Genomic DNA, 56,013 nt, shown 5'->3' with positions numbered 1-56,013 from the left:
CGGGGCGTCCGCGGACGTGCCGATGGCCGCCGACGTCGACCGGGTGCGCGCCATCGTGGCGGCCGAGGTCGCCGCCTTCGGGGCCGCCCAGCGCGCCGCGCACATCACGCCGACCGTGGTCGCGCTGCGCGCCATGGCCGCCGATGTCGTGGCCGGTGAGATCGCCAGGCTCGACGGCCGGCTGCCGGGGCTTGACGAGCGGCAGCGCACGGAGGTCGCGAGGACGGTCCGCCGGGTCGTGGACAAGCTCCTGCACGCGCCCACCGTGCGGATCAAACAGCTCGCGGCCGAGCCCGGAGGCGCCGGGTACGCGGACGCGCTGCGCACACTCTTCGACCTCGACCCGGAGACGGTCGCCTCCGTCAGCCGGGCCGACGTCACCGACGCCGACATCAAGAACCGAGGGCGAGTATGACCGAGAGGGCATCGGGGACCGAGCGGCCCCTGCGGCTCGGAACCAGGCGCAGCAAGCTCGCCATGGCCCAGTCCGGGCATGTGGCGGCGGCGGTGCGGCGGCTGACCGGCCGCTCCGTCGAGCTCGTGGAGATCACCACCTACGGCGACACCTCGCGCGAGCACCTGGCGCAGATCGGCGGCACCGGTGTGTTCGTCACGGCACTGCGCGACGCGCTGCTCGCGGGCGAGGTCGACTTCGCGGTGCACTCGCTGAAGGACCTGCCGACCACGCAGCCGGGCGACCTGGTGCTGGCCGCGATCCCGCGGCGGGAGGACCCGCGTGACGCGCTGGTCGCCCGCGACGGGCTGACCCTGGACCGGTTGCCGCGGGGCGCCCGGGTGGGCACCGGCTCGCCGCGCCGGATGGCCCAGCTCAACGCGTACGCCCGCGTCCACGGGCTGGCGATCGAGACCGTGCCGATCCGCGGGAACGTCGACACCCGCATCGGTTTCGTGCGGGACGGGGAACTGGACGCGGTGGTTCTCGCCGCGGCCGGCCTGAACCGTATCGGCCGGATCGAGGAGGCGACCGGCTTCCTGCCGGTCGACGCGGTCCTGCCCGCCCCCGGCCAGGGGGCACTGGCGGTCGAGTGCCCGGCGGCCGACGCCGCCCTCATCGCCACGCTCGCCGAACTCGACGACCCGCACACCCGGGCCGCCGTGACCGCCGAGCGGTCCCTGCTCGCCGCCTTGGAGGCCGGCTGCAGCGCGCCCGTGGGCGCACTTGCCGACCTGCCCGCCGGCGAGCGGGCTGTTCATGAGATGCGCCTGCGAGGCGTCGTCGGTACCACCGACGGTTCCACGCTGGTGCAGCTGTCCGTCACCGGTCCCGTACCCTCGTCGCACGACGAAGCCGTGGCACTCGGGCGCGAACTCGCCTCGGAGATGCTCGCCAAGGGCGCGGCCGGTCTTATGGGGGAGCGCGCACTTTGAGCCCCACCACCTCGAACGCCCACGCTGGTCCCGTACACGGGCAGGTCACCTTCCTCGGCGCCGGTCCCGGCGACCCGGGGCTGCTGACGCTGCGCGCCGTCGAGGCGCTGGCGGGTGCGGATGTGTTGATCGCAGAGCCGGAAGTCCTCGACGTCGTTCGCGGCCACGCGCGCGCCGGTGTGAGCACGCCCGAGCCGACCGTTGCTGACGATGCCTCAACAACCGCCGATGTCCCGGTGTTGAGGGACACGGCCAATCTTGTCATGGAGGCCGTGCGGGGCGGCAAGCGGGTGGTCCGTGCCGTGAGCGGGGATCCCGGGCTCGACGGCGACGCGGGCGCCGAGATGCTCGCCTGCGCGGCCGCGGGCATCCCCTTCGAGGTCGTGCCGGGTGTGGCGACCGCCGTGGGGGTACCCGCCTACGCGGGTGTGCCGCTGCGTGACGCACACGGCACGGATGTGCGGTTCATCGACGCCCGGACGGCCGACGCCCGCTGCTGGACCGAGGTCGGCGCCTCCGACGGCACCGTCGTGGTGTCCACGACGCTGGACGCCGTGGCGTCCGCGGCCGGGGACCTGGTGTCGGCGGGGCGCAAGCCCGACACCCCGCTGACGGTGACGGTGGCCGGTACGACGACGCGGCAGCGGACGTGGACGGCGACGCTCGGCACCATCGCCCAGGTCTTCAAGCAGGGCAAGGTGCTGCCGTCGCCCGAGGGCCACCGACCGGTCATAGTCGTGGTCGGTGAGCGCAGTGCCGCAGCGCAGCGCGACCGGCTCGCCTGGTTCGAGTCCAAGCCGCTGTTCGGCTGGAAGGTGCTCGTGCCGCGCACCAAGGAGCAGGCCGCTTCGCTCTCCGACCAGCTCAGGTCCTACGGGGCCGTGCCGCACGAGGTCCCGACGATCGCCGTCGAGCCGCCGCGCACCCCGCAGCAGATGGAGCGCGCGGTCAAGGGTCTGGTCACCGGCCGCTACGAGTGGATCGCCTTCACCTCGGTCAACGCGGTGAAGGCGGTACGGGAGAAGTTCGAGGAGTACGGGCTGGACGCCCGCGCCTTCGCCGGGATCAAGGTCGCGGCGGTGGGCGAGCAGACCGCGTGTGCGCTGATCGAGTTCGGGGTCAAGCCCGATCTGGTGCCGAGCGGTGAGCAGTCGGCGGCCGGCCTGCTGGAGGACTGGCCACCGTACGATCCGGTGTTCGACCCGATCGACCGGGTGTTCTTGCCGCGGGCCGATATCGCCACCGAGACCCTGGTGGCGGGCCTGATCGAGCTGGGCTGGGAGGTGGACGACGTCACGGCCTACCGGACCGTGCGGGCGTCGCCTCCGCCGGCGGAGACCCGGGAGGCGATCAAGGGCGGCGGTTTCGACGCCGTGCTCTTCACGTCCTCGTCGACCGTGCGGAACCTGGTCGGCATCGCCGGCAAGCCGCACAATGTGACGGTGATCGCCTGTATCGGTCCCGCGACCGCGAAGACGGCGGAGGAGCACGGGCTGCGGGTCGACGTGCTGTCGCCGGAGCCGTCGGTGCACAAGCTGGCCGAGGCGCTCGCGGAGTTCGGGGCGCGGCGCAGGGAAGCCGCGCTGGAGGCGGGCGACCCGGTGATGCGGCCGAGCGAGCGGCGTCCGGGAGCGCGCAGACGGCGGACGACATGACCGCGGAGGGCTGATCGCCCGCGGCGCACGGCACGGGCGGACGGTCGGCGGCGCACGCAGTGGCGTCCGGGATGTGAGGGCAAGGGGCCGCGGGGTGGGAAGGGACTGCTCCCCGCGGCCCCTTCCCATGCGCTCCGGGCCCTGCCGCCACTGTTCCTCCGGGGCCGCACCGTCGTTCCCGGCCGTATCGAGGCGGGGGCCTCGCGGCCGTATTCCGGTCTTCGCCCGGCCGTCTTCCCGCCCTCGTCCGGTCCTCGTCCGGTCCTCGTCCCTGGACACCGTGTCGGCAAGAGCGGTCGCCGGACGGGCGTAGCGTGGTGGGCATGACTGTGTACGGATCCTTCCCCGGGGCGCGGCCGCGGCGGCTGCGGACCACCCCGGCGATGCGGCGCATGGTCGCCGAGACCAGGCTGGACCCCGCCGATCTGATCCTTCCCGCGTTCGTGCGGGAAGGGGCGAGTGAGCCGGTCCCGATCGCGGCGATGCCCGGCGTGGTGCAGCACTCGGTGGACACCCTGCGCAAGGCGGCCGTCGAGGCCAGGGAGGCCGGAGTCTCCGGGATCATGCTCTTCGGTGTGCCGGAGGACGCCAGGAAGGACGCCGCCGGGACCGCGGGGACCGACCCCGGCGGGATCCTGCAGGTCGCCGTCCGCGCCGTGAAGGAGGAGGTCGGCGACGAGCTGGTCGTCATGTCCGACCTCTGCCTGGACGAGTACACCGACCACGGCCACTGCGGGGTGCTCGACGCGGACGGACGGGTGGACAACGACGCCACGCTGGAGAGGTACGCCGAGATGGCGCAGGTCCAGGCGGACGCGGGCGTCCATGTGGTCGGACCCAGCGGGATGATGGACGGCCAGGTCGGGGTGATCCGGGACGCGCTCGACACCATCGGCAAGGAGGACGTGTCGATCCTCGCGTACACCGCGAAGTACTCGTCTGCGTTCTACGGGCCGTTCCGCGAGGCCGTCGCCTCCTCGCTGCGGGGCGACCGCAAGACGTACCAGCAGGACCCGGCGAACCTGCGGGAGTCCCTGCGGGAGCTGGCGCTCGACCTTCAGGAGGGAGCGGACATGGTCATGGTCAAGCCTGCCGGGCCCTGCCTCGACGTCCTGGCGAGGGTCGCGGAGTCGGTGGACGTGCCTGTCGCGGCGTACCAGATCAGCGGCGAGTACGCGATGATCGAGGCGGCGGCGGAGAAGGGCTGGATCGAGCGGGACAAGGCGATCCTGGAGACCCTGACCGGGATCCGGCGTGCGGGCGCGCGGATGATCCTGACGTACTGGGCGACGGAGGTCGCGCAGAAGCTCGGCGGCGCTCGGCTGTAGGGCGATGGGGCGGCGGCTGAGGGAGGGGCGCGCAGAGGACCGCCGAGAGAGTCAGCCGGGAGGCCGGCAGTGTCCGGCCTCCCGTGTCCGGTGGCCGGTGGTCGGCGGCCGGGCGTGTGGGGGGTCTGGTGGGCGGCGGGGCGGGGGTGCTGTCGTTCCGCGGCCCGAACGGGGCGGGGGCCCGTCCTCCGGCGGTCGTGCGACGGGCGGCCGGGGCGGGCACGAAATGGTGATCAGCCTGCTGCCGGCGCACCCTGGGAGGGGTACCGCTGTGGAGGTGATCCGTCATGCAGACTCTCGTCGGCTGGCATGTCGATATGGAGTTTCTGGAGGAGGGCGACAAGACCAGGGCGGCCGCGATGCTCCGGCTCGCCGACGGCACGGAGGTGCGTGGTCACGGGCACGCCAGCCGTCATCCTTCCGATCCGGCCCAGCTGCGGGTCGGTGAGGAGATCGCCGGTGCTCGGGCGCTCATGGACATCGCGCAGACACTGCTCACCAAGGCTCACGACGAGATCGAGGAGACCACGGGTAGGCCGGCGCACCCGATCAACCGCTGACGAGCCGGCGCGCGGCGAACGGGGGACGGCCCCTGCGGTCGATCGCCGGGGCCGTCCGTGCCGGTGCGCCGGACCGGGGCGGTCCGGGGCCGCGCGTCAGAGGCGCGCGGGGGTGCGGATACCCAGCAGGGCCATGCCCTGCTGAAGCGTGCGGGCGGTCAGGTCGCAGAGGAAGAGCCGGTTCTCCACCCGGGCCGGGGTGTCCGCCTTGAGCACCGGGCACTCCGAGTAGAACGTCGTGTAGAGCGACGCCAGCTGGTACAGGTACGCCGCGAGCTTGTGCGGTTCGTATCCGGACGCCGCCTCGTCGACCGCCTCGCCGAAGCGGTCGATGTGCAGACCGAGTGCCCGCTCCGACGGGGCCAGGCCGACCTCCGCGTGGGCCTGCGGCCCCACGTCCCCCGCCTTGCGCAGGATCGACTGGATACGGGCGTACGCGTACTGCAGATATACCGAGGTGTCGCCGTGGAGGGACACCATCTGGTCGAGGTCGAACTTGTAGTCGCGGGCAGCCGACGTGGACAGGTCCGCGTACTTCACCGCGCCGATGCCGACCTGGGTGCCCCGCTCGGCGACCTCCTCCGCCGACAGGTCCTGGGCCTTCTCCCGGACGACGGAGGAGGCCCGCTCGATCGCCTCGTCCAGCAGGTCGACCAGCCGCACCGTCTCGCCCTCACGGGTCTTGAAGGGCTTGCCGTCCTTGCCGAGGACGGTGCCGAACGCCAGCTGGACGGCCTTGACCCGGTCGTTCAGCCAGCCTGCCCGGCGGGCGGTCTCGAAGACCATCTTGAAGTGCAGGGACTGCCGGGCGTCCACGACGTAGACCAGACGGTCGGCGCCGAGGTTCTGCACCCGGTCCCGGATGGCGGAGAGGTCCGTCGCCGCATAGCCGTAGCCGCCGTTGGACTTCCGCACGATCAGGGGGACGGGCTTGCCGTCCGGGCCCTTCACGTCGTCGAAGAACACGCACAGAGCGCCCTCGGAACGCACGGCGACGCCGGACTCCTCCAGGATGCGGCAGGTCTCGTCGAGCATGTGGTTGTAGCCCGACTCGCCCACCACGTCGGGGTCGTGGATCGCCATGTCGAGCTTGTCGAAGACGGAGTAGAAGTAGATCTTCGACTCGTCGACGAACCGCTGCCACAGGGCGAGCGTCCGCTCGTCGCCCGACTGCAGATCCACCACCCGCCGCCGGGCACGCTCCTTGAACTCCGGGTCGGAGTCGAACAGGGCGCGCGAGGTCTTGTACAGGCGGTCCAGGTTGGACATGGCCTCCTCGCCGGAGACCGTGTCCCCGTCCCTGTGGTCCAGCTCGTGCGGGTGCTCGACCAGGAACTGGATGAGCATGCCGAACTGGGTGCCCCAGTCGCCGATGTGGTGGCGCCGGACGACCTTCTCGCCGGTGTACTCGAGGATCCGCACCATGGCGTCGCCGATCACGGCCGAGCGGAGGTGGCCGACGTGCATCTCCTTGGCCACGTTGGGCTGTGCGTAGTCGATCACCGTGGTGCCGGCAGCGTCGGCGAGCGGCACGCCGAGGCGGTCGTCGGCGGCCCGCGCGGAGAGCGTCTCGGTGATCGCCCGGTCGGAGACCGTGATGTTCAGAAAGCCGGGGCCCGAGACCTCGACCTCACGCAGCACGCCGCCGGCCGGGACGGACGCGGCGACCCGGCCCGCGAGCTCGCGCGGGTTGCCCTTGAGCTTCTTGGCGAGCGCCAGGATGCCGTTGGCCTGGAAGTCGGCCCGGTCGCTGCGTCGCAGCAGCGGGTCGGCGGGGCCGGCCTCCGGCAGGGCTGCCGAGAGGGCGTCCGCGAGGCGCTGCTGCACGGTCGAGGCGAGGGAAGGGACCGGGGCCATGAGCTTCCGTTTCCTGTGAGTGGGGCGTTGTGAGGTGTCGCTGGTCGGTGCGGTGCGGTGCGGTGCGGTGCGGTGCGGTGCGGTGGGCGTGGGCGTCGGCCGGCGGTGCGGTGGGCGGTGGGCGGTGGGCGGTGACAATTGGGTGGTCAAGTGTCCCATGGGGGAGCAACCTGTTTGTTCCACGGGACCCCGTACCTGTGGATGAACCGGGAGCGGCCGGCGTCAGCCTGTGGACAACCGATGGGTGCACTGTTCCGTCTGGGACAATGGCAGACGCCGGCTTCGACAGACTCAAGCAATCAAGGACGTGCCGATCGTGGCTCAGAGCAGCACCGAGACCGACTGGGTCTCCCGTTTCGCGGACGATGTCATCGCCGAGTCGGAACGGCGTGCGCCCGGGAAACCGGTCGTGGTTGCGTCTGGCCTGTCCCCGTCCGGCCCCATCCACCTGGGCAATCTGCGTGAGGTCATGACCCCCCACCTGGTCGCGGACGAGATCCGCCGCCGCGGGCGCGAGGTCCGCCATCTGGTCTCCTGGGACGACTACGACCGCTACCGCAAGGTGCCCGCGGGCGTTCAGGGCGTGGACGGCACCTGGGCCGAGCACATCGGCAAGCCGCTGACATCGGTGCCCGCGCCCTCCGGTTCGCCGCACCCCAACTGGGCGGAGCACTTCAAGGCCGCGATGGCCGAGTCGCTCGCCGAGCTCGGCGTCGAGTACGACCCGGTCAGCCAGACCGAGCAGTACACCTCGGGCGCCTACCGCGAGCAGGTGCTGCACGCCATGAGGCACCGTGCCCGGATCGACGGCATCCTCGACCAGTACCGGACGAAGGCGAAGGCCTCTCCGAAGAAGCAGCAGAAGCCGGTCGACGAGGCCGAGCTGGAGGCCGCCGAGGGCTCCGGCGCGGCGTCCGAGGACGACGGCGGCGGCGGTTCTGCCGGCTACTTCCCGTACAAGCCGTACTGCGGCAACTGCGAGAAGGACCTGACGACCGTCACGGAGTACGTCGAAGCGACCACCGAGCTGACGTACTCCTGCGCGGCGTGCGGTTTCTCGGAGACGGTCCGGCTGAGCGAGTTCAACCGGGGCAAGCTGGTCTGGAAGGTCGACTGGCCGATGCGCTGGGCCTACGAGGGCGTGATCTTCGAGCCGAGCGGGGTCGACCACTCGTCCCCCGGGTCGTCGTTCGTCGTCGGCGGCCAGATCGTCCGCGAGGTCTTCGACGGCGTCCAGCCGATCGGTCCGATGTACGCCTTCGTGGGCATCTCCGGCATGGCCAAGATGTCGTCGTCACGCGGCGGCGTGCCGACCCCGGCCGACGCGTTGAAGATCATGGAAGCACCCCTGCTGCGCTGGCTGTACGCCCGCCGCAAGCCCAACCAGGCTTTCAAGATCGCTTTCGATCAGGAGATCCAGCGTCTCTACGACGAGTGGGACAGGCTGGAGTCCAGGGTCGCCGAGGGCGCCGCGCTCCCGGCCGACGCCGCCGCGTACGCCCGGGCGGCCCGCACCGCCGCCGGTGAGCTGCCGCGCACGCCGCGCCCGCTGCCGTACCGCACGCTCGCTTCCGTTGTCGACATCACCGCCGGCCACGACGAGCAGACGCTGCGCATCCTCAGCGAGCTGGACCCGGCGAACCCGCTCTCCTCGCTCGACGAGGCCCGGCCCAGGCTCGACCGCGCGGAGAACTGGATCACCACTCAGGTCCCGGCCGAGGCCCGCACGGTCGTGCGCTGCGAGCCGGATGCGGAACTGCTCGACTCGCTCGGCGACGACGCGCGCGAGTCGCTCCGTCTGCTGCTGGAGCGACTCGACACCCACTGGTCGCTGGACGGCCTGACGACCCTGGTCTACGGAGTGCCGAAGGTGATGGCCGGCCTGGATCCGGACGCCAAGCCGACACCGGAGCTGAAGGCGGCCCAGCGTGCGTTCTTCGCGCTGCTGTACCGGCTGCTGGTGGGCCGGGAGACCGGCCCGCGCCTGCCCACACTGCTTCTGGCGGTCGGGGCGGACCGGGTGCGCAAGCTGCTGGCTGCCTGACCGGGCCCCGGGGCGGGGCCGCCGGATCCGGTGCCCCGCCCCCGGCAGACCGTTGCCGATCCTGCGCCGACCGCCCGGTCCGACTGGATCACCGTTCGCCGCCGATCGGTATGCACGGGGGCAAGGCGCGTGCTACGGCGAGAACCCCCGGGACATTCCTAGTTGGCCTTGGCAACGGAGGCGGCGGCCTCCTTGGCCGCCGCCATCGCGCCCTTCATCAGCTGCGCCGGGTCCGGGTTCTCGGCGCCCGCGAAACCCGTGCCGTTGTAGCCGAGGGTCATCACGACGTTGCCCGTGCGGGCCACGATCGTGGCGTACTCAAAGTCCTCGCCGGACTTGGCCAGGCCGTAGGCGACCGCGGTGGCCTCCTCGCCGACGCCCGCGGCGGGTGAGGCACTGACGCTCTCGGCCTTCTCCGTCGCCTTGACCGCGGAGACTTCCTTCTCATAGGCGTCCCGGGCGCGGTCCGCACCGCTGCCGATGCCCGACTCGGACGCGAAGCGCTGGAACGACACGTCGAGCCAGCGGTAGTCGGAGCCCTTGACGCCCTTGTCCTCCAGGCCGTTCCAGGAGCAGCTGCCGCGGGCGGCCGTGTCGTTGGAGGTGCCGGCGGTGCCGGCCTCGTTCTTCACCTTCGGCACCAGCTCCTCGACCGTCTTGGTGGTCAGTGCCTTGCAGGGCTCGGGCAGCTTGGCGTACTTCGCGGGCTCCAGGGGCACCGGCGACTGCCCGCCGCCGGGGGCGGAGGCCCCGGGCGAGGGGGACGAGCCGCCGGCCGGATCGGAGCCCTTGCTGCCGGAGTCCGACGAGCAGCCGGCGACGACGAGCATCACCGGGACGGCGGCGCAGGCGAGTATGCGGGTGAGTCGCGGGGCTGAACGGTGCATGGTTCCTTCAGTCGGTTGTCGTACGGTCCTCCGGAGTACCGGATGCCGGTCCGGTTCGTCCGGGTGGACGGTCCGGTGCTCCCGGGCGGCCACGGTACGCCGACACGGTACGACGGCACGGCCGTCCGGCGGGACCGGGCGCCGGAGCGGCCGAACAGCGGCCGAGGCCCGGCCCGCGCGCTAGTCGTCGAACCGATCCGCGAGCTTTTGGGCCAGACCCCGGGCCTTTTCCTGCAGTTCCTTGCTGTCCGGGATCTCCGTCACACGGGCCGGCTGCTCGCCGTACTCGACGGTCACGATCACGTTGGATGTGCGGAACACCACGCTCACCGTGCGGTGCCGGGCGGTGGAACCGGTCCGGGTGAGGACGTCGTCGAGGAACGCGCTGTCGCCGAGGCCGTCGAGGACGCGCGGTTCAAGTCCCTCGGAGGTGCCGGGGGTACCAGCCGTGCCCGGGGTGCCCGGGGTGCCAGGGGAACCGGAGGCGGCGGAGGAGGCGGGTGCGGGGGACGGGTCGATGGTGCCGGGGGAGGTCCCGGTGCCGGGGGCGGGGGAACCCGTCGCCGGGGCACCGGTGCCGCTCTGGCCGCCGCCGCCGGCGGCGGGTACCGGCAGCTGCGCGGCGTCCTGCTTCCCGGTGTACACCTCGAGGGCGCGCTGCTCGTCGCTGACGTCCTGGTCATAGGACACCACGCGTTCCACGTCGATGCGGAGGTTGTGCGAGGCGTCGGGGGCGTCGGCCTTCCAACTGCACCCGACTCGGCGGTCCGTGTCATAGGTGACAGCGGCCGTTCCCCGGAAGACCTTCTCCTGCTGTTCTTCCGGAAGCTGGGCCGCGCCGGGGAGCAGGTCCCTGAGCATCGCGCGCTCGACGGCACCGCAGGGCTCGTAGAGCGTGCGGTACTTGCCAGGCGCAGCAGCGGGCCCGGAGGCCGCGCCGGCCTTGGCCTCGCTCGTGGCGCTGCCGTCAGCGGTTCCGCCGGTGCAGCCGGTGACGAGCGCCGCGAGAAGCGCCGCAACGCCGGGTGCGTACCCCTTTCGCCGCACGTTCCCAGGCTCCCTTCTCTGCCGTCCTGCGCTCTTCGGCCGGATCCGGCCGCCGGCCCGGTTACCGGTTCCGCCCGGCCGCTCGTGGCTGCGCCGGTTGCCCGCACCGGCACGAGGCCGCCCGTGGCCGCCCGGTCGCCCCGGTGGTGGCCCTCGGGGAAATCGTGTTGCCGCCGGATGCGCACCGATGGACACAATGTCTACCGCACGCGGAGCGGTGAACGCCGGTTCGATATCCCTTTCCTGGGTACCGGCGAGGTTTCTGCGTTATCTGATGTATGGGGGAATCGAGGAAATATGTCGTATGTGGAGGTAGCAGGCGCCAAGGTCCCGATCCGGATGTGGACGGACCCGGCCGAGGTCGAGGACGTCGCCATGCAGCAGCTGCGGAACGTCACGACGCTGCCCTGGATCGAGGGGCTCGCCGTGATGCCGGATGTGCACTACGGCAAGGGCGCGACGGTCGGTTCGGTCATCGCGATGCGCGGCGCGGTGTGCCCGGCGGCCGTCGGCGTCGACATCGGCTGCGGGATGTCGGCGGTGAAGACCTCGCTCACCGCGAACGATCTGCCCGGCGACCTCTCCCGGCTCCGCTCCAGGATCGAGCGCGCGATCCCCGTCGGGCGCTCGATGCACGATGACCCGGTGGATCCCGGGCGGGTGTTCGGACTCCCCTCGGCGGGGTTCGCCGACTTCTGGGGGCGGTTCGACGGTGTCGCGGAGCCGGTCAGGTTCCGCCGGGAGCGCGCGGCCAGGCAGATGGGAACGCTCGGCTCCGGCAACCACTTCATCGAGTTCTGCCTGGACGAGGGCGGTTCCGTCTGGCTGATGCTGCACTCCGGTTCGCGGAACATCGGCAAGGAACTCGCCGAGTACCACATCGGCGAGGCCCGGAGCCTGCCGCACAACCGGGGTCTGGTCGACCGCGATCTCGCGGTGTTCGTCTCGGACACCCCGCAGATGGCGGCCTACCGGAACGACCTCTTCTGGGCGCAGGAGTACGCCAGGCACAACCGCGCGATCATGATGGGGCTGTTCCAGGAGGTCGTCCGCAGGGAGTTCGCGAAGGCCGCGGTCACCTTCGATCCCCTTGTCTCCTTCGAGCGGGAGGACGCCGAGGGCCGGATGCGGACCGAGGAGGACCGCCCCGGAGTGATCAGCTGCCATCACAACTACGTCAGCGAGGAGCGGTACGAGGGGATGGATCTGCTGGTCACCCGGAAGGGAGCCATCAGCGCGGGCTCGGGTGAGTGGGGGATCATCCCCGGTTCCATGGGAACCGAGTCGTACATCGTCCGCGGCCTGGGCAACCCGAAGTCGTTCAACTCCGCCTCGCACGGTGCCGGCCGCAGGATGAGCCGCAACGCCGCGAAGCGGAGGTTCTCGACGCGGGACCTCGAGGAGCAGACTCGGGGTGTCGAGTGCCGCAAGGACTCGGGTGTGGTGGATGAGATCCCCGCCGCCTACAAGTCGATCAGCCGCGTGATCGACCAGCAGAAGGACCTGGTGCAGGTCGTCGCCAAGCTCAAGCAGCTCATCTGCGTCAAGGGGTGACGTCGCCACTCGCCCGGCGGCCGGCCGGACTCGCCCGGCACCGTCCGGGTCGTGCCGGCCGCGGACAGGAAGCGGCCGGCCTTCGCGGCGCCGAGCTGCTTCCCCGGAGCGCTGGCCGCTCTGCCGCCCGACTTCGTGATCATGTCGGTCGCGAGGTCGGCCCCGCCTTCGGTGAGGTGCCGGTCCTGCTTCCCTCCGCGTTCCACCGCAGCGTCGCGAGGACGGTGGCCCTGACGGTGCCGGCGGTGCCGGCGGTGCCGGCGGAGTCGCCCCGCTGGTCCGCCCGCTGGTCCGTGCGGCCCGGCGGGCGGTGGCCCGGCGGGCCGCTCAGCAGGCCGCCGGGTGGAGGGTCGCCTCTCCCGTCACCCGGATGCCCGTCCGCCCGCCGGGCCGGACCGGCACGGGGCCGGGGACGCGGATGCCGACCGGGTCCTCCACGCCGTCGACGGCGACGGTGACCATCGCGTCGTGGCCGTAGAAGTGCACATCGGTCACCGTTCCCCGGACGTGTGCCGCCGCCGGGTCGGTCAGCCTGAGCTGTTCCGGCCGGAGCAGCACCCGGCCCTCGCGGAGCCCGCCCGGTGCCCCCGGTCCGCCCGCCAGGGGGACGCGGCCCAGGGGGGTGTTCACGGTGCCGCCCTCGGCGGCACCGCCGACGAGTACCGCGTCGCCGACGAACGCGGCGACCCAGGGGTCCGCGGGACGCTGGTACAGCTCCTGCGGCGCGGCGCACTGCGCCACCCGGCCGTCCCGGACGACCGCGACCAGATCGGCGGTGGAGAGCGCCTCCTGCTGGTCGTGGGTGACCAGGACCGCCGTGGCACCGGTGGCCCTGAGCGCGGCGCGCACATCGGCCCGTACCCCGGCCCGCAGCGCGCTGTCGAGGGCGTTGAACGGCTCGTCGAGGAGCACCAGGTCCGGTTCGGGGGCCAGGGCGCGGGCGAGGGCGACACGCTGCTGCTGCCCGCCGGAGAGTTCGTGCGGCATGCGCCGGCCGTAGCCGTCGAGCCCGACGAGGCCGAGCATCTCGCCGACGCGGCGGCCGCGTGCGCTCCGGTGGAGACCGGTCAGCCCGAAGGCGACGTTGCGGGCCACGCTGAGGTGCGGGAACAGGGCGCCCTCCTGCGGCACGATGCCGATGCGGCGGCGCTCGGGCGGCAGATGGACGCCGGGTCCGCCGAGGGTGTGTCCGCCGAGGGCGACGGTGCCCGCGTCGGCGCGCAGGAAGCCGGCGACGACGCGGAGCAGGGTGGTCTTGCCGCAGCCCGAGGGGCCGAGGACGGCGGCCAGCGAGCCTCCGGGGACGGTGAGGTCGAGGCCGTCGAGGACCGCGGCGCCGGGGCCGTACCCCTTGGCCAGCCCCGTGATCTGAAGGTCGGTCATGTGCGGTGCCTTCCGAGCAGGTAGGACGGGACGGCGGCGAGGAGGATCAGCGCGGCGGCGTACGGCGCGGCGGCGGCGAACGAGCCTGCTCCGGTCTCCGTCCACAGCCGGGTGGCCAGGGTGTCCATGCCGGTGGGCCGCAGCAGCAGGGTCGCGGGAAGCTCCTTCATGCAGACCACGAAGGTCAGGACGGCTCCGGCGGCGACACCGGGTGCGGCGAGCGGCACGGTGACTTCACGCAGCACCCTCAGCGGTGAGCGGCCGAGGGAGCGGGCGACGTCCTCCAGCACCGGCGGGGCCTGGAGCACGGCCGCCCGGGTGGCGGCCACCGCGACGGGCAGGAACAGCACCGCGTAGGCGCAGACCAGCAGCGGCGGTTCCTGGTAGAGCGGGCGGGCATAGCGGACGGCGAAGAACACCAACGCCAGGGCGACGGTGATGCCGGGCAGGGCGTGCCCGGCATAGGCGGCCTGCTCCAGTAGGTGCGCGGTCCGGCCGCGGTGGCGGGCCGCGATCACACCGACCGGCAGGGCGAGCGCGGTGGTGAGTGCCGCGCCCGCCGCGGCCACGCCCAGAGTGGTGAGTGCGGTGTCGCTGAGCAGAGCGGGCTCCCAGGTGGCGGACGAGCCGACGGCCAGCCAGTAGCCGAGGACCCCCAGAGGGAAGCCCACGGCGGCGGTGACGACCGTCCCGCACCAGGCGAGCGCGGGCAGCCGGAGCCGGCCGAGCGCGAGGGGCGCCGCCGGGCGCGCGGTGCCCCGGCCGGCCCTGGAGTGCCCGGCACGGCCCCGGGTGCGGGCCTCCGCCGCCACCAGTGCCACGGTCATGACCACGAGTACGGCGCTGAGCGCGGCGGCGGGGGTGCGGTCGAAGCTGGCCCGGTAGGAGGTGTAGATGCCGCGGGTGAAGGTGTCGTACCGCATCAGCGACACCGCACCGAAGTCCGACAGCACGTAGAGCGCGACCAGCAGCCCGCCTCCTGCGGCGGCCGGCCGCAGCTGGGGCAGGACGACGCGGGCGAACGTGCGCACGGCGCCGTGCCCGAGCGAGCGGGACACCTCCTCCTGCGCGGGGTCGATCCCGCGGAGCGCGGCCGCGACGGGCAGATACACATACGGGAAGCTGACCAGCGTCATCGCGAGTGCGGCTCCGGTGAAGCCGACCAGCCAGGGCGCTGCGGACAGCCAGGTGAAGGCCGCGACATAGCTGGGCACCGCCAGGGGCAGGGTCACCAGCACCGACCAGACGCGGACGCCGGGCAGCGCCGTGCGCACGGTCAGCCAGGCCAGGGACACGCCGAGCACCAGGCAGGCCGCGACGACGACCGCGGCGAGCCCGAGGCTGCGCAGCAGGAGCGACCCGGTCCGCTCGTCCGCGATGACGTCCCAGGCGAAGGCGGGGCCGCGCTCCAGCGCCCGCACGGCCAGATAGCCGAGCGGCAGCACGGCGAGCGCCCCGGCCAGGCAGGCGGTGAGCAGTAGCGGCCGGGGGGGCCGGATAGCGGCGCGCCGGCGCCCGGCCGGCAGGGGGGCGGCGCCCGGGCGGGGGGCGCGCTTCCGGACGGGTGAATCCGGTGTGGTCACCGTCAGACCATTCCGACGTCCTGGAGCATGGCCAGGGTCGCCTTCAGCGAGTCGAGCCGGCCCAGGTCGATCCGCGGCGGCTGGAGGGAGTCAAGCGGCGGGACGCCCTCCGCCTGCTCGACGCCTGCGGCGAGCGGGTACTCCTTGGTCTCCTCGGCGAAGTAGCGCTGCGACTCGGCGGACAGCAGGAAGTCGGCGGCCTTCCGGGCGTAGGCGCTCTGCTGCTTGTCCGCGCCCTTCAGCAGACCCACTCCTGCGACGTTCACCAGGCCGCCCGGGTCGCCCTCCGGGAGGTAGTGCACCTTGGCCCGGAGCTCGTCCGCGCCTTTCTCCGCCGCCTTCTCGTACCAGTAGTAGTGGTTCAGCAGGCCGAGGGACACCTCGCCGGAGTCGACGGCGTCGAGGACGTTGAGGTTGCTCTCGTAGGCCTTCGGGCTGTTGGCCTTCAGCGCCTTGAGCCAGGTGCGGGTGGCCTCGTCGCCCTCCAGGACGCGCATGCCGGTGACGAACGCCTGGAAGGAGGCGTTGGCCGGGGCGTAGCCGACCCTGCCCTTCCACTCGGGCCGCACCAGGTCGTGCACGCTGTCCGGGGGTGTGGTGACCTTCTCCGAGTCGTAGGCGATGATCCGGACCCGCCCGCTGACGCCGACCCAGTCGCCGGCCGAGCCGCGGTAGTCCGGCGCGACCTTGTCGAGCGTCGCCGGCGGCAGCGCCGCCAGCCTGCCGTCCGCGGAGAGCGCGCCGAGGGCGCCCGCGTCCTGGGAGAGGAAGAGGCCGGCCTCGGTTTCGTCGCCTTCTTCGAGGAGCTGCGCCGAGAGTTCGGCGCTGCCGCCGTACCGGACGTCGACGGTGGTGCCGAGGTGCTCCTCGAGCTTGTCGATGAGCGGCGCCACGAGGTTCTCGTTCCTGCCGGAGTAGATGGTGAGACCGGCCGGTTCGCCGCTGCAGCCGGCGAGCGCGGGCAGGGCCAGGGCCGTCGCGGCGAGAGCGGCGAGGGTGCGGGCCGACGGACGTCGCATGAGGAGTGAGGGCCTTTCTGCCAGGACCACCGTCACGCGGGGAGCGTGTCCTGTGGAGCGGGGACCGGTGCCGAGGGGGAACAACCGAACGGAGCATTAGTAAGGTAAACCTCACCTAAGAGTCAATGGGGTCATAGGTAACGACTTGGACACGGCGAAGAGGCCGAAAATGATCGCTGGGGGCTCCGGTTCCTCTGCCGCCCCGGGCGGGGGTAGTTGGCCGACGACTCGCCTTTCGCCGCCCCGGATGGGCGGCCGCCCTCTACCGGATAAGGAAAGGCTTACCTACGATGCGCCCGTGACGCTCCACTCCGCACCCCCCGTCAGTGGCCGGATACCGCCCCTCGCCCACCGCCTCGCGACCCACGGCGACCGTACGGCTCTCATCACCGAAGACGGTGAAACCTCCTACCGCGAACTCGCCGCGCGGGTCGCGGACACGGCCCTGCGTCTCGGCACCGAGCGGCGGCTCCTCCTGCTGCCCGGAGACAACACGGCCGAGGCGCTGGTCGTGTATCTCGCCGCACGGGCGGCGGGGCATCCCGTCCTCCTGGTGCCGGGCGACCATCCGGAGGCCGTGGAGTCGCTGACCGCGGCATACGACCCCGATGTCCTCGTGCGGCCGGCGCCGGGGCGATGGGAGTTCGAGGAGCGGCGCGCGGTCTCCGCCCACGTCCTGCATGCGGACCTGGCCCTGCTGCTCAGCACGTCCGGTTCCACCGGCTCGCCGAAGCTGGTCCGGCTCTCGCACGCGAACCTCCGGGCGAACGCCGAGTCGATCGCCGCCTACCTCGACATCCGCGACACCGACCGGGCCGCGACGACCCTTCCTCTGCACTACTGCTACGGGCTCTCCGTGGTCCACAGCCATCTGCTGCGCGGGGCGGGACTCGTCCTCACCGGGCTGTCGGTGGCCGACCCGTGCTTCTGGGACCTCTTCCGCCGCGCCCGCGGTACCTCCCTTGCGGGCGTCCCCTACACCTTCGACCTGCTCGACCGGGTCGGATTCGCCGACATGGACCTGCCGCATCTGCGGTATGTCACCCAGGCAGGCGGCCGGCTGGCGCCCGAGCGCGTGGCGCACTACGCCGCGCTGGGAGCGCGCCGCGGCTGGGACCTGTTCGTGATGTACGGCCAGACCGAGGCCACCGCCCGGATGGCCTATCTGCCGCCCGCTCTGGCCGCCGCCCACCCGTCGGCGATCGGGGTGCCGATTCCCGGTGGATCGTTCCGTATCGCACCGGTCGGGGACCACCCCGGGGCCGGCACGGGGGAGCTCGTGTACTCGGGGCCGAACGTCATGCTGGGCTACGCCGGCGGCCCGGAGGACCTCGGGCTCGGACGGACGGTGGACGAACTGCGCACCGGCGACCTCGCGCGCCGCACCCCCGAGGGGCTCTACGAGATCGTCGGGCGCCGCGGCCGGTTCGTGAAGCTTCTGGGCCTGAGGATCGACCCCGAGCGGGTGGAGGCGATGCTCGCGGGGCACGGGATTTCCGCGCTGTGCACCGGCGACGACGAGGCACTCGCGGTCGTGGCGACGGCCTCCGGCGGCCCGGGCGGCTCCGATGCCGTCGACGAGCGGCGGATACGGCGCCTGATCGCGGACGAGTGCGGTCTGCCGGCGCGCGCCGTACGCGTCCGTGTGGCGGACGAGCTGCCCCGACTGGCCACCGGCAAGCCCGACTACCCGGCCGTGCTCGCACTCGTTCGCCCGGACCGCGGCGAGACACCGCCGGCGCCCTCCGGCGGCGATGCGGCGGAGGACCTGTGCGCGCTCTACGCACAGATCCTGGACCGCCCCGACGTGACGCGGGACAGCACCTTCGTGGGCCTCGGCGGCGACTCGCTGTCGTACGTGGAGGCGTCCATCCACCTCGAGGAACGGCTGGGCCGTCTGCCGGCCGACTGGCACACGACCCCGATCCGCGAGCTCGTGACGGGGCCCGGGCCCAGACCCCCCTCGGGGCGGCCGCGCTCGCGCATACGCAGACTGGAGACCGGCGTCGCCCTGCGCGCCGCGGCCGTCTTCTGCGTCGTGGGCTCGCACATCGGCGTCTTCACGATCAGAGGCGGGGCCCATCTGCTGCTCGCCGTCGCCGGGTACAACTTCGCCCGCTTCCACCTCACGGGCGCCGCACGGCGCGAACGCGTCGGCCGCGTCGGCCGCAGCATCGCCCGCATCGCCCTGCCGAGCATGGCCTGGATCGGATTCGCGCTCGTCGTCAGCGACGACTACACGCTGTCCAACCTGTTCCTGCTGCACAACGCCCTGAGACCGCAGGACATGGGACCGGGCATCCACACCTGGTTCATCGAGGCTCTCGTCTACATCCTCGTCGCGGTCGCCGCCGTCCTCTGCCTGCCCTTCGCGGACCGGGCGGAACGCCGCTTCCCGTTCGCCCTTCCCGCGGCGCTCACCGGCCTCGGCCTGCTCACCCGCTACGACCTCGCCGGCCTCCCGCACCGCTCGCAGATGACGGACGCGGTGACCGTCTTCTGGCTGTTCGCGCTCGGCTGGGCGGCGGCCAAGTCCCGGACGGTGACGCAGCGGCTGCTGGTGACCGCGGCCGCCGTCACCACCGTGCCGGGGTTCTTCCCCGGTGAGCCCTGGCGCGAGGTGGTCGTGGCCGCCGGGTTCGCGCTGCTGGTGTGGCTGCCGACGCTGCCCGGCCGGGAGCGTGTCAACCAGGTGGCCGGGCTGGTGGCGACCAGCTCGATGTACATCTACCTGACGCACTGGCAGATCTACCCGCTCGTGGACGGCTTCTCCAAGCACCTGGCGCTGCTGGTCTCGCTCGTCTTCGGCATCGCCTATGGAATCGCGGTGACGCGGCTGATGCGGGGGCTGCCGCTGGTGCCCGCCGGCACGTCGCTGTCCCGGCTGAGGTCCCTGTCCTTCCTGTCGTCGCTGGCCTTCGCGCAGGCTCCGCGCCGCCCGCCCGCAGGGCGCGGTCCGCGGGACTGCTCCGCGCCCGCCGGGGTCGGGGCGTGTGGTGAAAGCGCCTCCCGGCCCCCGACGCCCGGCACGCGCACTTCCCCGTCGCCCTTCGGGCACGGGAGGCGCCCCGGCGCTGCGCTGGCGGAGGTGTCCGGCCACGTCCAGGGCGAGGACGATCCTCCGCCTGGCGACCACGCACCGGACGCCGGGGCCCCGGCCCTGCGGGCGCACGGAGCGGCTTTGGCAACACGCCCTGCGGGCTGCGGAGGCGGCTCCGTGGGCGGGGCCGGTCAATGCTCCCGGTGGACCTTGGTGTTCGACGCCTGGGCTCGGGGGCGGACGACCAGCAGATCGATGTTGACGTGGGCGGGGCGGGTGACCGCCCAGCTCACGGTGTCGGCAACGTCCTCGGCAGTGAGCGGCTGGGCCACGCCCTCGTAGACCTTGGCGGCCTTCTCGGCGTCGCCCCGGAACCGCGTGGCAGCGAACCCTTCCGTCTTCACCATGCCGGGGGCGATCTCGATCACGCGGACCGGGGTGCCGACGATCTCCAGGCGGAGCGTCTCGGCGAGGACGTGCTCCCCGTGCTTCGCCGCGACGTACCCCGCGCCGCCCTCGTAGGTGCCGTGGCCCGCGGTGGACGAGAGGACGACCACGGTGCCGTCCCCGCTGGCGGTGAGCGCGGGGAGCAGGGCCTGCGTGACGTTCAGCGTGCCGATGACGTTGACCTCGAACATCTGACGCCAGTCCGCCGGGTCGCCGGTCGCGACCGGGTCGGCGCCCAGGGCCCCGCCCGCATTGTTGACCAGGACTTTCACCGGGCCGGAGCCGTCGAGGGAAGCGGCGAGGGCTTCCACTGCGGCGCGGTCGGTGACATCGAGGGCGTGGGCAGCGGCCCGGTGCCCGGCCTCCGTAAGCTCGGCGGCGAGGGCTTCCACCCGCTCCTTGCGCCGGGCGGTGAGGACCACGTGGTAGCCGGCTGCCGCGAGACTCCGCGCGGTGGCGGCTCCGATTCCGCTGCTCGCTCCGGTGACGACGGCGATGGGTGTGGCGGTCATGGTGGCTCCCCGGTCAACTGATCTCTATCACCCGCCAGGATAGGCAAGAGGGCCGGCGACCGCGTTGCGCATACATGACCAGGGGACACGGGGCGGGTGACGGCCGTGTGCGTGCGGGGGCGGGGGAGCGTGGCGCTGCCGTTCGCGGCCGCCGGGACGCACCTGGTCCGGGAGGCACCGCACGGGTGCGCCGCCGCGCTCGACGCTCAGCCCCGTGCCCATGCGATGTATCCGTCGGGGCGGACCAGGAGCGCCTTGCGGTTCGGCTCCCGCCAGTGGGCCCTGGTGACGGCTCCCGGCGTCGCCGGCGGGGCCGCGTCCGAGGTGTCCGCTGCCACCAGCACGAACTCGCCGGCGCGCAGCAGCTCGTAGAGCCGGCCCTCCCGGAGGGCGAGGTCGGGGGCGCGCCTGCCGGTGAGCCGGTGGGCACCGCGCGGGGTCCCGTAGGAGATGCCGATGCCCGAGATCGTGCCCATCGCCTTGTCTTTCGCGGGCCGTACCGCCTCGAGGAAGCGCGTCGCCAGGACACGGGCGAGGCGCTGGAGGGGTGTCTGTGCCATGGCGAGCCGCACGAGCGCCCCGCTGCTGCGTAACACCAGGGCGCCGACCGGGTGCCGCTCGGACTGGTAGGTGTCGAGGAGTCCCTCGGGGTCCGGCGCGGCGCCCCGCAGCACGGCGGCGAGCTTCCAGGACAGGTTGGCGGCGTCCTGCAGGCCGGTGTTCATGCCCTGGCCGCCGGCCGGGGAGTGCACATGTGCCGCGTCTCCGGCGAGGAACACCCGGCCCCGGCGGTACTCGGGGGCCTGGCGCTCGTCGCTGTGGAACCGGGAGAGCCACCGGGCGTCCCGCATGCCGTAGTCGGTGCCGAGTGTCTCGCGGGCGATCTCGCGCACCTCGTCCAGCTCGACCGGCCGGTCCGCCGGCCGGGAGCGGTCGCGCCGCCAGCCCATCACCCGGTACCAGCCGTCGCCGAAGGGGGCGATCAAGGTGAAGGTGCGGCCCGTGCTGTCGACCGTGAGCAGGCTTTCCGGCTCCTCGGTGAGCCGTACGTCCGCGAGCAGGATCGAGCGGACGGCCGAGACCCCGGGGAAGGGCAGGCCGAGCGACCGCCTGACCGCGCTGCGCATGCCGTCCGTGCCGACGAGGTAGCGGGAACGCAGGGTCCCCCCTGCGCCGTGCGCATCGCGGAGATCGGCGGTGACCGCCCCGGAGTCCTGGTGCAGCCCGTGCAGCTCGGTGCCGTACCGGAAGACGGCGCCGGCGGCCCGCGCGCGGCGCTCCAGCAGCTGCTCCACCTCGTACTGCGGGGCGATCAGCAGATAGGGGAAACGGGAGACCAGCCGGGACAGGTCGAGGGAGAGCCGGCGGAACAGGCGCAGGCCCGTGACGGGCGTGCCCCGCGCCACCATCTCGTCCGCCAGGCCGCGGGCGTCCAGGAGTTCCAGTGTGCGCGCGTGTACGCCGAAGGCCCGGGTCAGATTGCTCCTCGTGGGCGCCCGCCGCTCGACGACGGCGACGCGGATGCCGGCTGCCGCGAGGTCGCCCGCGAGCAGAAGCCCGGTGGGCCCCGCCCCCACGACCGTCACGTCGGTCTCGGTCTCGGTCTCGGCCGCTGGCTTGGTGGAGGCGGGTGTGGGCGTGGGGGTGGGGGTGGGGGAGGCGTCCGTGGCGGCGCTGTTGATGCTCCGGGCTGTGCTCTCGTCGGTCATGGCGGTGTCTCCTGTCGGTGGTCGGGCGCCGGGAAGCCGGTGTCCTGCTCCCGGACCCAGGGCGGCGCACACGAGTCAACGAACGTTTGCCAACGCTTGTGGGCAACGGTATGCCCCGACCTGCTGGCGTGTCAACAGGCGTTGGCCTACAGTTGTTGGTGTGACTTCCGAACCACCTCCCGCCCCGCGACGCTCCGACGCCACCCGTGCCGCGATCCTCGACGCCGCCCGTGAACGTTTCGCCGCGGACGGGTACGACCGCGCCACCATCCGCGCCATCGCCAGGGACGCGGGTATCGACCCGTCGATGGTGATGAGGTACTACGGCAACAAGGAAGGCCTGTTCGCTGCCGCCTCCGAGATCGACCTGCGGCTTCCCGAACTGGGGGCGATGCCAGGGCGGCATATCGGGGCCGTGCTCGTCTCCCACTTCCTCGACCGGTGGGAGCACGACGATGTGCTGACGGCCATGCTCCGGGTCGGGGTCACCAACGCCGCCGGAGCCGAGCGTGTGGTGAAGGTGTTCCGGGAACAGCTGCTGCCCGTCACCGCCGGAGTGTGCCCCCTGCCGGAGGAGGTTCCGCGCCGGGCCGCACTGGCCGCCTCCCAGATCATGGGCATGGCTCTCGCCCGCTATGTGCTGCGGATCCCGCCGGCGGTGGACATGACGCGGGACGAGGTGATCGCCTGGCTCGCCCCGACGATCCAGCGGTACCTCACGGCAGCGGCTCCGTGACCGCGGCCCGTCGCCGACCGCGGCCCCGGACGGCACGCGTCAGCCGTCAGCGGGTCGCCCGCTGTCCGCGGCCGCAGCTCGGGGGCAAAGCTGACGTGGATCCCGGGTCCGTTCACGCCGCCAGAATGCCATCGGGCGGACGGTCCCGACCAGCGGTTTCCCCCGGCTCCTGAGCATCCGGCGCCCCTGGCTCGCGTACGCGCCCGGCGGCGCCCTCCGGGATCGGGGTCCTGCTGCCGGGACCGCGCCCCGCCGCCACCGGTGGCTCCTCCGGTGTCGACGAGCTGCGGGAGCGAGCGCGGACCGTGCGCCGGCTGTGCTGCACGTGCGCGACTACCGGCACGGAAAAGGGCGAGGCCCGAAGGCCCCGCCCGACCCCTGCGAAACCCCGGCTCAGGGCCATACCAGGCAGTACGGCTGGTGCCCCGCCTCGTGCAGACGATGGCTGAAGTCCTGCCACTCGTGCAGCAGTTGGTAGACGTTGAAGGCGTCCCGCGGCCCACCGCGGTCCGGGACGGTGGACCAGATGAAGGCCGCCGCGCCCACCGACTCCTCGCCGATGTCGCGGAGCGGGTCGACGACCGTCATCGGGAGTCTCACCACGGCGTAGTCGGGGTGGAGGACCACGAGTTCGAGCGGGGGCACCTTGTTCAGGGGCATCCCCTGAATGCCCGTGAGGACCATCGCGGCTATCGTCTCGGGCTTGATCTTGGTGAACATGCCGCCTGTGCCGAGCTCGTCACCGCCCAGCTCCTCCGGGCGCATCGAGATCGGCACCCGGGCGGCCGTGGCGCCGTCGGGCGCGCCGAAGTACTTGTAGGTCACCCCCATGCCCCGGCCACCCCTGCTCTCCACGGGCCCGGGCGCACCCGCCTCGTGCCGCCGGTGCCTCCCACGCCGGGCAGGGTCGGGACCCAGGTCGTCAGTCCCCTCGCCCAGTCCGCCACCGCGATGCATATCTCCACCCGACTGCTTTTAGGACGCACGGCCCCCGCCGTGCAACCCGATCATCGTGACAGTGACCTCCCCCGCGGACGTGCGGTGAAACACCTGTCCGCAAGAACGTCCCGTGCCTCTGACACCATGGATTCCGTGAGCTTTCCCTATGACGCCCCAGTTTCGCAGACGCTTTTCGACCGTGCGTCCCTCGTGACGCCCGGCGGCGTGAACTCTCCCGTCCGGGCCTTCCGCGCCGTGGGCGGCACCCCCCGGTTCATGGTGTCCGGCAGCGGCCCCTACCTGAAGGACGCGGACGGCCGCGAGTACGTGGACCTCGTGTGCTCCTGGGGCCCGATGATCCTCGGACACGCCCACCCCGAGGTCACCGAGGCCGTGCAGCGGGCCGTCGCGCGCGGCACCTCCTTCGGTACACCCGGTGAGGGCGAGGTCGCGCTCGCCGAGGAGATCGTGGCCAGGGTCCTTCCGGTCGAGCAGGTGAGGCTGGTCTCGTCGGGCACCGAGGCGACCATGTCGGCGATCCGGCTGGCCCGCGGGTTCACCGGGCGGGCCAAGGTGATCAAGTTCGCCGGCTGCTACCACGGGCACGTGGACGCGCTGCTCGCGGCCGCGGGCTCCGGGGTGGCGACCTTCGGGCTGCCGGACACCCCGGGTGTCACGGGCGCGCAGGCGGGCGACACGATCGTCCTGCCGTACAACGATCCGGAAGCGGTCCGCGCCGCCTTCCGGGCGCACCCGGGCGAGATCGCCTGCGTGATCACGGAGGCGTCCCCGGGCAACATGGGCGTCGTCCCGCCGCTGCCCGGTTTCAACCAGGGACTCAAGGACGTCTGCGCCGAGAACGGCGCGCTCTACATCTCCGACGAGGTGATGACCGGTTTTCGTACGTCGAAGGCCGGCTGGTACGGCGTCGACGGCGTCGTTCCCGACCTGATGACCTTCGGCAAGGTCATGGGGGGCGGTTTCCCGGCGGCGGCGTTCGGCGGCCGGGCCGACGTCATGGGGCACCTCGCCCCGGCCGGGCCCGTCTACCAGGCGGGCACGCTCTCGGGGAACCCGGTCGCGACCGCCGCGGGCCTGGCCCAGCTCCGGCTCCTGGACGACGCCGCGTACGCCAGGGTCGACGAGGCCGCCACGGCGGTGCGGGGACTGGTCGCGGACGCGCTGGCCAAGGAGGGAGTCGCCCACCGGCTGCAGTCCGCGAGCACCATGTTCTCGGTGTTCTTCACCGAAGGCGAGGTGCGGGACTACGAGGACGCGAAGCGCCAGGAGGCCTTCCGCTTCAACGCCTTCTTCCACTCGATGCTCTCCCAAGGTGTCTACCTTCCGCCGTCCGCCTTCGAGTCCTGGTTCGTGTCGGCCGCCCACGACGCAGCGGCCGTCGAGCGGATCGCCGCCGCGCTGCCGTCGGCCGCCCGCGCCGCCGCGGAGGCCACGGCATGAGCGATACGGGAATCAATACGGAGAAGACCGTCGTCCATCTCATCCGGCACGGTGAAGTGGACAACCCGGACGGCGTCCTCTACGGGCGGCGCCCCGGCTACCACCTCTCCGAGCTGGGCCGCCGGATGGCCGACCGGGTCGCCGAGTACCTGGCCGACCGCGACGTCACCCATGTGGGGGCCTCCCCCCTGGAACGGGCGCAGGAGACGGCAGCGCCGATCGCCAAGTCCCACGGGCTGACCCTGGACACCGACGAGCGGCTGATCGAGGCGGCCAACGTCTTCGAGGGCAAGACCTTCGGCGTAGGCGACGGCGCGCTGCGCAGGCCGGGCAACTGGCGGCACCTCACCAATCCGTTCCGGCCGTCCTGGGGAGAGCCGTATGTGGACCAGGTGGTGCGGATGATGGGCGCCCTCGGCTCCGCCCGGGACGCCGCCCGCGGCCACGAGGCGGTCCTGGTGAGCCACCAGCTGCCGATCTGGATCGTGCGCAGCCATGTGGAGAAGCGGCGGCTCTGGCACGACCCGCGCCGTCGGCAGTGCACCCTCGCATCGCTGACGACCTTCACCTTCCAGGGCGACGGGATCGTCTCGGTCGCGTATGCGGAGCCCGCGCGCGATCTTGTGCCTCCGCATCTCCTCGCGGGTGCCAAACCGGTCAAGGGAAAGTCCAAGGCGTTCGGCGCGTAACCGTACGGCGCGTGGTGGTACGGCCGCCCCGCACATTCCGTGCTGAAGACGGGAACCTTCGCGTTCCGTATGCCCTCTCTCTTCATGCGGGCAGGTGCCAGAACGCGACAGGGAAACGGGGGCGGCCGGCATGCGCGACATCACTCGAAGGAGCCTGCTGGGGGCGGGGCTCGCTGCCGCCGCGGCCATCGGTGCCGCGGGCTGCGGCACGGGCTCGGTCGGCCCTGGCCCGAGCGGCACCGGGGATCCGGGGCGGGGCTCCGACGGCACCCCCGGTGGCGGGGGGCCCGGTGCGACGGAGCAGCCGGTGCGTCTTATCGGCGACGGCTCGACGGCCGACACGGGAAAGCAGCCCGGGCAGCCGGGAGTTCCGGCCCCACTCGAACCCGGCCAGGCTCCGCCGCAGTTCGTGATCTTCTCCTGGGACGGCGCGGGCGAGGTCGGGAACGGCCTCTTCCCGCGTTTCCTGGAACTCGCTCGAGAGCACGGCGCGTCGATGACCTTCTTCCTCTCCGGGCTCTATCTGCTGCCCGAGTCCAGGAAGGCGCTCTACCGTCCGCCCGGCAACCCGGTGGGGGCCTCCGACATCGGCTATCTCACCGACGCGCACATCAGGGACACCCTGAAGTACATACGGCAGGCCTGGCTCGAGGGGCACGAGATAGGCACCCACTTCAACGGGCATTTCTGCGGCGGGCCGGGATCGGTCGGCAACTGGACGCCCGCACAGTGGGAGAACGAGATCGACCAGGCCGTGTCCTTCGTCACGCGGTGGAAAAGCAACAGCGGCTGGACGGAACTCGATCCGCTCCCCTTCGACTACCGCAGGGAACTCGTGGGCGGCCGCACCCCCTGTCTGCTCGGCCAGGAGAACCTCCTGCCCACGGCGAGGAAAATGGGCTGGCGCTACGACGCCAGCTCACCCGGCGGCCGCCAGAAGTGGCCCGGGAAACGCGGTGGAGTATGGGATCTGCCGCTCCAGGCCGTGCCGTTCCCCGGGCACTCCTTCGAGGTGCTCTCGATGGACTACAACATCCTCGCCAATCAGTCCCGTAACTCGACCAACGGGATGCCCTCCCGGTATCCGGACTGGCGCAGACAGGCCACGGGGGCCTATCTCAGCGGATTCCGCCGGGCTTACGAGTCCAATCGCGCGCCGTTCTTCATCGGAAACCATTTCGAGCAGTGGAACGGCGGCATCTATATGGATGCCGTCGAGGAGGCTCTGAAGGTGATGGCGGGGAGGAAGGACGTGCGCCTGGTGTCGTTCCGGCAGTTCTGCGACTGGCTCGACGCGCAGAAGCCGGAGACCCTCGCCAAGCTCCGCTCCCTCGAGGTCGGGCAGTCCCCGGACGGTGGCTGGAGAACCTTTCTGAGAGCCGTGTGAGGGGGCCCTCGGCCGACGCCGTCGCTCCGCACCGGACAGGGGCGGAGCGACGGCGTGCGTCAGCCCTGCTTGGGGTGGGGGCGCCTGATGAACTCGATGACCTCGCCGTTGGGGCCGTACACAAAACCGACGTACAGCGTCATCGGCATCGTGCCGGTGGTCTCGATCTCGGTCGGGGCCATCAGCGAGCGGGCGCCGGCGTCGAGGGCCCGCCGGTAGAGGGTGTCCGGGTCGTCCGTGCGGAGGGCGAAGTGCACAAGGGCGGCGGCGCGGGCCCGGTCCTCGTCGGTCGGGAGGGGAGGCGTGTCGAAGGGCCGGTCCGAACCGCCGGGCGGGGTGGAGGCGGCGTCGAAGAGTTCGAGCAACCGGTCGTCGCCCGTGTCCAGGAAGACGCAGCGGTGGACTCCCGCCTGAGGCGCACTCCACTCGCACACGAACCGGAAGCCGAGTGCTTCGGTGTAGAAGCGGACGGTGGCGTCGAGATCGTAGGCGCGGAGGGCGACATGGTCGAGGCCCTGGTTGGGTGTGGCAGTACCCATGGCGGTGCTCTCCTTGCGATCGTCTGCGTGCTCGTCTGGGTGGTCGTCCGCTGACCGGGGTGGGGCCCCGGCGCCGAACGGGCCCGCCGTTCGCGGGCTTGCCCGGTCCGCCGGGAAGGCCGCCTACCGCGTCGCCGTCCCCGCACCGCCGCGGATGCCCGGCCGCCCCGGTGGGACGGCCGGGAAGGGCTCCCGCGGCACGGCCTGCGGACCGTCTCCGCCGTGTGTCGCGGCGGCCGGATCATGAGTGCTGTCGTCCGCTCCGCGTCTGCGCGACGAGGGGGCCAGGAGACCAGCTCCGGTGCGCCGGGTCGCCGCGTCCGGCCGGAGGACGACTGCCGGCTCCGTCCTTCCGTATGTCTCGCCGGATGTCTCCTGGTGAAGGCCGCTCCCGGGCCGGTTCGCCGGACGGGGCGCGTTCCGGTGGTCCCTGTTACCGCGATGCTAGCCGCTGTACGCGATCCGGGCATGCCCGCGCGGCTCGGGGCCGTCCCTTTCGGCGGGTACGCACCGGGGCCGGCCGGGTCGCCCGCCCCGGTCTCCGGTGACGGGCTCGCCATCGGGCCGGCGTTCATGAACGCCGGCGGGCAGTGGGCCGGCGGCATGCCGCGGCTCCGCCCGGTCCGTCCGCCCCCCCCCGGACGCACGCGGTGCGGGCGGCGAGCGCCACGGGCGGCAAGGGGGGCGGCCAAGATCCCCTGAACCCGCATGCGAAACTTTTCACATGAGTCTCGTCCGTGCCCCTCGACGCACCCTGATCACCGTCGGCGCGCTCGCCGCCGCGTTCACCCTGACGGCGTGCACCGGCGACGCCGGGGGCAAGTCCCTCGGCGGTGGTGGCACCAACTTCGTCACCGAGACCGGCGGGATCTCCACCGTCGCCCAGGGCAAGCGGACGACCGCTCCGCGGCTGTCCGGCGAGGACCTCACGGGCAAGCCGCTCGACCTGGCCGACTACCAGGGCAAGGTCGTCGTCCTGAACCTGTGGGGCTCGTGGTGCGCACCCTGCCGTGCCGAGGCGCGCTATCTCAACGAGGTCGCCGAGGAGACGAAGAGCCAGGGCGTGGAGTTCATCGGGATCAACCGGGACACGCAGACCGGCCCGGCGCTCGCCTTCGAGAAGGACTACCAGGTCGACTATCCGAGCTTCCACGACCCCATCGGCAAGCTGATCCTGAAGTTCCCTAAGGGCAGCCTCAATCCGCAGGCCATTCCGAGCACGATCGTCATCGACCGCGAGGGGAAGATCGCGGCCCGCGCCCTGATGGCGCTGGACGGCAAGCAGCTCCGTTCCATGATCGACCCCGTGGTCGCGGAGAAGTAGGGATGCAGAACGAGACGGTCATGAGCGGCGCGATGCTGCTCGCGCTCCCCGTCGCCGTCCTGGCGGGTCTGGTGTCCTTCTTCTCCCCCTGCGTACTGCCGCTGGTCCCGGGCTATCTGTCCTATGTGACCGGCGTCACCGGCACCGATCTGGCCGAGGCCCGCAAGGGGCGGATGGCCTCCGGAGCGGCTCTCTTCGTGCTCGGCTTCTCCGCCGTCTTCGTCTCCGGAGGGGCGCTCTTCGGCTTCTTCGGCTGGACCCTCCAGGAGCACCGCGAGGCGCTCACCACGGTGCTCGGCGTGCTGATGATCCTGATGGGCCTCTTCTTCATGGGCCTCATGCCCTTCCTCACCCAGCGCGAGTTCCGCTTCCACAAGCGGCCCGCGACGGGACTTGTGGGGGCACCCGTCCTCGGAGCGCTCTTCGGTATCGGCTGGACCCCCTGCATCGGCCCGACCCTCGCCTCGGTGACGGTGCTCTCCGCGCAGCAGGGCAGCGCGGGCCGCGGCGCGCTGCTGACCGCCGCGTACTGCCTCGGCCTCGGGCTGCCGTTCGTGCTCGCCGCCGTCGCCTTCCGCAGGGCCCTCGGCGCGTTCGGCTGGGTCAGGCGCCACTATGCCTGGGTGATGAGGATCGGCGGCGGCATGATGATCGCGACCGGCGCGCTGCTGCTGACCGGCGCGTGGGACGTCCTCGTGCAGGAGATGCAGAGCTGGTCCCAAGGCTTCCAGGTGGGGATCTGATCCATGAGCGAGACCGAGACGACTACCGGGAACGGGACGGCGGACGAGCCGGGAACCGAGACGACTGCCGGCAACGGGACGGCGGCGGGCAGCGGGACGGCGGACGAGCCCGGCACCGGGGCCGCCGGCGCCGAGCGGGCCGGCAAGGAGCCCGGCGACCTCGGCGGCGCGGGGGACCAGCTCTCCACCGCCCCCCGGGAGCGGGCCGTACCCGGCTCCTTCGGCGGACGGCGCGCCCCGGGCCCCGTCGGTGCGCTCGCCTGGGGAGTCCGCGAGGCGACCGGCTGGCTCCGGTGGTTCTGGCGCCAGCTGACCTCCATGCGGGTGGCGCTCATCCTGCTGTTCCTGCTCTCCCTGGGCGCGATCCCCGGTTCCCTCATCCCGCAGAACAGCGCGGACGAGGTGAAGGTCGCCACCTGGAAGACGAACAACGAGTTCTGGACGCCGGTCTTCGAGAAGCTCCAGCTCTTCGACGTCTACAGCTCGGTGTGGTTCTCCGCGATCTACATCCTGCTGTTCGTCTCGCTGATCGGCTGCATCGTCCCGAGGACCTGGCAGTTCGCCGGTCAGCTGCGCGCCCGCCCGCCGGGTGCGCCCAAGCGGCTCACCCGGCTGCCCGCGTACACGACGTGGCGCACCGAGGCCGAGCCGGAGGCGGTCACCGGGGCCGCGCTCACGCTGCTGCGGAAGCGGCGGTTCCGGGCCCGGCCCGCCGGGGACGCGGTGGCGTCCGAGAAGGGGTATCTGCGCGAGGTCGGGAACCTCCTCTTCCATGTCTCCCTGATCGTGATGCTCGTGGCCTTCGCCGTCGGGCAGCTCTTCAAGTCCGAGGGCGGCAAGCTGGTCGTCGAGGGCGACGGGTTCGCCAACACCCTGACCCAGTACGACGACTTCAGGTCCGGTTCGCTGTTCGACATCGACGACCTGGTCCCGTTCAGCTTCACCCTGGACGAGTTCACCGGCACATACGAGCCCAGCGGCCCGCAGAAGGGCACGCCCCGTACCTTCGAGGCCGCGGTCACCTATACGGAGGGCGCCGACGGCGGGGACCGGAAGGCCGTCGTCCGGGTCAACGAGCCCCTGGAGATCGACGGCTCCAAGGTCTATCTGCTCGCCCACGGTTACGCGCCGGTCGTGACCGTCCGCGACGGCAGGGGCGAGGTCGTCTACCGGGGGGCCGTCCCGCTGCTGCCCATCGACAACAACGTCAGCTCCACCGGCGTCATCAAGGTGCTGGACGGCTACCGCGACGAGGACGGCGAGAAGGAGCAGCTCGGCTTCCCCGCCTTCTTCGTGCCCACCTACGCGGGCAAGGGCCACGGCCAGATGTTCTCCCAGTTCCCGGCCCTGGTGTTCCCGGCGCTCAACCTCAGTGCGTACCGGGGCAGCCTCGGCGTCGACTCCGGCGTGCCGCAGAACGTGTACCAGCTGGACACCCGCAAGATGACGCCGTTCAAGGACGCCGAGGGCGAGGTGTTCAAGCAGACCCTGCTGCCGGGCGAGACGATGGAGCTGCCCGACGGGGCGGGCTCGGTCACCTTCGAGAAGGAGATCAAGGAGTGGGCGAGCTTCCAGATCTCCCAGCAGCCGGGCAACGGGCTCGCGCTCGCCGGTGCCGTCGCCGCGATCACCGGGCTCGTCGGCTCCCTGTTCATCCGGCGCCGCCGGGTGTGGGTGCGCGCCGTGCGCGGCGAGGACGGCGTGACGGTCGTGGAGATGGCGGCGCTGGGCCGGAGCGAGTCGGCCGGGCTGCCCGAGGAGCTGGCGGACCTCGCCGCATCGCTCCACGCCGAAGCCCCGACCGCGCCCGACCCCGAACCAGCCGCAGCTGTTCCCGCCGAAGGGGCTGAGAAGTGAATCTCGCCGCCGCAAACAACGAGAGCCTCGCCGAGTTCAGCAATGTGCTGATCTACTCGGCCATGGCCGTGTACACCCTGGCCTTCCTCGCCCATATCGCCGAATGGACGTTGGGCAGCCGCAGCAAGGTCGGCCGTACCGCCGCCGCCCTGACGGCGGACGGCCAGGCCGCCGCACCGAGGGTCCGGGTCGCCCGCAGGGACGGGGGGACCGCCGTGCTGGAGCGCCCCAGGGTCGTCACCCGCTCCGCGGCCGGCGCCCGGGACTTCCCCGACGGCCCCGGCGCGGCCGGCGGCGACCAGCAGGGCGACCTGTACGGCCGGATCGCGGTGTCGCTGACCGCCCTCGCCTTCCTGGTCGAGGCCGCGGGCGTCGTCACCCGCGCCGTCTCGGTGCAGCGTGCCCCCTGGGGCAACATGTACGAGTTCTCCACCACCTTCTCCACGGTGGCGGTCGGCGCGTACCTCGGATTCCTCCTCGCCAGGAAGAACGTGCGCTGGATCGGGCTGCCGCTCGTCACCACGGTCCTGCTGGACCTGGGCGTCGCGGTCACCTGGCTCTACACCGAAAGCGACCAGCTCGTCCCGGCCCTGGACTCGTACTGGCTGTGGATCCACGTCTCCACCGCGATCTTCTGCGGCGCGGTCTTCTACCTGGGCGCGGTCGCCACCCTGCTCTACCTCTTCCGGGACTCCTACGAGAGCAAGCTGGCCGAGGGGGGCAGCCCCGGGTCCTTCGCGCGCTCCGTGCTGCACCGGCTTCCGGCGGCCGCGTCCCTGGACAAGTTCGCCTACCGCATCAACGCCGCGGTCTTCCCGCTGTGGACGTTCACCATCATCGCGGGGGCGATCTGGGCGGGCGACGCATGGGGCCGCTACTGGGGCTGGGACGCCAAGGAGGTCTGGTCCTTCATCACCTGGGTGGCGTACGCCGCGTACCTGCACGCCCGCGCCACCGCCGGCTGGAAGGGCCGCAAGGCCGCGTACATCGCGCTGATCGCCTTCGCCTGCTTCCTCTTCAACTACTACGGCGTCAACCTCTTCGTGAACAGCCTCCACGGCTACGCGGGGGTCTGAGCCGCCCGCCGGTCCGGGAGGCCGCCGGGAAGGTCCCGGAAGGGCCCGGACGGTCCGAGGCGCGGCCCGGGAGGTCCCGGAGAAGTTCCGGGGTGGTCCGGGGTGGTCCGGGAAGCGGCGGGCAGAGGCACCGGGGGAGGTCCCGGACGGGCCCGGGCGGGTCCCGGCAGGCGTCCGAGTGGGCGCCACTCGGTAGCGGGCTCGGTCCGCAGGGGCGACGCTGGTGCCATGACGGAAGCGATCCCGTACGGCACCGGCGAGACCCGGGCCGGTGACGGCGGCCCGGTGCACGTCCTGCACTTCGTTCTCCTCCTGCCGCACCCGGTGGTGCGGGTCTGGGCGGCCGTCGCCACGCCCGAGGGCCTGCCGCAGTGGCTGGCCGCGGCGGAGCTGCTGGAACCCCGGTTGGGCGGCGGGGTGAAGCTCCGTCTGCTCGACGCGGAGGAAGGCGCCGAGGGGGCCGCGGCCACCGGACGGGTCACCGCCTGGGACCGGGAGGCCGTCGCCGAGTACACCGTCGGGACGTGCGGCCGCATCCGCTTCCACATGGAGCCGGCCCCCGCGAACTCGCTGGCTTCCGTGCTGCGCTTCACCAACGAGTTCGCCGGCCCGGACGGGCGGCGCCTCGACAAGCTGGCCCGCTGGCACCGGCACTTCGAGTACCTGTCGGACGCGCTCGACGGCCGGCCCGTCGACTGGTCCGCCCGGACGCCCGAGCGCCTCGGTCAGCTCCGCGCGGAGTACGCCGCCCGTACCTGACCGGGCGGATCGCACGGGACGGCTCCGGCGCGCGCCGGCCGGTGCGGCCCGTCCGCTCCGCCGTCACGGCGGATGCCCTCACGGCCGGTGCGCTTGCTTCCGGTGCCCCGCCCGCCTTCGCTGCGGCTGTCCTCCCGGCCGGTGTCCGTGCCGCCGGCGCCCCCGTGCCACGGCTCAGGGCGGGGTCGACGAACTCCCGCACCGGCGCCGGGCACGCGGGATCGTGCCGGACCACGGCCTTCCACGCCGATCACCGGCCGCGGGCGCCGTGTCAGGACGTGCCCGGATCCTCGTCGCGCGTCTGGTCCTTGGCCCGGTCCCCGGGCTGCTTGGGGCCGTCCTCGTCGAGGGACTTCAGGAACTCGGGGTTGTCGTCGGGAGCCACCCAGCCGCCGCGCCGCGACGGACGCCGTGTGCCGCGGTCCTTTCCGGCGATCAGCCAGGAGATCGAACCCACCAGCGGGAAGAGCAGCACGAGGATCGCCCAGAGCGGCTTGGGGATATGCCTGATCTCCTTCTCGTCCGTGGAGATGCAGTCGATGAAGGCGTAGATGCTGAGCGCCAGTGGCACCACGAACATCAGCACCCGAAGCATTGGCGGCCCCCTGCGTGCGGAGAACGGGGCCGCGGCACGGCCCCCGTGACAAGTCCAGCCTAGCGAGTGGCAGATACTGGACGGCATGGCTTACGACGACCTTCGCTCGTTGCTCCGGGCACTGGAGCGTGAGGGCGACCTCAAGCGCATCAAGGCCGAAGTCGACCCGTATCTGGAGGTCGGGGAGATCGTCGACCGGGTCCAGAAGTCCGGCGGCCCCGCGCTGCTCTTCGAGAACGTCCGCGGTTCGTCCATGCCGCTGGCGATGAACGTGTACGGCACCGACCGCAGGCTGCTGAAGTCGCTGGGGCTGAAGGCGTACGACGACATCAGCGCGAAGATCGGCGGACTGCTCAAGCCCGAGCTTCCGCACGGCTTCGTCGGGGTGCGCGAGGCGTTCGGCAAGCTGGGCGCGATGACGCACGTGCCGCCGAAGAGGGTGCGGGACGCACCGGTGCAGGAGGTGGTCCTGCGTGGTGACGAGGTCGATCTGGACCGGCTGCCCGCGCTGTTCACCTGGCCCGGGGACGGTGGCTCCTTCTTCAACCTGGGCCTCACCCACACCAAGGATCCCGACACCGGGGTGCGCAACCTCGGCCTGTACCGCCTCCAGCGCCACGACAAACGCACCATCGGCATGCACTGGCAGATCCACAAGGACAGCCGCAACCACTACCAGGTGGCCGCGCGGCGTGGCGAGAAGCTGCCGGTCGCCATCGCCTTCGGCTGCCCGCCCGCGGTGACGTACGCCTCCACGGCGCCGCTGCCCGCGGACATCGACGAGTACCTGTTCGCCGGCTTCGTGCAGGGAAAGCGCATCGAGATGGTGGACTGCACGACCGTGCCGCTCCAGGTGCCGGCGCAGGCGGAGGTGGTCCTGGAAGGCTGGCTGGAGCCGGGGAGGATGCTTCCGGAGGGTCCGTTCGGGGACCACACCGGCTTCTACACGCCGCAGGAGGACTTCCCGGCGCTGACGATCGACTGTGTGACGATGCGCAGGCGCCCGCTGCTCCAGTCGATCGTGGTGGGGCGGCCCCCGACGGAGGACGGTCCGCTCGGCCGGGCGACGGAGCGCTTCTTCCTCCCGCTGCTCAAGATCATCGTGCCGGACATCACGGACTACCACCTGCCCGAGTCGGGGGGCTTCCACAACTGCGCGATCGTCTCGATCGACAAGAAGTACCCGAAGCACGCCCAGAAGGTGATGCACGCCATCTGGGGCGCGCACATGATGTCGCTGACCAAGCTCATCGTCGTGGTGGACTCCGACTGCGACGTCCACGATCTGCACGAGGTCTCGTGGCGGGCGCTCGGCAACACCGACTACGCCCGCGATCTGACCGTCGTCGAGGGGCCGGTGGACCACCTCGACCACTCGTCCTACCAGCAGTTCTGGGGCGGCAAGGCGGGCATCGACGCCACCCGCAAGTGGCCCGAGGAGGGCTACACCCGCGAGGGGGGCTGGCCGGAGATGGTCCTGTCGGACCCGGACACGGCGGCGCTGGTCGACCGCCGGTGGAAGGAGTACGGCCTGTGAGCGCGTCGGCGGCGGCCGTGCCGCGCCCCGGCCGGACCAGGGCCTTCCTGCGGCTGGTGATGATCGAGCACTCGGTGTTCGCGCTGCCGTTCGCCTATATCGCCGCGCTCACCGCGATGTTCGAGAGCGGCGGGAGCGTGGACTGGGTGACGCTGCTGCTCGTCACCGTCGCCATGGTCGGCCTGCGGACGTTCGCGATGGCCTGCAACCGGATCATCGACCGCGAGATCGACGCCCGCAACCCGCGGACCGCCGGCCGCGAACTGGTGACCGGGGCGGTATCGGTGCGGTCCGCCTGGACCGGTGCGGGCATCGCCGTGGTGGTCTTCCTCGGTGCCGCCGCCCTGCTCAACCCGCTGTGCCTGGCGCTCGCGCCGGTCGCGGTCGTGCCGATGGTGGTCTATCCGTACGGGAAGCGCTTCACCAACTTCCCGCACGCGATCCTCGGGCTCGCCCAGGCCATGGGCCCGGTCGGCGCCTGGCTCGCGGTCACCGGGTCCTGGTCATGGGACGCGGTGGTCCTCGGGCTGGCGGTCGGTGTGTGGATCGGCGGCTTCGACCTGATCTTCGCCTGCCAGGACGTGCAGGCCGACCGCGCCCACGGCGTGATGTCGGTCCCGGCCCGCTTCGGCATCCCGGCCGCGCTGTGGGGGGCCCGGGCCTGCCACGCCGTGACGACGGGCCTCTTCGCCTGGTACGCCCTGGCCACCGGCGCCGGGGTCTTCCTCTGGCTGGGCCTGGCGTTCGTCGCGGTGGCGTTCGTCTACGAGCACTCGATCGTGACGCCGCACGACCTGTCCCGGCTGAACCGGGCGTTCTTCACCGTCAACGGTTTCATCGGCATTGCCCTGTTCGTGTGTGCGCTGACCGATCTGTCCGTTCGGGGCCTCACCCCGTAGCTACCGTGCGGCCTACCAACGAGTGCATGGACAGGGAGGCCGATGTGACCGTCGGCGTCTCGGAGATCGACCGGCTGACACGCCGGCCGCCCCGGGCCGGAGGCCCCCGGCCCGGGGCGGCCGGAGTGTCAGCCGTCTGCCCGTCCGTCAGGCGGTGGCCGCGGTCCGGCGCCGGAACACGAAGGCCGCCACCACGCCCGCCACCAGGCCGAAGAGGTGTCCCTGCCAGCTCACGCCCGTGTTCGCGGGGGAGAGGCCCAGCAGGATCGAGCCGCCCCAGATCGCACCGACCACCAGGCCGACGCCGACGTCCAGCGGCCGGCGGTCCACGAAGCCGCGGACCAGCAGATAGCCGAAGAGACCGAAGACCAGACCGGACGCGCCCGCCGTGTTGGAGCCGGACGGCGAGAACAGCCACACGCCGAGACCGCTGGCGACGATGATCAGCGCGGCCACGGCCAGGAAGCGGCGGATGCCGCCGAGCGCGGCGAGGAAGCCGAAGACCAGCAGCGGGACGGTGTTCGACGCCAGATGGGCGAAGCCGAAGTGCACGAACGACGCCGGGACGACGTCCACCAGCTCCGCGGGCTCGCGCGGGGTGATCCCGTATGTGTCGAGGCTGTGGCCGGTGACGTGGTCGAGCGCCTCCAGCACCCACAGCAGCGCCACCCATGCCAGCATCAGCTTGCCCCCGGCCTTGGCCCGGTCGGTCCGGGTCGGCTCGAGCGAGGTGGTCGGCATCCTGTCCCCCAGTGGTTTTCCGCGTCTTTCCCCGGAAACGTCCGGGACACCTGACTCGGTTCCGCCACCCGGTGGCCGGATAGGCTCACTGCCATGAACGACGCCAACCGCACCCCGTGGGTCGTCGGGGTCTCCGGCGCCTCCGGGACCCCCTACGCCGCGGCCGTACTGCGCGGGCTGCTCGACGCGGGCGAGAGCGTCGACCTGGTGGTGTCGCGGGCCTCGCGGCTCACCCTGCTCGATGAGACGGGGATCGCGTTCCGGGACGCCCACTGGCAGGACGATCTGCGCACCTGGCTGGAGCGGGGCGCGGACGGCAAGCCCGGCACCTTCCGGGTGGACGTGGGCGCGGTGCGCCACTGGGCGGCCGGCGACCTGGCCGCCGGACCGTCCTCGGGGTCGTACCCGGTCAAGGGCATGCTGATCGTGCCCGCTTCCACCGCCTGCGTCGCCGGGGTGGCGCTCGGGCTGTCCAAGGACCTGCTCCAGCGCGCCGCGAGCGTCACACTGAAGGAACGGCGCAGGCTCGTCGTCGCCGTGCGGGAGACCCCGCTGAACGGCCAGACCCTGCGGCATCTTGTGGCGCTCGACGAGGCGGGTGCGCAGGTCCTGCCCGCGTCCCCCGCCTTCTACGCGGGGGCGACGCACATCCAGGACCTGGTGGACTTCGTGGCGGGGCGGGTGCTGGACGCGGCGGGCGTCGCCCACGGGCTGTACCGCCGCTGGGAGGGAGAGCTGGGGGGCTCCAGGGGCGACTGACGACCGGCCGGCACGCGAGCGAGGGGACGGGGCGGCCCGCCGGGCCGGGGCGCCCACGTCCTCGATCGTTCCGGATACGCAGGGCAGAGCCGGGTGTACACCCGGGTACGCCTTGGATCTCATACGTAAAATTGCGGTAGCGATGAACAAGGGAAGGCTCAGGCATATGGACGCCGTGGATAGGCAGCTCATCCAGGCCCTGCGCGAGAACGGCAGGGCCTCGTACGCCGAGCTCGGCCGGCTCGTGGGACTCTCCGGTCCCTCCGTCACCGACCGCATCAACCGCCTGGAGGCCGGCGGCGTCATCACCGGCTACCGGGCGACCGTCGACGCCGCCTCGCTCGGTCTCGGCGTCACCGCACTGATCGGCATCTCCCTCTCCGACGCCACCGACCACGAGGACGTGGCGCAGCGGCTGCGCGACCTCGCGGAGATCGAGGACTGCTGGTTCATCGCGGGCGACGACTCGTACATGCTGAAGGTGCGCGCCGGCGACGTCGACGGCCTGGAGAAGACGATCCGCCGGTTGTCGGGCACGAAGGGCGTGTCGCGGACGCGCACCACCATCGTGCTGTCCACGAAGTGGGAGAACCGGGTCGGGGACCTCCCCGAAGAGGTCTAGGCGTAACGTGGGTGCGGCCTCCGGCGATCCGGGGGGCGCGCCCGGGAGAGGCCCCGGGGCAGGCGCAGTACGAGGACATCTGGGAGGCGGCCGCATGGACGCGGGGCTCAAGCGCGCGCTGGAGGAGAAGGTCCGGGCCGGCGAGCGGCTGACCCGCGAGGACGGCATCGCCCTCTACGCATCGGACGACCTGGCCTGGCTCGGGGGCCTCGCCCACGAGGTCCGCACGCGCAAGAACGGCGACGTGGTCCACTTCAACGTCAACCGCCACCTCAATATGACGAACGTCTGCACGGCGTCGTGCGCCTACTGCTCCTTCCAGCGCAAGCCGGGGGAGAAGGACGCGTACACGATGCGCATCGAGGAGGCCGTCCGCCTCGCCAAGGCGATGGAGAGCGAGAACCTCACCGAGCTGCACATCGTCAACGGGCTCCACCCGAACCTCCCCTGGCGCTACTACCCACGGTCGCTGCGCGAACTGAAGCAGGCGCTGCCGGACGTCTCCCTGAAGGCCTTCACGGCGACCGAGATCCACCACTTCGAGACCATCTCCGGGCTGACCGCTTCGGAGATCCTGGACGAGCTCATCGACGCCGGTCTGGAGTCGCTGACCGGCGGCGGCGCCGAGATCTTCGACTGGGAGGTCCGTCGGCACATCGTGGACCACCGCACCCACTGGGAGGACTGGTCCCGGATCCACCGCCTCGCGCACGAGAAGGGCCTGAAGACTCCGTGCACCATGCTGTACGGGCACATCGAGGAGCCCCGCCACCGGGTGGACCACGTCCTGAGGCTGCGTGAACTGCAGGACGAGACCGGCGGCTTCCAGGTCTTCATCCCGCTGCGCTACCAGCACGACTTCGTCGACATGAAGGACGGCAAGGTCCGCAACCGGCTCCAGGCGCGGACGACGATGGCGACCGGCGCGGAGGCGCTGAAGACCTTCGCGGTGTCCCGGCTGCTGTTCGACAACGTCCCGCACGTCAAGGTCTTCTGGGTGATGCACGGCGTGCAGACCGCGCAACTGGCGCTGCAGCACGGAGCGGACGACATGGACGGCTCGGTCGTCGAGTACAAGATCACACACGATGCGGACGACTACGGCACACCGAACAAGCTGACGCGCGAGGACCTGCTGGAGCTGATCCGCGACGCGGGCTTCCGGCCGGTGGAGCGGAACACCCGGTACGAGGTCATCCGCGAGTACCCGGGCCCGGACGGCGACCGCAGGGAGTCGCCGCAGCCCATGCGGGTCTGAGGCGCCCGGCCCCGGATGCGGCCCGCACGGGGTACGTCACCGCCGCAGCCGCAGCCGCAGCCGCAGCCGCAGCCGCAGCCGCAGCCGCAGCCGCCGGCGGCACCCACTCCTTCGAGCCGCCGGCAAGGGCCGTCCGGACGGTCCGGGCTCTGTTCCCGGCCCCCGGCGGGGCGTTGCTATCGTCTGGCCATGGCTCTGCACTTCTCGCTCGATCCGCCCGTCGGCCCCGCGCTCCGCGACGGGATACTCGGGCTCTGGACCGATGTGAGCAACGCCGACGGGGCCGTGGGGTTCGTGCCACCGGTCAGCACGGAGGACGTCCGGCCCGAACTGGTGCGGCACCTGGTCGCGATGGCCGAGGGGCGGGCGCGTCTGCTCGTCGGGCGGGACGCGGACGGCGACGTCGCCGCAGCGGCCTTCCTCACCTGCAACGCGCACCGGCTGATGCGCCACTGGGTCTGGCTCTACACCGTGATGGTGCATCCCCGGCACCAGGGGAGAGGCTACGGCCGGCAGCTGCTCGCCGCCGCCGCCGACGCCGCCCGCGGGATGAGCGGTGTTGCCGCGATACGGCTCACCTGCCGCGGCGGGGCGGGCCTGGAGCGGTTCTACGCCTCGTGCGGCTACAAGGAGGTCGGGCGGGTGCCCGACGCGATCCGCCTCTCCGACGGCGACTACCGCGACGACATCACCATGCTTCTCCCGCTGGTATGACCTGCCCGGGTGCCGTCCGGGAGACGGGGACCGGAGCCGCCTGAATGAGCAGAACCGGGACATGCTTCACTGGACGGGCGACTCAGAGAAGGAAAGGGGCCGTCGTGTCCGACAGCAAGACGAGCGCCACGCTCCGGTACAGCCTCATGCGGTTCGGCGTCTTCGTCGGCTGCTTCCTCCTCCTGTGGGGGCTGGTGTACGTGGGCGTACTGCCGCGGGGCCTCGGCGACTCCAACCTGCTGTGGGTGCTTGTGCTGTCCGTCCTGGTCTCGGCGCCGCTGAGTCTTGTGCTGCTGCGCCGCCAGCGCGAGGCGATGTCCGAGCAGATCGTCGCCAAGGTCGACCGGGCCAAGATGCGCCTGGAGGCCGACCGCACGCGCGAGGACGTCCCGTAGCGGACCCTGGAGCCCGCCGGTTCCGCCGGTTCCCTCCGCTCTACCGGTTCTGATCAGCTCCCCGGGGTTTCCCGGATTCCCGGCCCTGTCCGGCCGGACGGTGCCCGCGGATCTCAGCGGTGGAAGTGAGCTTCACCACAATCGACTTGCTCTGTCTTGCCGCCCTGGCGGGGAATGTGTGCTCCCCCGCTGGGGCAGCGCTGTTTCCGGACGTCCATGGCGCGATCGTGGCCCAAAGCCCGGCTTTGGGGATCTCAAAGTTCAAGTGTTAGCGTATGGCCCATGACGACAGCAGTGTGCCCTCGAACGGTCATGAGCCCCCCGCTCATGACGCGGCTGCACGTCGACCTGTGCCTCCCCCTCGTAGCGCACCGTGCCGGTGCCGGAGGCGCCCCCGGCCTGTCCGCGGTCCCTCCCTGCCCGGTCCCTCGCCGCTCGGCCTGACCCGGCATCGCGGGACCGCCTTCCCCGCAGGGGGCGGGTACCGCACCCGCGCCCCCTTCGTCGCCCCCGATTCCCCTGGGCCCCTGGGCCCCCTGCTCCCCGCGCTTCCCATGCGTCCCTGGGCCCTCTGCTCCCCGCCCGTTCTGCTCGTTGTCCCCTCTTGCTTCTCCCGTCTCGTCCGATGTCCCGCCACACCTCACCGGAGCGTGCCCGTGTCCGCGAACTCCGCGACGCCCACCCGCCGCGCCAGCCGTACGCCGAAGGTCCCCTTCTGGGCCCAGATCGTCGCCGGCCTGGTGGCCGGCGTCCTGCTCGGCTGGCTGGCCCGCAGCCAGGACATCAGCTGGCTGCGCAGCACACTGGAGCAGATCGGCGGCATCTTCGTCCAGCTGCTGAAGCTGGCCGTCGCCCCGCTCGTCTTCTTCGCGATCCTGGTGTCGATCACCAATCTGCGGAAGGTCAACAACGCCGCACGGCTGGCCGGCCGCACACTGCTGTGGTTCATGGTCACCTCGCTGATCGCCGTGGCCATCGGTCTCACGATCGGCCTGCTCACCAATCCCGGTGCGGGCACCGGCCTCACCCCGCAGGACGGCGAGAAGCCGGAGAAGGCCGGCTCCTGGATCGACTTCCTCACCGGCATCGTGCCCACGGACGTCATCACGCCCTTCACCGAGCTGAACGTCCTGCAGATCGTCTTCATGGCCGCCGTCGCCGGCGCCGCCGCCCTCAAGCTCGGTGACCGGGCCCAGCCGATCCTCACCTTCAGCGAGTCCGTGCTGCAGCTGCTCCAGAAGGCCCTCTGGTGGGTCATCCGGCTCGCCCCGATCGGCACCGTCGGCCTCATCGGCTACGCGATCGCCGACTACGGCTGGGACCTCATCGGCAAGTACGCCACCTTCACGGCCGATGTCTACATCGGCTGCGCCCTGGTCATGTTCGGCGTGTACCCGCTGCTGCTGGCGACCGCGGCCAGAGTCAATCCCCTGCAGTTCTTCAAGGGAGCCTGGCCTGCCATCCAGCTCGCCTTCGTCTCGCGTTCCTCGGTCGGCACCATGCCGGTCACCCAGAAGGTCACCGAACGCCTCGGGGTGCCGAAGGAGTACACCTCCTTCGCCGTGCCGTTCGGCGCGACGACCAAGATGGACGGCTGCGCCGCCGTGTATCCGGCGCTCGCCGCGATCTTCATCGCGCAGATCTTCGACGTCCCGCTCGGTGTGCAGGACTATGTGCTGATCGCCTTCGTCTCGGTCGTCGGATCCGCGGCCACCGCCGGTCTCACCGGCGCGACGGTCATGCTGACGCTGACCCTCTCCACGCTGGGCCTGCCGCTGGAGGGCGTGGGGCTGCTGATGGCGATCGACCCGGTCCTGGACATGATGAGGACCGCGACGAACGTCGCCGGCCAGGCCGTCGTGCCGGTGATCGTCGCCGCTCGTGAGCGGATCCTCGACCGCGACGCGTACGACTCGGCCTCGGCGTCCCCGGTGGACGAGGACGGGATGCCCGGGCCCGGACAGCGGGAGGCCGTCCCCGCGACCGTGTGACGTGCCACCGCAGAGCGGGCCGGCACCCGAAGCACCCCGGATTCCTCCCCCGGACCGGGGCGCTTCGGGTGCCGGCCCGTCGTGGACCGGAGCACCCGCGGCACGGCCGTACCGGCGTGCCGCGGGTGCGCGGAGCGGAAGCGCCGGCACCGCTTCGCCTAGACTGCAAAGATCGTCGTTTTCATCCGGAAGCGGGAGGTATGCACCATGTCGAAGCGCGGCAACAAGCGGCGGGGCAGGAAGAAGAAAAAGGCGAACCACGGCAAGCGCCCCAACGCCTGACCGTCCCCGCACCTGATCGCCTGCCGGCCCGTCCGCCCCCCCCCACGACGGCGTCCGCTCCGGGCCGTGACGTCAGGATCTGAGCCCGGGCTGCGGGGCCCGGCGGCGCGGCGGCCGGGCCCGGCGGTTTGCGTCGTGTCAGCCCCGCCGCAGCCGCCACTCCTCGACGACCTCGTCCACGTCATACGGCCTGCGCCCGAGCGGCGGGCCCGGGGGCGGCATCAGGAGCATCCTGGTGATCTTCTCGTTGACCTCCGTGATGATCCGGCGGACCGCGGCCTCCGAAGGCGCGCGGTAGGCCTTCTCCAGCGCGTCCTCGGCCTCCTTGCGCAGGGCGAGGGCGGGAGGCAGCACGGCGATGCCCTCCCGGTGCATCTTCCCCTTGACCCACCAGAGCTCGTCGTAGGGTGCCCGGTCGTCGGGCAGGGGCTTGCCGAGGCCCGGCAGATCCCGGAACTCGCCGCGGTCCTCCGCGTCGTGGATCTGCTTGTCGACCCACGACGCGAAACTGATACCCGGGGGCTTTCGCTCGGTCATGGCTTCCAGGCTACAGACGCGGAGCCGGTCGGTCAGGACCCCGGGGCGGGAAGCCGCGCTCCCGGGAGAGGCGAACCGGGCGGCACCGGGACCGGCCGTCTTCGGCAGCTGACCGTGCCCGCGGGCGACACCAGTGCGAGGGATTCCGGGGCCTTGGAGCGAGCCCGGGAGCGGACCCGCTCCCGGGCCGGTGTGCCGGTAGGGCCCCGGGATGGTGCGTCCCGGGGCCCGGAGAGCACGGCTGGTGGGGCTGGACGCCGTGTCACCGGGTCGTGGACGCCTCCGAGGTCGCTTTCCTTTCGGCTCCCGCGCTGTCCGCCGTCTTTTCCGCCGTGCTTCCCGTTCCCGTTCCCGTGCGTTTCCGGTCGCGTTTTCTGTTCCGGTTTTCGGCCGTTCGGGTGAGGAATGCGGCCCCCGGCCGGTTTCCGGCAGTGTTCCGGAAGGGCAGGAGCCCCGTCCCGTACACGAGGTACGGGCGGGGCTCCTTGGGTACTGCTAAGTCGTGCGCGATCGCCGACCCGGTCGCATCAGGCCGGGGTGACGTTCTCCGCCTGCGGGCCCTTCGGGCCCTGGGTGACGTCGAAGTTCACGACCTGGTTCTCCTCGAGGGAGCGGAAGCCGGTCGCGTTGATCGCGGAGTAGTGGACGAAGACATCCGGGCCGCCGCCGTCCTGGGCGATGAAGCCGAAGCCCTTTTCAGCGTTGAACCACTTCACGGTTCCGGTAGCCATAAGCCCTCCTTGGGCCAAAGGGTTGCCCTGCTCCAGAACCTGCAAACAAGTCTGAAAACTACAAAAGCCTGCGGGTCACATGCTCCGCAGGCTCTGCACTGCAAGGGAAACCAAACTGCAACTTGCGTTGAGCTTAGCACGCACGGTGTTCGGATGGGTAGAGGGAAAGATCACGTCACCCGGATGTTTGATGCAGTCTTGACATGCTGACGCTCTCGGGCGCGGTGCCCCGATCATTCGAAGGCCGCTCCCCAGGTCTAGCCTCACGATGTGGACAGTCACGCAGCACGCGCGGAACACTCCGAGAACGCCGCCGCCGATCACGGCCGTCGCAGCCGGCCGCGGGTCGGTCACATCCAGTTCCTGAACTGCCTGCCGCTGTACTGGGGCCTCGCGCGCACCGGGGCACTCCTTGATCTTGAGCTGACGAAGGACACCCCGGAGAAGCTCTCCGAGCGGCTGGTCGCCGGTGATCTCGATATCGGGCCGATCACCCTGGTGGAATATCTGCGCAACGCCGACGAACTCGTCGCTTTCCCCGATATCGCGGTGGGCTGCGACGGGCCGGTCATGTCGTGCGTGATCGTCTCGCAGCTGCCCCTGGAGCGGCTGGACGGCGCCCGGGTCGCCCTCGGATCCACTTCCCGGACCTCCGTACGCCTGGCGCAGCTGCTGCTCGCCGAGCGGTACGGGGTGGCACCCGACTACTACGGCTGCCCGCCCGACCTGGGCGTGATGATGCAGGAGGCCGAAGCGGCCGTGCTGATCGGCGACGCGGCCCTGCGCGCTTCGCTGCACGACGCGCCGAGGCTGGGCCTGCGGGTCCACGACCTGGGCCGGATGTGGAAGGACTGGACCGGTCTGCCGTTCGTCTTCGCGGTGTGGGCGGCCCGCAGGGACTACCTGCGACGGGAGCCACGGCTCGTACGTCAGGTCCATGAGGCGTTTCTGGCCTCCCGCGACCTGTCCCTCGAGGAGGTCGCGAAGGTCGCCGAGCAGGCGGCGCGCTGGGAGGCGTTCGACGCGGCGGTCCTCGAGCGGTACTTCAGCACGCTCGACTTCCGCTTCGGCCCCGAGCAGCTGGCCGGTGTCCGGGAGTTCGCCCGGAGGATCGGCCCGACGACGGGCTTCCCGGCGGATGTGGCGGTCGAACTGCTCGGGGGATGAAGCCCCCGGACCGGCCGGCCCCGGTCGTCGGCCCCGTCCCGGATGCGGGGGCGGGTGCGGCCCTCGTGGTGGGCGGGTGCGGGGGGCGGTCCGCCGTGACGCCGGGCGGGCGCGGACGCGGGCTGCTCAACGAGGCGGGTCAGGCAGACGGCGGCCGTGACGCCGGGCGGGCGCGGACGCGGGTGCGCGCGGGCCCCGCCGAAAGGGCCGGCGTGGGAGCGGGCGCGCGGCTGCGACGGGGCCCCCGCCGCCGCGGCACCGCCGAGATGCCCCCGAGGGGCGGTCAGGGGCCTGCCGTAGGCTGGCCCGGTCCGGCAACGCCCTGCTCCACCACCGAAAGGCGACACTCCGGTGACCCAGAAGGCCGACCTCCAGTCCGTCCTGGACCGCGCCGCCGAGGGCGGGCGGATCACCCCCGAGGAGGCGCTCGGCCTCTACCGCTCCGCGCCGCTGCACGCGCTGGGCGCCGCCGCGGACGCCGTGCGCCGCCGCCGTTACGCCGGCACCGAGCACATCGCGACGTACATCATCGAGCGCAACATCAACTACACCAACGTCTGCGTGACGGCCTGCAGATTCTGCGCCTTCTACGCCCCGCCCAAGGACACCGCCAAGGGCTGGACCCGCGACCTCGACGACATCCTGCGGCGCTGCGCCGAAACGGTCGAGCTCGGCGGCACGCAGATCATGTTCCAGGGCGGTCACCACCCCGACTACGGCGTCGAGTACTACGAGAGGCACTTCTCCGCGATCAAGAGGGAGTTCCCGCAGCTGGTCATCCACTCCCTCGGCGCGTCCGAGGTGGAGCACATGGCCAGGATCTCGGGTGTGTCCGTGCAGGAGGCGGTCCGGCGCATCAGCGCGGCCGGTCTGGACTCCTTCGCGGGCGCCGGCGCCGAACTGCTGCCGGAGCGGCCGCGCAAGGCGATCGCCCCGCTGAAGGAGTCCGGCGAGCGCTGGCTGGACATCATGGAGACGGCACACGGGCTCGGTGTGGAGTCGACGTCCACGATGCTCATGGGCACCGGTGAGACCAACGCCGAGCGCATCGAGCACCTGCGGATGATCCGCGACGTACAGGACCGCACGGGCGGTTTCCGGGCCTTCATCCCGTACACGTACCAGCCCGAGAACAACCACCTCAAGGGCCGGACGCAGGCGACGGTCTTCGAGTACCTGCGGATGATCGCGATCGCCCGGCTCTTCTTCGACAACGTCGCCCACATCCAGGGCTCCTGGCTGACCACGGGCAAGGAGATCGGTCAGCTGTCGCTTCACTACGGCGCGGACGACCTCGGCTCGGTCATGCTGGAGGAGAACGTGGTCTCCTCGGCGGGAGCCAGGCACCGCTCCAACCGGCAGGAGATCATCGACCTCATCCGCCGCGCGGACCGGGTCCCGGCCCAGCGGACGACGACGTACGAGCACCTCGTGGTGCACGAGGACCCGGCGGACGACCCGGCCGACGACCGCGTCGTGTCGCACATCTCGTCTACGGCGATCGAGGGCGGTACCGCCCACCCCGAGCTGAAGCTGCTCGGCGCCGGCTGACCGCACCGTGCTGACGATCCACGCCGCGGACCTGCTGCTGCCCGGCGGCCGGGGGGTTCCCGTCCCGGGCGGCGCGGTCGCCGTCCTCGGCAGCGGTATCGCGGCCGTGGGCGGTTACGGGGACGTGGCCGCCGCCTATCCCCGGGCACGGGTGCGGCGCTGGCCCGGTGTGCTGACGCCGGGCCTGTGCAACCGTTACGGACCCGAGCTGCTGGAGCGGGCCTACCACCCCGACCCGCGCGAGGCGGACGAGCTGGGCGCGGAGCCGCTCACCGGCCCCGCGCTCGCCGCACTGGACATGACGGAAGCCCGGTGGGGAGCGAGCGCGCGGCGCGGTGCCCAGCGGATGCTCGCGCACGGCACGGTGGCGGTGGCCGGCGACTTCCGGTGCCGCGCGGTCCTCGACGCGGTGGTCCGAGCCGGGCTCGTCCGCGAGGAGCGCTTCACGGAGCCGGAAGGGCGGCCGTCGCTGGATCCGTTCGCCGGCCGGCCGGCGGCCGAGGCGTTCCGTGCGCCACTGGGCCCCGGGGGCGGGGGCGCGGACTTCGCCGTGTTCGACGTGCCGCACGGCGGCGACCCGCTCGCCGCCCTGCACGAGTACGGTGCCCGCAGCTGCGTCGCCACCGTCCTGGGGGGCCGGCTGGTGTACCGGCGGCGCTGACGGCCCGGGCCGGGGTCCGCGGGCGACACACCCGGGGGAACCGCAGCGGCACCGGCGGCAACGGCGGCACCGGGTGGCCGGGGTCCGCGGGGCACGCCCTCACCCCGACCGCCGCGACGCGCCTGAGACAATGGCCGGCGTATCGTCCGCACCCGCCGAAGCGAGGCCGAACGCCAGTGACCCGCGCATCCCTGGACAAGCAGCCGCACGAAGTCGCGTCGATGTTCGACCATGTCGCGGCGAACTACGACCTCACCAACGACGTGCTCTCGCTCGGCCAGGACCGGCGCTGGCGCAGGGAGGTCGCCGAGGCCGTCGGCGCGCGGCCCGCCGAGAGGGTCCTCGACCTGGCCGCCGGGACCGGCACGTCCTCGCTGCCGTTCACCCGCACCGGCGCGTACGTCGTGCCCTGCGACTTCTCCCTCGGCATGCTCCGCGAGGGCAAGCGGCGGCACCCGTGGCTGCCGCTGACCGCAGGCGACGCGACGCGGCTGCCCTTCCGGGACGGGTCCTTCGACGCCGTGACGATCAGCTTCGGGCTGCGCAACGTCCAGGACACCGACCGGGCCCTGCGCGAGCTGCACCGCGTGACGAAGCCCGGCGGCCGCGTGGTCGTCTGCGAGTTCGCGCACCCGACCTGGGCGCCCCTGCGGACCGTGTACGAGGAGTACCTGATGCGGGCGCTGCCACCCGTCGCCCGCGCGGTGTCGTCCAACCCCGGCGCATACGTCTACCTCGCCGAGTCGATCCGGTCCTGGCCCGAGCAGGCGGACCTCGCCGCGATGCTCCAGAAGGCCGGCTGGTCGAAGGTGGCATGGCGCAATCTGAGCGGCGGGATCGTCGCGCTGCACCGCGGCAGCAGGTCCCGGTAGGTCCCGGCGGCCCGCGCACCATGGACTACCAGTCGATCCTCGAGCGGATCGCGCAGGACGTCGGACCGCTGGTCGGCAGCGGCACTCCGGCCGAGTACATCCCGGCCCTGGCCGCCGTCGACCCCGGCCGCTTCGGCATGGCCATCGCCGACCTCGACGGCAAGGTCCACGGTGTGGGCGACTGGGAGAGGCCGTTCTCCACCCAGTCGGTGACCAAGGTCTTCGCCCTGGCCCTCGCGCTCTCCCTGGGCGGCGACGACCTCTGGGAGCGCGTGGGCCGCGAGCCCTCGGGCAACCCGTTCAACTCCCTGGTGCAACTGGAGTACGAGAACGGCATCCCGCGCAATCCCTTCATCAACGCCGGTGCCCTCGTCGTCACGGACCGGCTGCTGACCCTGACCGGCGATGCCAGCAGCGAGGTGCTGGAGTTCCTGCGGCAGGAGAGCGGCAACCCGGAGCTGGGCTTCGACCCTCAGGTCGCCGAGTCCGAGCACGGGCACGGCGACCGCAATGCCGCGCTGGCCCACTTCATGGCGTCCTACGGCAACATCGCCAACCCCGTCCCCGCGCTGCTCGACCACTACTTCTGGCAGTGCTCGATCGAGATGAACTGCGCCGATCTGGCCCGCGCGGCCCGTTTCCTGGCCCGCCACGGACTGCGCGCGGACGGCGGCAGACTGCTGACCCGCAGCGAGGCGAAGCAGATCAACGCGGTGATGCTCACCTGCGGTACCTACGACGCGGCGGGCGAGTTCGCCTACCGGGTCGGGCTGCCCGGCAAGAGCGGTGTCGGCGGCGGGATCGTGGCGGTGGTGCCCGGGCGGTGCACGCTGTGCGTATGGAGCCCGGGGCTGGACGCGCGAGGCAACTCGGTGGCGGGCGTGGCGGCGCTGGACCGCTTCACCACGCTGACCGGGCTGTCGGTGTTCTGAACGTACGGAGTTCCGGGCGTTCGGAGTCCGGGGCGTTCGGAGTCCGGGGCGTTCGTGCCGCGGCGGGGCGGACGTCGCCTGACGCGGCTAGAGGGCGAGCCGGAAGCACAGCCCCGTGCGGTCGAGGCCCGGGACGGTGTACGTCTCGGCGAGTTCCATGCCCAGCCGCCGGGTCACCGCGATCGACCGCTCGTTGCGGGAGTCGACCATCGCGACCACGGACGGGACACCGGCCGCGCGCAGCCGGTCCAGTGCCGTCCGCGCGGCGGCCGTCGCATAGCCGCGGCCCCAGTACGGGCGCGCGAGTCGCCAGCCGATCTCGATCTCCCCGACCGGGCCGAACGCCTCGTGCGGCCACGGCTGCGCGCCCGTGAAGCCGCACACCGCGCCCGCCTCGTCCAGCAGCGTCCACAGGCAGAAGCCCCGCTCGGCGTCGTGCCGCCGCTGCCGCGCGGTGAGTTCCTCGTACACGGAGACCTCGGCGGACCTGCCGCCCTGGAACTCCATCACCTCGGCGTCGTCGAAGGCGCGGTGCCAGGCGAAGGCGTCCTCCTCGGTGGGCACACGGAGCCGGACGACGGGGAGAGACGCTGCGGTCATCGTGGGGAGCCCTTCGGTCGCCGGTCGGTACGCACCCATAGACTGCACACGACCTGTGCCGCACGGCACGTGAATTCGAGTCTTCGGGAGAACCAGCCGTGACCGAGGCGACCCCCTCCGAGCACACCGCAGATGTGATCGTCGTCGGGGCGGGCCCGGCCGGTTCGACGACCGCCTACCATCTGGCCAAATCGGGTCTGGACGTCCTGCTGCTGGAGAAGACGGCCTTCCCCCGCGAGAAGGTCTGCGGCGACGGGCTCACCCCCCGCGCCACCAAGCAGCTGGTCGCGATGGGCATCGACGTGTCCGAGGAGGCCGGCTGGCTGCGCAACAAGGGCCTGCGGATCATCGGCGGCGGGGTCCGGCTGCAACTGGACTGGCCGGAACTGGCCAGCTACCCGGACTACGGACTGGTGCGCAAGCGGGACGACTTCGACGAGCAGCTGGCGAGGCAGGCGCAGAAGGCCGGCGCGCGGCTGTACGAGCGCTGCAACGTCGGCGCCCCGATCATCGACGACCGCACCGGGCACGTCACGGGTGTCCACGCCAGGCTCGGCGACGAGAAGCGCGAGGCCACCTTCCGTGCGCCGCTTGTGGTGGCCGCGGACGGCAACTCCTCCCGGATCTCCCTCGCCCTGGGGCTGCACCGGCGCGAGGACCGCCCGATGGGCGTCGCCGTTCGCACCTACTTCACCAGCCCGCGGCACGACGACGACTACCTGGAGTCCTGGCTGGAGCTGTGGGACCGCCGCGGCCCCGGGGAGGACCGGCTGCTGCCCGGCTACGGGTGGATCTTCGGCATGGGCGACGGCACCTCCAACGTCGGCCTCGGCGTGCTGAACACCTCGGCGTCCTTCAAGGAGCTGGACTGGCGCGAGATCCTCAAGGCCTGGTGCGCCTCGATGCCGGAGGAATGGGGCTATGTGCCCGGCAACATGACCGGCCCGATCCGCGGCGCCGCGCTGCCCATGGCCTTCAACCGGCAGCCGCACTACACCAGGGGCCTGCTGCTCGTGGGCGACGCGGGCGGCCTGGTCAACCCGTTCAACGGCGAGGGCATCGCCTACGCCATGGAGTCCGGGCAGATCGCCGCCGACGTCATCGTCCAGGCGCACGCCCGGGCCACCGCCGCCCAGCGGGAACTGGCCCTGCGCGGCTATCCGAAGGTCCTCAAGGACACCTATGGCGGCTACTACACGCTGGGCCGGGCGTTCGTGAAGCTCATCGGCAACCCGAAGGTCATGAAGATCGCGACCCAGCGGGGCCTGACGCACCCGGTGCTGATGAAGTTCACGCTGAAGATGCTGGCCAACCTCACGGACCCGACCGGCGGCGATGCGATGGACCGGATCATCAACGGCCTCTCCAAGGCAGCCCCACGTTCATGATGATTCAACCGGCGTCGTTCCGCGCCGGGTTGTGCGTGTGTGGCCCCCAGGGACTCTCCGCACTCTGCGTGGCCGCTCACCCACCGGGAGGCGCGGGGCCGTCCCCCGTGCAAGAACCCCGGAGGCCATGACGGGAAGGCCACCGTCCCCGGGGACCGGGAGACGGCGGCCTGCTGCGGCCGGGGGCCGCTCAGAGGACGCGGACGGCGCCGCTCGCCGGGTAGCCCGACAGTTCCTGGATGACGACGCCCTTGCTCGGGTTGGCGGCGTCGAGGTACTTGCCGTCGCCGATGTACACACCGGTGTGGTACGCGGAGCCGGCGCCGCCCCAGTAGAGGATGTCGCCGACCTGGAGGTTGCCAAGCGACACCTGCGTACCCGCCACGGACTGGTCCTGGGAGACGCGCGGCAGGTCGATGCCGACCTGGCGGAACGCTGCCTGGACCAGGCTCGAGCAGTCCCACGAGTTGGGGCCGGTGGCGCCCATGACGTAGGCGTCGCCGAGCTGGGCCTTGAGGAAGGCGACCACGGTGGCGGCGGAGCCGGAGGCGTTGGAGGCGCCCTGCGAGACGTTCTGCGAGACGCCCTGGGTGACGTTCTGCGAGGCGTGGGAGAGGGTGGTGCGCTCCGAGGAGGCGGAAGAACGCGATGCGCGCTCCTCGGCCGCGGCGCGGGCGGCCTCCTCGGCCTTCCGCTCTGCCTCGGCCTTGCGCTCCGCCTCCGCCTTGGCCTGCTTCGCGGCCTTCGCCGCCTTGACGGCGGCGGCGTTCTCCTGGGCCCGCAGATCGAGGGCCAGGGCGGCCTGCTGGGTCGCCTCGGCGGAGAGGGCGACCGCTTCGGCGAGTTCCGGGCTGTCGAGGGTGAGTGCGGGCATCTCGATGGTCTCGGTCACCGGCTCGGCGCTGGCCGGCCCGGCGCTTCCGGCGACCGCGATGGTGCTGAGAACGCCACCGGCAACTCCCGCGCGCAGCGCGAGCTTCGAGGAGCTGCGGCGGGGCTTCCGGTGGCTGGGTATGTGAGCGGTGTGGGACATGGGTACAACCGCTATCAGGGCTCTACGGTTCCCTTCAAGAAACGTGCTTTCCACCACAGTTGCCCCCTGGAGCGGGCGAAGCGGCGGGCGTGTCACCTTTATTGACGCCGTAACGGGCAAAACGGGCAGTCGTGATCAAGGTTGTGATCATGGGTTTTCGGGAAAAGGTCCGTATTGCCCGCCGCTTACCACCCCTTCGCATCGGTGGCCAAGCCCCGATTTTCCGACCCTCGGTCCGAGTGGCGCAGGTCACAGAGTGGCCCCTGTCGATGACCCGGGGTGGTGCTCGTGAACCGATGCACACGTCCACTTCCGTCCGCCCGGCCCCCTCGCTCGAGTGAAAGGCGTCCTCTATCACTCGGTCCGGTCCATCGCCAATTTGCCTGGACGTCGTCCCCCCTGCTAGTGAACCCAGCTCCTGACCAGCGACGACGGCGAGAATGTTCACTTTTCGTAGCCACTTGCGCGCTTCCCGTATGAAGATCACCGCTCATCCGGCTTCATGATCCTTCGTCAGGTGGTGGAGATCACAAAGTCCTTGGCTCACCCCGTGTCGCAGATCACAGACCGACGGGCATAGGATGCGGAGCAGTCGGGCTTGTGAACTGCCTCACATGAGCATGATCTTCGCGGGGCGGCGAGACGAGTCCTGGTGCGGTCCAACGGTCAAGGACGACTGGAAGGAGCGAGGAGCGTGAATGCCTACGCGCCCATCCTCGTGCTCGGCGCCCTAGGGGCAGGCTTTGCGATCTTCTCCGTGGTCATGGCGACGCTCGTCGGCCCGAAGCGGTACAACCGCGCGAAGCTCGAGGCCTACGAGTGCGGTATCGAGCCGACGCCGACGCCGGCCGGAGGGGGCCGCTTTCCGATCAAGTACTACCTGACGGCGATGCTCTTCATCATCTTCGATATCGAGATCGTCTTCCTCTATCCCTGGGCCGTCAGCTTCGACGCCCTGGGGATCTTCGGGCTCGTGGAGATGCTGCTCTTCGTGCTCACCGTCTTCGTCGCCTATGCCTACGTCTGGCGGCGCGGCGGCCTGGAATGGGACTGAGGAGCTGAGGGGCAATGGGACTCGAAGAGAAACTGCCGAGCGGCTTTCTGCTGACCACCGTCGAGCAGGCCGCGGGCTGGGTGCGCAAGTCGTCCGTCTTTCCGGCGACCTTCGGCCTCGCCTGCTGCGCCATCGAGATGATGACCACCGGGGCCGGCCGCTACGACCTGGCGCGCTTCGGCATGGAGGTCTTCCGCGGCTCCCCCCGGCAGGCGGACCTGATGATCGTGGCCGGGCGGGTGAGCCAGAAGATGGCGCCCGTCCTGAGGCAGGTCTACGACCAGATGCCCAATCCCAAGTGGGTGATCTCCATGGGTGTGTGCGCCTCATCGGGCGGAATGTTCAACAATTACGCGATTGTGCAGGGTGTTGACCATGTCGTTCCCGTCGACATCTATCTGCCCGGCTGCCCCCCTCGGCCGGAGATGCTGATCGACGCCATCCTCAAACTCCACCAGAAGATCCAGACCTCCAAGCTCGGAGTGAACGCGGAGGAAGCCGCCCGCGAGGCGGAGGAAGCGGCGCTCAAGGCGCTCCCGACGATCGAGATGAAGGGGCTGCTCCGGTGAGCGACGCGCGCGCGGCCGCCGGGCCGCGGACGGCCACGGACCCCGCACTCCCGCGAGGTGCGGGCGCAGGGGCGAGCGAGCCGACCAGGCCGACCGCGACCAGGCCGACCGCGATCAGGCCGATCGAGCCGATCAAGCCGACCGAGGGGGTGCACCGGTGACCGACCAGCCGAACCCGGAGAGGGAGATCTCCGAGCAGAACCTGCCCGGGCAGCGCGGTGAGCACGGCGAGGAGATCCGCGTCCAACGCGGCATGTTCGGCGCCGGCGACGGCGGCGACACCTCCGGATACGGAGGGCTCGTCCGCTCCGTCCGCCTTCCCGGCGCGGCCACCCGCCCCTACGGCGGCTGGTTCGACGAGGTCGCCGACGAACTCGAGGGCGCCCTGGAAGAGCAGGACGTCGTCCCGGAGGACGCGATCGAGAAGACCGTCGTCGACCGCGGCGAACTCACCTTCCACGTCTGGCGCGAGCACCTCGTCCGCGTCGCCAGGACGCTGCGGGACGATCCGGCGCTGCGGTTCGAGCTGTGCACGGGTGTGAGCGGCGTCCACTACCCGGGCGACAAGGGACGCGAGCTGCACGCCGTCTACCACCTGCGCTCGCTCACCCACGGCCGGCTGATCCGCCTGGAGGTCAGCGCCCCGGACGCGGACCCCCATGTGCCGTCGCTCGTGGAGGTCTATCCGACCAACGACTGGCACGAGCGGGAGACCTACGACTTCTTCGGTCTGGTCTTCGACGGCCACCCCGCCCTCACCCGGATCATGATGCCGGACGACTGGCAGGGCTTCCCGCAGCGCAAGGACTACCCCCTCGGCGGCATCCCCGTCGAGTACAAGGGCGCCCAGATCCCGGCTCCGGACCAGCGGAGGTCGTACTCATGAACCCATCGGCTGCCCACCGGCCCCCCGGCGGCCAGAGCGCTCAGGACCCCTCCCGGACGCCGCTGTCGGACGCCCGCGAGACGACCGAGGGGACCGTGTACACGGTCACCGGCGGCGACTGGGATGAGGTCGCCGAGACCGCGGCCAAGGCGGACGACCAGCGCATCGTCGTCAACATGGGGCCCCAGCACCCGTCCACCCACGGGGTGCTCCGGCTGATCCTGGAGATCGAGGGCGAGACCGTCACCGAGGCCCGCTGCGGCATCGGCTATCTGCACACCGGCATCGAGAAGAACCTCGAGTACCGGACGTGGACGCAGGGGACCACCTTCGTCACGCGCATGGACTATCTGACGCCCTTCTTCAACGAGGCGGCGTACTGCCTCGCCGTGGAGAAGCTGCTCGGGATCGAGGACCAGATCCCCGACCGCGCCTCGGTCATCCGCGTGCTGCTGATGGAGCTCAACCGGCTCTCCTCGCACCTGGTGTGCATCGCCACCGGCGGCATGGAACTCGGCGCCACCACGGTCATGATCTACGGGTTCCGCGACCGCGAGCTCGTGCTCGACATCTTCGAGCTGATCACCGGACTGCGGATGAACCACGCCTACATCCGCCCCGGCGGCCTGGCCCAGGACCTGCCCCCGGGCGCCGTGGACCAGATCCGCGAGTTCGTGAAGAAGATGCGGAAGAACCTTCCCGAGTACGACAAGCT

The 56,013-nt window shown here is 71.6% G+C and carries 51 protein-coding genes and 1 pseudogene (2 of these 52 running past the window's edge); 36 read left to right on the top strand and 16 right to left on the bottom strand.

Annotation, left to right across the window (positions count from 1 at the left end):
• The 5 genes from SCWH03_RS12055 to SCWH03_RS12035 all read left to right on the top strand — a co-directional run.
• Window positions 1-415, top strand: partial view of a glutamyl-tRNA reductase gene (locus SCWH03_RS12055; RefSeq protein WP_173264139.1) — the end only. Its footprint begins 941 nt before the window's first position; the window shows 415 of its 1,356 coding nt (coding positions 942-1,356); its start codon lies beyond the left edge, outside the window; the stop codon is at window positions 413-415.
• Complete coding sequence (gene hemC, locus SCWH03_RS12050; protein WP_173264138.1) at window positions 412-1,389, top strand: hydroxymethylbilane synthase; 978 nt, start codon at window positions 412-414, stop codon at window positions 1,387-1,389. The genes SCWH03_RS12055 and hemC overlap by 4 nt, the downstream gene beginning before the upstream one ends.
• Entirely contained in the window at window positions 1,386-3,044 is a 1,659-nt protein-coding gene (locus SCWH03_RS12045; protein WP_173264137.1) for a bifunctional uroporphyrinogen-III C-methyltransferase/uroporphyrinogen-III synthase, read from the top strand. The genes hemC and SCWH03_RS12045 overlap by 4 nt, the downstream gene beginning before the upstream one ends.
• Window positions 3,045-3,367: 323 nt before the next feature.
• The gene (hemB, locus tag SCWH03_RS12040) at window positions 3,368-4,372 is read left to right on the top strand and encodes a porphobilinogen synthase (protein ID WP_173264136.1); all 1,005 of its coding nucleotides are present in this window, start codon (window positions 3,368-3,370) and stop codon (window positions 4,370-4,372) included.
• A 287-nt stretch (window positions 4,373-4,659) separates the two neighbouring features.
• Entirely contained in the window at window positions 4,660-4,932 is a 273-nt protein-coding gene (locus tag SCWH03_RS12035; protein ID WP_123188794.1) for a DUF1876 domain-containing protein, read from the top strand.
• A gap of 96 nt (window positions 4,933-5,028) precedes the next feature.
• Here the strand turns inward: SCWH03_RS12035 and argS are convergent, their stop codons facing one another.
• Entirely contained in the window at window positions 5,029-6,789 is a 1,761-nt protein-coding gene (gene argS / locus SCWH03_RS12030) for an arginine--tRNA ligase (RefSeq protein ID WP_173264135.1), read from the bottom strand.
• Window positions 6,790-7,096: 307 nt separating this feature from the next.
• Here argS and lysS point away from each other — a divergent pair, with 307 nt between their 5' ends.
• Window positions 7,097-8,833 (top strand): lysine--tRNA ligase, encoded by a 1,737-nt coding sequence (lysS, locus tag SCWH03_RS12025; RefSeq protein ID WP_173264134.1) that lies wholly within the window; start codon window positions 7,097-7,099, stop codon window positions 8,831-8,833.
• Window positions 8,834-8,991: 158 nt separating this feature from the next.
• Here the strand turns inward: lysS and SCWH03_RS12020 are convergent, their stop codons facing one another.
• Both SCWH03_RS12020 and SCWH03_RS12015 read right to left on the bottom strand, forming a co-directional pair.
• Window positions 8,992-9,720: a DUF3558 family protein gene (locus SCWH03_RS12020; RefSeq protein WP_173264133.1), complete on the bottom strand. Its 729-nt coding sequence runs from the start codon at window positions 9,718-9,720 to the stop codon at window positions 8,992-8,994.
• A gap of 180 nt (window positions 9,721-9,900) precedes the next feature.
• Complete coding sequence (locus SCWH03_RS12015; RefSeq protein ID WP_173264132.1) at window positions 9,901-10,767, bottom strand: DUF3558 domain-containing protein; 867 nt, start codon at window positions 10,765-10,767, stop codon at window positions 9,901-9,903.
• A gap of 297 nt (window positions 10,768-11,064) precedes the next feature.
• On the opposite strand from SCWH03_RS12015, the gene SCWH03_RS12010 reads away from it, so the two are divergent.
• Window positions 11,065-12,321 carry an RtcB family protein gene (locus tag SCWH03_RS12010; RefSeq protein WP_173264131.1) on the top strand — a complete coding sequence of 419 codons (1,257 nt, stop codon included), beginning with the start codon at window positions 11,065-11,067 and terminating at the stop codon, window positions 12,319-12,321.
• A 327-nt stretch (window positions 12,322-12,648) separates the two neighbouring features.
• On the opposite strand, the gene SCWH03_RS12005 is transcribed toward SCWH03_RS12010, so the two are convergent.
• The 3 genes from SCWH03_RS12005 to SCWH03_RS11995 are packed head-to-tail and all read right to left on the bottom strand — an operon-like array spanning window position 12,649 to window position 16,306.
• On the bottom strand, window positions 12,649-13,704 hold the full coding sequence (locus SCWH03_RS12005; protein ID WP_173264130.1) for an ABC transporter ATP-binding protein: 1,056 nt from the start codon (window positions 13,702-13,704) through the stop codon (window positions 12,649-12,651).
• Window positions 13,701-15,287 (bottom strand): ABC transporter permease, encoded by a 1,587-nt coding sequence (locus tag SCWH03_RS12000; RefSeq protein ID WP_173264129.1) that lies wholly within the window; start codon window positions 15,285-15,287, stop codon window positions 13,701-13,703. Before SCWH03_RS12000 ends, SCWH03_RS12005 begins: the two co-directional genes overlap by 4 nt.
• 2 nt (window positions 15,288-15,289) lie before the next feature.
• A complete protein-coding gene (locus SCWH03_RS11995; RefSeq protein WP_173264198.1) occupies window positions 15,290-16,306 on the bottom strand; it encodes an iron ABC transporter substrate-binding protein in 1,017 nt (338 codons plus the stop codon).
• A gap of 169 nt (window positions 16,307-16,475) precedes the next feature.
• On the opposite strand from SCWH03_RS11995, the pseudogene SCWH03_RS29860 reads away from it, so the two are divergent.
• A pseudogene (locus SCWH03_RS29860) lies at window positions 16,476-19,076 on the top strand (AMP-binding protein); the annotation flags it as partial.
• Window positions 19,077-19,537: 461 nt separating this feature from the next.
• On the opposite strand, the gene SCWH03_RS11985 reads toward SCWH03_RS29860, so the two are convergent.
• Together SCWH03_RS11985 and SCWH03_RS11980 are read right to left on the bottom strand one after the other, a co-directional pair.
• A complete protein-coding gene (locus SCWH03_RS11985) occupies window positions 19,538-20,305 on the bottom strand; it encodes an SDR family NAD(P)-dependent oxidoreductase (RefSeq protein ID WP_173264128.1) in 768 nt (255 codons plus the stop codon).
• 206 nt (window positions 20,306-20,511) lie between these two features.
• Window positions 20,512-22,014, bottom strand: a complete 1,503-nt coding sequence (locus SCWH03_RS11980; protein WP_173264127.1) for an FAD-dependent monooxygenase — start codon at window positions 22,012-22,014, stop codon at window positions 20,512-20,514.
• A 160-nt stretch (window positions 22,015-22,174) separates the two neighbouring features.
• Here SCWH03_RS11980 and SCWH03_RS11975 point away from each other — a divergent pair, with 160 nt between their 5' ends.
• Window positions 22,175-22,750 carry a TetR/AcrR family transcriptional regulator gene (locus SCWH03_RS11975; protein ID WP_173264126.1) on the top strand — a complete coding sequence of 192 codons (576 nt, stop codon included), beginning with the start codon at window positions 22,175-22,177 and terminating at the stop codon, window positions 22,748-22,750.
• A 393-nt stretch (window positions 22,751-23,143) separates the two neighbouring features.
• On the opposite strand, the gene SCWH03_RS11970 is transcribed toward SCWH03_RS11975, so the two are convergent.
• Window positions 23,144-23,707, bottom strand: coding sequence for a hypothetical protein (locus SCWH03_RS11970; RefSeq protein ID WP_173264125.1), 564 nt, complete (start codon window positions 23,705-23,707; stop codon window positions 23,144-23,146).
• 126 nt (window positions 23,708-23,833) lie between these two features.
• On the opposite strand from SCWH03_RS11970, the gene hemL reads away from it, so the two are divergent.
• From hemL to SCWH03_RS11955, 3 genes are all read left to right on the top strand, one after another.
• Complete coding sequence (gene hemL, locus SCWH03_RS11965; protein WP_173264124.1) at window positions 23,834-25,150, top strand: glutamate-1-semialdehyde 2,1-aminomutase; 1,317 nt, start codon at window positions 23,834-23,836, stop codon at window positions 25,148-25,150.
• Entirely contained in the window at window positions 25,147-25,839 is a 693-nt protein-coding gene (locus SCWH03_RS11960; RefSeq protein WP_173264123.1) for a histidine phosphatase family protein, read from the top strand. Before hemL ends, SCWH03_RS11960 begins: the two co-directional genes overlap by 4 nt.
• A 130-nt stretch (window positions 25,840-25,969) precedes the next feature.
• Entirely contained in the window at window positions 25,970-27,226 is a 1,257-nt protein-coding gene (locus tag SCWH03_RS11955) for a polysaccharide deacetylase family protein (protein ID WP_173264122.1), read from the top strand.
• Window positions 27,227-27,285: 59 nt separating this feature from the next.
• Here SCWH03_RS11955 and SCWH03_RS11950 read toward each other — a convergent pair whose 3' ends face one another.
• Window positions 27,286-27,765 (bottom strand): VOC family protein, encoded by a 480-nt coding sequence (locus SCWH03_RS11950; RefSeq protein ID WP_173264121.1) that lies wholly within the window; start codon window positions 27,763-27,765, stop codon window positions 27,286-27,288.
• Window positions 27,766-28,489: 724 nt separating this feature from the next.
• Between SCWH03_RS11950 and SCWH03_RS11945 the strand changes: the two genes are divergently transcribed.
• The 5 genes from SCWH03_RS11945 (at window position 28,490) to SCWH03_RS11925 (ending at window position 33,524) form a co-directional block, all read left to right on the top strand.
• Window positions 28,490-29,089, top strand: coding sequence for a TlpA family protein disulfide reductase (locus tag SCWH03_RS11945; RefSeq protein WP_173264120.1), 600 nt, complete (start codon window positions 28,490-28,492; stop codon window positions 29,087-29,089).
• Between the two features lie 2 nt (window positions 29,090-29,091).
• Window positions 29,092-29,832: a cytochrome c biogenesis CcdA family protein gene (locus tag SCWH03_RS11940; protein WP_173264119.1), complete on the top strand. Its 741-nt coding sequence runs from the start codon at window positions 29,092-29,094 to the stop codon at window positions 29,830-29,832.
• 3 nt (window positions 29,833-29,835) lie between these two features.
• Window positions 29,836-31,689, top strand: coding sequence for a cytochrome c biogenesis protein ResB (gene resB / locus SCWH03_RS11935; protein WP_173264118.1), 1,854 nt, complete (start codon window positions 29,836-29,838; stop codon window positions 31,687-31,689).
• On the top strand, window positions 31,686-32,765 hold the full coding sequence (ccsB, locus tag SCWH03_RS11930; RefSeq protein ID WP_173264117.1) for a c-type cytochrome biogenesis protein CcsB: 1,080 nt from the start codon (window positions 31,686-31,688) through the stop codon (window positions 32,763-32,765). The genes resB and ccsB overlap by 4 nt, the downstream gene beginning before the upstream one ends.
• Before the next feature lie 228 nt (window positions 32,766-32,993).
• Window positions 32,994-33,524 (top strand): SRPBCC family protein, encoded by a 531-nt coding sequence (locus SCWH03_RS11925; RefSeq protein ID WP_173264116.1) that lies wholly within the window; start codon window positions 32,994-32,996, stop codon window positions 33,522-33,524.
• Window positions 33,525-33,795: 271 nt separating this feature from the next.
• Here the strand turns inward: SCWH03_RS11925 and SCWH03_RS11920 are convergent, their stop codons facing one another.
• Window positions 33,796-34,119: a PLD nuclease N-terminal domain-containing protein gene (locus tag SCWH03_RS11920; RefSeq protein WP_173264115.1), complete on the bottom strand. Its 324-nt coding sequence runs from the start codon at window positions 34,117-34,119 to the stop codon at window positions 33,796-33,798.
• 85 nt (window positions 34,120-34,204) lie between these two features.
• Here SCWH03_RS11920 and SCWH03_RS11915 point away from each other — a divergent pair, with 85 nt between their 5' ends.
• Entirely contained in the window at window positions 34,205-35,656 is a 1,452-nt protein-coding gene (locus SCWH03_RS11915) for a menaquinone biosynthesis decarboxylase (RefSeq protein WP_173264114.1), read from the top strand.
• Entirely contained in the window at window positions 35,653-36,555 is a 903-nt protein-coding gene (mqnP, locus tag SCWH03_RS11910; RefSeq protein ID WP_173264113.1) for a menaquinone biosynthesis prenyltransferase MqnP, read from the top strand. Before SCWH03_RS11915 ends, mqnP begins: the two co-directional genes overlap by 4 nt.
• A 147-nt stretch (window positions 36,556-36,702) precedes the next feature.
• Here mqnP and SCWH03_RS11905 read toward each other — a convergent pair whose 3' ends face one another.
• Window positions 36,703-37,296, bottom strand: a complete 594-nt coding sequence (locus SCWH03_RS11905) for a rhomboid family intramembrane serine protease (protein WP_173264112.1) — start codon at window positions 37,294-37,296, stop codon at window positions 36,703-36,705.
• A gap of 93 nt (window positions 37,297-37,389) precedes the next feature.
• Between SCWH03_RS11905 and SCWH03_RS11900 the strand changes: the two genes are divergently transcribed.
• The 7 genes from SCWH03_RS11900 to SCWH03_RS29855 all read left to right on the top strand — a co-directional run bounded on the left by SCWH03_RS11900 (window position 37,390) and on the right by SCWH03_RS29855 (window position 43,317).
• The gene (locus tag SCWH03_RS11900; protein WP_173264111.1) at window positions 37,390-38,055 is read left to right on the top strand and encodes a UbiX family flavin prenyltransferase; all 666 of its coding nucleotides are present in this window, start codon (window positions 37,390-37,392) and stop codon (window positions 38,053-38,055) included.
• A 166-nt stretch (window positions 38,056-38,221) separates the two neighbouring features.
• Window positions 38,222-38,677 (top strand): Lrp/AsnC family transcriptional regulator, encoded by a 456-nt coding sequence (locus tag SCWH03_RS11895; protein WP_109295472.1) that lies wholly within the window; start codon window positions 38,222-38,224, stop codon window positions 38,675-38,677.
• A 94-nt stretch (window positions 38,678-38,771) separates the two neighbouring features.
• Window positions 38,772-39,935, top strand: a complete 1,164-nt coding sequence (gene mqnE / locus SCWH03_RS11890; RefSeq protein ID WP_173264110.1) for an aminofutalosine synthase MqnE — start codon at window positions 38,772-38,774, stop codon at window positions 39,933-39,935.
• A gap of 189 nt (window positions 39,936-40,124) precedes the next feature.
• Entirely contained in the window at window positions 40,125-40,649 is a 525-nt protein-coding gene (locus tag SCWH03_RS11885) for a GNAT family N-acetyltransferase (RefSeq protein ID WP_173264109.1), read from the top strand.
• Between the two features lie 104 nt (window positions 40,650-40,753).
• Complete coding sequence (locus SCWH03_RS11880; RefSeq protein WP_173264108.1) at window positions 40,754-41,044, top strand: DUF4229 domain-containing protein; 291 nt, start codon at window positions 40,754-40,756, stop codon at window positions 41,042-41,044.
• A 656-nt stretch (window positions 41,045-41,700) separates the two neighbouring features.
• Window positions 41,701-43,035, top strand: coding sequence for a dicarboxylate/amino acid:cation symporter (locus SCWH03_RS11875; RefSeq protein ID WP_173264107.1), 1,335 nt, complete (start codon window positions 41,701-41,703; stop codon window positions 43,033-43,035).
• 207 nt (window positions 43,036-43,242) lie between these two features.
• Window positions 43,243-43,317, top strand: coding sequence for a 50S ribosomal protein bL37 (locus tag SCWH03_RS29855; RefSeq protein ID WP_109542219.1), 75 nt, complete (start codon window positions 43,243-43,245; stop codon window positions 43,315-43,317).
• Window positions 43,318-43,455: 138 nt separating this feature from the next.
• On the opposite strand, the gene SCWH03_RS11870 is transcribed toward SCWH03_RS29855, so the two are convergent.
• Both SCWH03_RS11870 and SCWH03_RS11865 read right to left on the bottom strand, forming a co-directional pair.
• Window positions 43,456-43,854 carry a DnaJ family domain-containing protein gene (locus tag SCWH03_RS11870; protein ID WP_173264106.1) on the bottom strand — a complete coding sequence of 133 codons (399 nt, stop codon included), beginning with the start codon at window positions 43,852-43,854 and terminating at the stop codon, window positions 43,456-43,458.
• A 527-nt stretch (window positions 43,855-44,381) separates the two neighbouring features.
• A complete protein-coding gene (locus SCWH03_RS11865; RefSeq protein ID WP_017948713.1) occupies window positions 44,382-44,585 on the bottom strand; it encodes a cold-shock protein in 204 nt (67 codons plus the stop codon).
• Between the two features lie 270 nt (window positions 44,586-44,855).
• Between SCWH03_RS11865 and SCWH03_RS11860 the strand changes: the two genes are divergently transcribed.
• The 5 genes from SCWH03_RS11860 to SCWH03_RS11840 all read left to right on the top strand — a co-directional run bounded on the left by SCWH03_RS11860 (window position 44,856) and on the right by SCWH03_RS11840 (window position 49,768).
• A complete protein-coding gene (locus tag SCWH03_RS11860) occupies window positions 44,856-45,752 on the top strand; it encodes a menaquinone biosynthetic enzyme MqnA/MqnD family protein (protein WP_173264105.1) in 897 nt (298 codons plus the stop codon).
• A gap of 351 nt (window positions 45,753-46,103) precedes the next feature.
• Window positions 46,104-47,303, top strand: a complete 1,200-nt coding sequence (mqnC, locus tag SCWH03_RS11855) for a cyclic dehypoxanthinyl futalosine synthase (protein WP_173264104.1) — start codon at window positions 46,104-46,106, stop codon at window positions 47,301-47,303.
• A 7-nt stretch (window positions 47,304-47,310) separates the two neighbouring features.
• On the top strand, window positions 47,311-47,964 hold the full coding sequence (locus SCWH03_RS11850) for a hypothetical protein (RefSeq protein WP_173264103.1): 654 nt from the start codon (window positions 47,311-47,313) through the stop codon (window positions 47,962-47,964).
• 176 nt (window positions 47,965-48,140) lie between these two features.
• The gene (locus tag SCWH03_RS11845; RefSeq protein WP_173264102.1) at window positions 48,141-48,836 is read left to right on the top strand and encodes a demethylmenaquinone methyltransferase; all 696 of its coding nucleotides are present in this window, start codon (window positions 48,141-48,143) and stop codon (window positions 48,834-48,836) included.
• Between the two features lie 20 nt (window positions 48,837-48,856).
• A complete protein-coding gene (locus SCWH03_RS11840; RefSeq protein ID WP_173264101.1) occupies window positions 48,857-49,768 on the top strand; it encodes a glutaminase in 912 nt (303 codons plus the stop codon).
• An 87-nt stretch (window positions 49,769-49,855) separates the two neighbouring features.
• Here the strand turns inward: SCWH03_RS11840 and SCWH03_RS11835 are convergent, their stop codons facing one another.
• A complete protein-coding gene (locus SCWH03_RS11835; RefSeq protein ID WP_173264100.1) occupies window positions 49,856-50,368 on the bottom strand; it encodes a GNAT family N-acetyltransferase in 513 nt (170 codons plus the stop codon).
• Window positions 50,369-50,466: 98 nt separating this feature from the next.
• Here SCWH03_RS11835 and SCWH03_RS11830 point away from each other — a divergent pair, with 98 nt between their 5' ends.
• Window positions 50,467-51,756, top strand: a complete 1,290-nt coding sequence (locus SCWH03_RS11830) for a geranylgeranyl reductase family protein (RefSeq protein WP_173264099.1) — start codon at window positions 50,467-50,469, stop codon at window positions 51,754-51,756.
• Window positions 51,757-51,946: 190 nt separating this feature from the next.
• On the opposite strand, the gene SCWH03_RS11825 is transcribed toward SCWH03_RS11830, so the two are convergent.
• The gene (locus SCWH03_RS11825) at window positions 51,947-52,789 is read right to left on the bottom strand and encodes a C40 family peptidase (protein ID WP_173264098.1); all 843 of its coding nucleotides are present in this window, start codon (window positions 52,787-52,789) and stop codon (window positions 51,947-51,949) included.
• A 694-nt stretch (window positions 52,790-53,483) separates the two neighbouring features.
• Between SCWH03_RS11825 and SCWH03_RS11820 the strand changes: the two genes are divergently transcribed.
• The 4 genes from SCWH03_RS11820 to SCWH03_RS11805 all read left to right on the top strand — a co-directional run.
• Window positions 53,484-53,843 (top strand): NADH-quinone oxidoreductase subunit A, encoded by a 360-nt coding sequence (locus SCWH03_RS11820; RefSeq protein ID WP_017948722.1) that lies wholly within the window; start codon window positions 53,484-53,486, stop codon window positions 53,841-53,843.
• 14 nt (window positions 53,844-53,857) lie between these two features.
• Window positions 53,858-54,412: a NuoB/complex I 20 kDa subunit family protein gene (locus SCWH03_RS11815; protein WP_173264097.1), complete on the top strand. Its 555-nt coding sequence runs from the start codon at window positions 53,858-53,860 to the stop codon at window positions 54,410-54,412.
• Between the two features lie 157 nt (window positions 54,413-54,569).
• A complete protein-coding gene (locus SCWH03_RS11810; protein WP_173264096.1) occupies window positions 54,570-55,298 on the top strand; it encodes an NADH-quinone oxidoreductase subunit C in 729 nt (242 codons plus the stop codon).
• Window positions 55,295-56,013, top strand: the 5' portion of a protein-coding gene (locus SCWH03_RS11805; protein WP_173264095.1) for an NADH-quinone oxidoreductase subunit D. Its footprint extends 658 nt past the window's final position; 719 of the gene's 1,377 nt are visible here — the first part of the coding sequence; its start codon is at window positions 55,295-55,297; its stop codon lies off the right edge, out of view. Before SCWH03_RS11810 ends, SCWH03_RS11805 begins: the two co-directional genes overlap by 4 nt.

The organism is Streptomyces pacificus, from assembly GCF_011766325.1.
In the GTDB taxonomy this organism is placed as follows: domain Bacteria; phylum Actinomycetota; class Actinomycetes; order Streptomycetales; family Streptomycetaceae; genus Streptomyces; species Streptomyces pacificus.
This window is presented reverse-complemented; position numbering and strand designations above follow the sequence as displayed.

What these genes read in the sequence shown, in the direction of transcription:
- SCWH03_RS11960 (WP_173264123.1), top strand. Translation starts at nt 25,147, where the DNA reads ATGAGCGATACGGGAATCAATACGGAGAAGACCGTCGTCCATCTCATC.
- SCWH03_RS11925 (WP_173264116.1), top strand. Translation starts at nt 32,994, where the DNA reads ATGACGGAAGCGATCCCGTACGGCACCGGCGAGACCCGGGCCGGTGAC.
- SCWH03_RS11980 (WP_173264127.1), bottom strand. Translation starts at nt 22,014, where the DNA reads ATGACCGACGAGAGCACAGCCCGGAGCATCAACAGCGCCGCCACGGAC.
- SCWH03_RS11825 (WP_173264098.1), bottom strand. Translation starts at nt 52,789, where the DNA reads ATGTCCCACACCGCTCACATACCCAGCCACCGGAAGCCCCGCCGCAGC.
- SCWH03_RS11950 (WP_173264121.1), bottom strand. Translation starts at nt 27,765, where the DNA reads ATGGGTACTGCCACACCCAACCAGGGCCTCGACCATGTCGCCCTCCGC.
- SCWH03_RS11970 (WP_173264125.1), bottom strand. Translation starts at nt 23,707, where the DNA reads ATGCATCGCGGTGGCGGACTGGGCGAGGGGACTGACGACCTGGGTCCC.
- SCWH03_RS11985 (WP_173264128.1), bottom strand. Translation starts at nt 20,305, where the DNA reads ATGACCGCCACACCCATCGCCGTCGTCACCGGAGCGAGCAGCGGAATC.
- SCWH03_RS12020 (WP_173264133.1), bottom strand. Translation starts at nt 9,720, where the DNA reads ATGCACCGTTCAGCCCCGCGACTCACCCGCATACTCGCCTGCGCCGCC.
- SCWH03_RS12035 (WP_123188794.1), top strand. Translation starts at nt 4,660, where the DNA reads ATGCAGACTCTCGTCGGCTGGCATGTCGATATGGAGTTTCTGGAGGAG.
- SCWH03_RS11955 (WP_173264122.1), top strand. Translation starts at nt 25,970, where the DNA reads ATGCGCGACATCACTCGAAGGAGCCTGCTGGGGGCGGGGCTCGCTGCC.
- SCWH03_RS12010 (WP_173264131.1), top strand. Translation starts at nt 11,065, where the DNA reads ATGTCGTATGTGGAGGTAGCAGGCGCCAAGGTCCCGATCCGGATGTGG.
- hemC (WP_173264138.1), top strand. Translation starts at nt 412, where the DNA reads ATGACCGAGAGGGCATCGGGGACCGAGCGGCCCCTGCGGCTCGGAACC.
- resB (WP_173264118.1), top strand. Translation starts at nt 29,836, where the DNA reads ATGAGCGAGACCGAGACGACTACCGGGAACGGGACGGCGGACGAGCCG.
- SCWH03_RS11915 (WP_173264114.1), top strand. Translation starts at nt 34,205, where the DNA reads ATGGCTTACGACGACCTTCGCTCGTTGCTCCGGGCACTGGAGCGTGAG.
- argS (WP_173264135.1), bottom strand. Translation starts at nt 6,789, where the DNA reads ATGGCCCCGGTCCCTTCCCTCGCCTCGACCGTGCAGCAGCGCCTCGCG.
- SCWH03_RS11920 (WP_173264115.1), bottom strand. Translation starts at nt 34,119, where the DNA reads ATGCTTCGGGTGCTGATGTTCGTGGTGCCACTGGCGCTCAGCATCTAC.
- SCWH03_RS11835 (WP_173264100.1), bottom strand. Translation starts at nt 50,368, where the DNA reads ATGACCGCAGCGTCTCTCCCCGTCGTCCGGCTCCGTGTGCCCACCGAG.
- SCWH03_RS11905 (WP_173264112.1), bottom strand. Translation starts at nt 37,296, where the DNA reads ATGCCGACCACCTCGCTCGAGCCGACCCGGACCGACCGGGCCAAGGCC.
- SCWH03_RS11865 (WP_017948713.1), bottom strand. Translation starts at nt 44,585, where the DNA reads ATGGCTACCGGAACCGTGAAGTGGTTCAACGCTGAAAAGGGCTTCGGC.
- hemL (WP_173264124.1), top strand. Translation starts at nt 23,834, where the DNA reads ATGGATTCCGTGAGCTTTCCCTATGACGCCCCAGTTTCGCAGACGCTT.
- SCWH03_RS11945 (WP_173264120.1), top strand. Translation starts at nt 28,490, where the DNA reads ATGAGTCTCGTCCGTGCCCCTCGACGCACCCTGATCACCGTCGGCGCG.
- SCWH03_RS12005 (WP_173264130.1), bottom strand. Translation starts at nt 13,704, where the DNA reads ATGACCGACCTTCAGATCACGGGGCTGGCCAAGGGGTACGGCCCCGGC.
- SCWH03_RS11895 (WP_109295472.1), top strand. Translation starts at nt 38,222, where the DNA reads ATGGACGCCGTGGATAGGCAGCTCATCCAGGCCCTGCGCGAGAACGGC.
- SCWH03_RS11815 (WP_173264097.1), top strand. Translation starts at nt 53,858, where the DNA reads ATGGGACTCGAAGAGAAACTGCCGAGCGGCTTTCTGCTGACCACCGTC.
- SCWH03_RS11840 (WP_173264101.1), top strand. Translation starts at nt 48,857, where the DNA reads ATGGACTACCAGTCGATCCTCGAGCGGATCGCGCAGGACGTCGGACCG.
- hemB (WP_173264136.1), top strand. Translation starts at nt 3,368, where the DNA reads ATGACTGTGTACGGATCCTTCCCCGGGGCGCGGCCGCGGCGGCTGCGG.
- mqnE (WP_173264110.1), top strand. Translation starts at nt 38,772, where the DNA reads ATGGACGCGGGGCTCAAGCGCGCGCTGGAGGAGAAGGTCCGGGCCGGC.
- SCWH03_RS11940 (WP_173264119.1), top strand. Translation starts at nt 29,092, where the DNA reads ATGCAGAACGAGACGGTCATGAGCGGCGCGATGCTGCTCGCGCTCCCC.
- SCWH03_RS11885 (WP_173264109.1), top strand. Translation starts at nt 40,125, where the DNA reads ATGGCTCTGCACTTCTCGCTCGATCCGCCCGTCGGCCCCGCGCTCCGC.
- SCWH03_RS11995 (WP_173264198.1), bottom strand. Translation starts at nt 16,306, where the DNA reads ATGCGACGTCCGTCGGCCCGCACCCTCGCCGCTCTCGCCGCGACGGCC.
- SCWH03_RS11870 (WP_173264106.1), bottom strand. Translation starts at nt 43,854, where the DNA reads ATGACCGAGCGAAAGCCCCCGGGTATCAGTTTCGCGTCGTGGGTCGAC.
- SCWH03_RS11900 (WP_173264111.1), top strand. Translation starts at nt 37,390, where the DNA reads ATGAACGACGCCAACCGCACCCCGTGGGTCGTCGGGGTCTCCGGCGCC.